The 57,032-nt window shown below is 63.5% G+C and carries 51 protein-coding genes (2 of these 51 cut by a window edge); 23 read left to right on the top strand and 28 right to left on the bottom strand.

The window, feature by feature from the left end; genetic code table 11:
- A protein-coding gene (locus ACIOWL_RS03530) for a hydroxypyruvate isomerase family protein (protein WP_400381757.1) crosses the window boundary here: on the bottom strand, positions 1–439 show its 5' portion. The gene continues 359 nt to the left of window position 1, outside the view; 439 of the gene's 798 nt are visible here — the first part of the coding sequence; its start codon is at positions 437–439; the stop codon falls past the left edge of the window.
- Positions 440–810: 371 nt separating this feature from the next.
- On the opposite strand from ACIOWL_RS03530, the gene ACIOWL_RS03525 reads away from it, so the two are divergent.
- The 4 genes from ACIOWL_RS03525 (at position 811) to ACIOWL_RS03510 (ending at position 4,952) form a co-directional block, all read left to right on the top strand.
- Entirely contained in the window at positions 811–2,241 is a 1,431-nt protein-coding gene (locus ACIOWL_RS03525; RefSeq protein WP_400381755.1) for a cation:dicarboxylate symporter family transporter, read from the top strand.
- Positions 2,242–2,407: 166 nt separating this feature from the next.
- Positions 2,408–2,533, top strand: coding sequence for a hypothetical protein (locus tag ACIOWL_RS03520; RefSeq protein WP_400381754.1), 126 nt, complete (start codon positions 2,408–2,410; stop codon positions 2,531–2,533).
- Between the two features lie 135 nt (positions 2,534–2,668).
- Positions 2,669–4,198 carry an NCS1 family nucleobase:cation symporter-1 gene (locus ACIOWL_RS03515; protein WP_400381752.1) on the top strand — a complete coding sequence of 510 codons (1,530 nt, stop codon included), beginning with the start codon at positions 2,669–2,671 and terminating at the stop codon, positions 4,196–4,198.
- A gap of 10 nt (positions 4,199–4,208) precedes the next feature.
- Positions 4,209–4,952, top strand: a complete 744-nt coding sequence (locus tag ACIOWL_RS03510) for an aspartate/glutamate racemase family protein (RefSeq protein ID WP_400381750.1) — start codon at positions 4,209–4,211, stop codon at positions 4,950–4,952.
- 148 nt (positions 4,953–5,100) lie between these two features.
- Here ACIOWL_RS03510 and ACIOWL_RS03505 read toward each other — a convergent pair whose 3' ends face one another.
- The gene (locus ACIOWL_RS03505; RefSeq protein ID WP_400381748.1) at positions 5,101–6,531 is read right to left on the bottom strand and encodes an APC family permease; all 1,431 of its coding nucleotides are present in this window, start codon (positions 6,529–6,531) and stop codon (positions 5,101–5,103) included.
- Between the two features lie 791 nt (positions 6,532–7,322).
- Between ACIOWL_RS03505 and ACIOWL_RS03500 the strand changes: the two genes are divergently transcribed.
- Positions 7,323–8,435 (top strand): HNH endonuclease, encoded by a 1,113-nt coding sequence (locus ACIOWL_RS03500; RefSeq protein WP_400381746.1) that lies wholly within the window; start codon positions 7,323–7,325, stop codon positions 8,433–8,435.
- Positions 8,436–8,588: 153 nt separating this feature from the next.
- Here ACIOWL_RS03500 and ACIOWL_RS03495 read toward each other — a convergent pair whose 3' ends face one another.
- Complete coding sequence (locus tag ACIOWL_RS03495; RefSeq protein ID WP_400381744.1) at positions 8,589–9,269, bottom strand: SDR family oxidoreductase; 681 nt, start codon at positions 9,267–9,269, stop codon at positions 8,589–8,591.
- 107 nt (positions 9,270–9,376) lie between these two features.
- The gene (locus ACIOWL_RS03490) at positions 9,377–10,192 is read right to left on the bottom strand and encodes an IclR family transcriptional regulator (protein ID WP_400381743.1); all 816 of its coding nucleotides are present in this window, start codon (positions 10,190–10,192) and stop codon (positions 9,377–9,379) included.
- Between the two features lie 895 nt (positions 10,193–11,087).
- On the opposite strand from ACIOWL_RS03490, the gene ACIOWL_RS03485 reads away from it, so the two are divergent.
- Entirely contained in the window at positions 11,088–12,338 is a 1,251-nt protein-coding gene (locus ACIOWL_RS03485; RefSeq protein WP_400381741.1) for an MFS transporter, read from the top strand.
- 216 nt (positions 12,339–12,554) lie between these two features.
- The gene (locus tag ACIOWL_RS03480) at positions 12,555–13,523 is read left to right on the top strand and encodes a quinone oxidoreductase family protein (RefSeq protein WP_400381739.1); all 969 of its coding nucleotides are present in this window, start codon (positions 12,555–12,557) and stop codon (positions 13,521–13,523) included.
- A 94-nt stretch (positions 13,524–13,617) separates the two neighbouring features.
- On the opposite strand, the gene ACIOWL_RS03475 is transcribed toward ACIOWL_RS03480, so the two are convergent.
- The 4 genes from ACIOWL_RS03475 to ACIOWL_RS03460 form a co-directional block, all read right to left on the bottom strand.
- The gene (locus ACIOWL_RS03475) at positions 13,618–14,850 is read right to left on the bottom strand and encodes a HipA domain-containing protein (protein ID WP_400381737.1); all 1,233 of its coding nucleotides are present in this window, start codon (positions 14,848–14,850) and stop codon (positions 13,618–13,620) included.
- Positions 14,808–15,125 (bottom strand): hypothetical protein, encoded by a 318-nt coding sequence (locus tag ACIOWL_RS03470; RefSeq protein ID WP_400381735.1) that lies wholly within the window; start codon positions 15,123–15,125, stop codon positions 14,808–14,810. The genes ACIOWL_RS03475 and ACIOWL_RS03470 overlap by 43 nt, the downstream gene beginning before the upstream one ends.
- 205 nt (positions 15,126–15,330) lie before the next feature.
- Complete coding sequence (locus ACIOWL_RS03465) at positions 15,331–16,380, bottom strand: proline racemase family protein (protein ID WP_400381733.1); 1,050 nt, start codon at positions 16,378–16,380, stop codon at positions 15,331–15,333.
- 44 nt (positions 16,381–16,424) lie between these two features.
- Positions 16,425–17,519, bottom strand: coding sequence for an alcohol dehydrogenase family protein (locus ACIOWL_RS03460; RefSeq protein ID WP_400381732.1), 1,095 nt, complete (start codon positions 17,517–17,519; stop codon positions 16,425–16,427).
- 248 nt (positions 17,520–17,767) lie between these two features.
- Between ACIOWL_RS03460 and ACIOWL_RS03455 the strand changes: the two genes are divergently transcribed.
- Positions 17,768–18,556, top strand: a complete 789-nt coding sequence (locus ACIOWL_RS03455) for an IclR family transcriptional regulator (protein WP_400381731.1) — start codon at positions 17,768–17,770, stop codon at positions 18,554–18,556.
- 79 nt (positions 18,557–18,635) lie between these two features.
- On the opposite strand, the gene ACIOWL_RS03450 is transcribed toward ACIOWL_RS03455, so the two are convergent.
- Positions 18,636–19,232, bottom strand: coding sequence for a GNAT family N-acetyltransferase (locus ACIOWL_RS03450; protein WP_400381729.1), 597 nt, complete (start codon positions 19,230–19,232; stop codon positions 18,636–18,638).
- A 303-nt stretch (positions 19,233–19,535) separates the two neighbouring features.
- Between ACIOWL_RS03450 and ACIOWL_RS03445 the strand changes: the two genes are divergently transcribed.
- The 4 genes from ACIOWL_RS03445 to ACIOWL_RS03430 all read left to right on the top strand — a co-directional run bounded on the left by ACIOWL_RS03445 (position 19,536) and on the right by ACIOWL_RS03430 (position 23,381).
- On the top strand, positions 19,536–20,522 hold the full coding sequence (locus tag ACIOWL_RS03445; RefSeq protein WP_400381727.1) for a siderophore ABC transporter substrate-binding protein: 987 nt from the start codon (positions 19,536–19,538) through the stop codon (positions 20,520–20,522).
- 87 nt (positions 20,523–20,609) lie between these two features.
- Positions 20,610–21,590, top strand: a complete 981-nt coding sequence (locus tag ACIOWL_RS03440; RefSeq protein ID WP_400381726.1) for an ABC transporter permease — start codon at positions 20,610–20,612, stop codon at positions 21,588–21,590.
- Positions 21,591–21,645: 55 nt separating this feature from the next.
- Positions 21,646–22,629, top strand: a complete 984-nt coding sequence (locus ACIOWL_RS03435) for an iron chelate uptake ABC transporter family permease subunit (protein WP_400382388.1) — start codon at positions 21,646–21,648, stop codon at positions 22,627–22,629.
- Positions 22,626–23,381 (top strand): ABC transporter ATP-binding protein, encoded by a 756-nt coding sequence (locus tag ACIOWL_RS03430; RefSeq protein ID WP_400381725.1) that lies wholly within the window; start codon positions 22,626–22,628, stop codon positions 23,379–23,381. The genes ACIOWL_RS03435 and ACIOWL_RS03430 overlap by 4 nt, the downstream gene beginning before the upstream one ends.
- 135 nt (positions 23,382–23,516) lie before the next feature.
- Here ACIOWL_RS03430 and ACIOWL_RS03425 read toward each other — a convergent pair whose 3' ends face one another.
- Positions 23,517–23,735, bottom strand: a complete 219-nt coding sequence (locus ACIOWL_RS03425; RefSeq protein ID WP_400381723.1) for a hypothetical protein — start codon at positions 23,733–23,735, stop codon at positions 23,517–23,519.
- 283 nt (positions 23,736–24,018) lie between these two features.
- Here ACIOWL_RS03425 and ACIOWL_RS03420 point away from each other — a divergent pair, with 283 nt between their 5' ends.
- Together ACIOWL_RS03420 and ACIOWL_RS03415 are read left to right on the top strand one after the other, a co-directional pair.
- Entirely contained in the window at positions 24,019–24,777 is a 759-nt protein-coding gene (locus ACIOWL_RS03420; RefSeq protein ID WP_400381722.1) for an ABC transporter permease, read from the top strand.
- A 463-nt stretch (positions 24,778–25,240) separates the two neighbouring features.
- Positions 25,241–27,061 (top strand): alkyl/aryl-sulfatase, encoded by a 1,821-nt coding sequence (locus ACIOWL_RS03415; protein WP_400381720.1) that lies wholly within the window; start codon positions 25,241–25,243, stop codon positions 27,059–27,061.
- 213 nt (positions 27,062–27,274) lie between these two features.
- Here ACIOWL_RS03415 and ACIOWL_RS03410 read toward each other — a convergent pair whose 3' ends face one another.
- From ACIOWL_RS03410 to ACIOWL_RS03370, 9 genes are read right to left on the bottom strand one after another with little or no spacing between them, the layout of a single operon-like run.
- On the bottom strand, positions 27,275–27,955 hold the full coding sequence (locus tag ACIOWL_RS03410; protein WP_400381719.1) for an SDR family NAD(P)-dependent oxidoreductase: 681 nt from the start codon (positions 27,953–27,955) through the stop codon (positions 27,275–27,277).
- A complete protein-coding gene (locus ACIOWL_RS03405; RefSeq protein ID WP_400381717.1) occupies positions 27,948–29,171 on the bottom strand; it encodes an exo-alpha-sialidase in 1,224 nt (407 codons plus the stop codon). Before ACIOWL_RS03405 ends, ACIOWL_RS03410 begins: the two co-directional genes overlap by 8 nt.
- Before the next feature lie 39 nt (positions 29,172–29,210).
- Positions 29,211–29,984, bottom strand: coding sequence for an HpcH/HpaI aldolase/citrate lyase family protein (locus ACIOWL_RS03400; protein ID WP_400381715.1), 774 nt, complete (start codon positions 29,982–29,984; stop codon positions 29,211–29,213).
- A gap of 19 nt (positions 29,985–30,003) precedes the next feature.
- Positions 30,004–30,966, bottom strand: coding sequence for an aldo/keto reductase (locus ACIOWL_RS03395; RefSeq protein ID WP_400381713.1), 963 nt, complete (start codon positions 30,964–30,966; stop codon positions 30,004–30,006).
- Between the two features lie 28 nt (positions 30,967–30,994).
- A complete protein-coding gene (locus tag ACIOWL_RS03390; RefSeq protein WP_400381712.1) occupies positions 30,995–31,828 on the bottom strand; it encodes an ATP-binding cassette domain-containing protein in 834 nt (277 codons plus the stop codon).
- On the bottom strand, positions 31,825–32,664 hold the full coding sequence (locus ACIOWL_RS03385) for an ABC transporter ATP-binding protein (RefSeq protein ID WP_400381710.1): 840 nt from the start codon (positions 32,662–32,664) through the stop codon (positions 31,825–31,827). The genes ACIOWL_RS03390 and ACIOWL_RS03385 overlap by 4 nt, the downstream gene beginning before the upstream one ends.
- Positions 32,664–33,590, bottom strand: a complete 927-nt coding sequence (locus ACIOWL_RS03380; protein WP_400381708.1) for an ABC transporter permease — start codon at positions 33,588–33,590, stop codon at positions 32,664–32,666. The genes ACIOWL_RS03385 and ACIOWL_RS03380 overlap by 1 nt, the downstream gene beginning before the upstream one ends.
- Positions 33,587–34,522 (bottom strand): ABC transporter permease, encoded by a 936-nt coding sequence (locus tag ACIOWL_RS03375; RefSeq protein ID WP_400381707.1) that lies wholly within the window; start codon positions 34,520–34,522, stop codon positions 33,587–33,589. Before ACIOWL_RS03375 ends, ACIOWL_RS03380 begins: the two co-directional genes overlap by 4 nt.
- Positions 34,523–34,525: 3 nt before the next feature.
- Positions 34,526–36,103 carry an ABC transporter substrate-binding protein gene (locus ACIOWL_RS03370; RefSeq protein ID WP_400381705.1) on the bottom strand — a complete coding sequence of 526 codons (1,578 nt, stop codon included), beginning with the start codon at positions 36,101–36,103 and terminating at the stop codon, positions 34,526–34,528.
- 217 nt (positions 36,104–36,320) lie between these two features.
- Here ACIOWL_RS03370 and ACIOWL_RS03365 point away from each other — a divergent pair, with 217 nt between their 5' ends.
- From ACIOWL_RS03365 to ACIOWL_RS03355, 3 genes are all read left to right on the top strand, one after another.
- Positions 36,321–37,595 (top strand): four-carbon acid sugar kinase family protein, encoded by a 1,275-nt coding sequence (locus ACIOWL_RS03365; RefSeq protein WP_400381703.1) that lies wholly within the window; start codon positions 36,321–36,323, stop codon positions 37,593–37,595.
- On the top strand, positions 37,592–38,602 hold the full coding sequence (gene pdxA, locus ACIOWL_RS03360; protein WP_400381701.1) for a 4-hydroxythreonine-4-phosphate dehydrogenase PdxA: 1,011 nt from the start codon (positions 37,592–37,594) through the stop codon (positions 38,600–38,602). The genes ACIOWL_RS03365 and pdxA overlap by 4 nt, the downstream gene beginning before the upstream one ends.
- Positions 38,603–38,668: 66 nt before the next feature.
- Positions 38,669–39,433: a DeoR/GlpR family DNA-binding transcription regulator gene (locus ACIOWL_RS03355; RefSeq protein WP_400381699.1), complete on the top strand. Its 765-nt coding sequence runs from the start codon at positions 38,669–38,671 to the stop codon at positions 39,431–39,433.
- Here the strand turns inward: ACIOWL_RS03355 and ACIOWL_RS03350 are convergent.
- Both ACIOWL_RS03350 and ACIOWL_RS03345 read right to left on the bottom strand, forming a co-directional pair.
- Positions 39,420–40,613: an MFS transporter gene (locus ACIOWL_RS03350; protein WP_400381697.1), complete on the bottom strand. Its 1,194-nt coding sequence runs from the start codon at positions 40,611–40,613 to the stop codon at positions 39,420–39,422. The two genes, ACIOWL_RS03355 and ACIOWL_RS03350, sit on opposite strands and share 14 nt — an antisense overlap.
- Positions 40,610–41,806 (bottom strand): ROK family protein, encoded by a 1,197-nt coding sequence (locus tag ACIOWL_RS03345; protein WP_400381695.1) that lies wholly within the window; start codon positions 41,804–41,806, stop codon positions 40,610–40,612. Before ACIOWL_RS03345 ends, ACIOWL_RS03350 begins: the two co-directional genes overlap by 4 nt.
- A 30-nt stretch (positions 41,807–41,836) precedes the next feature.
- Here ACIOWL_RS03345 and ACIOWL_RS03340 point away from each other — a divergent pair, with 30 nt between their 5' ends.
- Positions 41,837–43,507, top strand: a complete 1,671-nt coding sequence (locus tag ACIOWL_RS03340) for a glycoside hydrolase family 13 protein (RefSeq protein WP_400381693.1) — start codon at positions 41,837–41,839, stop codon at positions 43,505–43,507.
- 58 nt (positions 43,508–43,565) lie between these two features.
- Here ACIOWL_RS03340 and ACIOWL_RS03335 read toward each other — a convergent pair whose 3' ends face one another.
- The gene (locus ACIOWL_RS03335; RefSeq protein WP_400381692.1) at positions 43,566–44,111 is read right to left on the bottom strand and encodes a hypothetical protein; all 546 of its coding nucleotides are present in this window, start codon (positions 44,109–44,111) and stop codon (positions 43,566–43,568) included.
- Positions 44,112–44,219: 108 nt separating this feature from the next.
- On the opposite strand from ACIOWL_RS03335, the gene ACIOWL_RS03330 reads away from it, so the two are divergent.
- From ACIOWL_RS03330 to ACIOWL_RS03310, 5 genes are read left to right on the top strand one after another with little or no spacing between them, the layout of a single operon-like run.
- Positions 44,220–44,867, top strand: a complete 648-nt coding sequence (locus ACIOWL_RS03330) for a TetR/AcrR family transcriptional regulator (RefSeq protein ID WP_400381690.1) — start codon at positions 44,220–44,222, stop codon at positions 44,865–44,867.
- Positions 44,864–46,456 (top strand): carboxyl transferase domain-containing protein, encoded by a 1,593-nt coding sequence (locus ACIOWL_RS03325; RefSeq protein ID WP_400381687.1) that lies wholly within the window; start codon positions 44,864–44,866, stop codon positions 46,454–46,456. Before ACIOWL_RS03330 ends, ACIOWL_RS03325 begins: the two co-directional genes overlap by 4 nt.
- Positions 46,457–46,458: 2 nt before the next feature.
- Positions 46,459–48,408 (top strand): acetyl/propionyl/methylcrotonyl-CoA carboxylase subunit alpha, encoded by a 1,950-nt coding sequence (locus ACIOWL_RS03320; RefSeq protein WP_400381684.1) that lies wholly within the window; start codon positions 46,459–46,461, stop codon positions 48,406–48,408.
- Positions 48,401–48,895: a MaoC family dehydratase gene (locus tag ACIOWL_RS03315; protein ID WP_400381682.1), complete on the top strand. Its 495-nt coding sequence runs from the start codon at positions 48,401–48,403 to the stop codon at positions 48,893–48,895. The genes ACIOWL_RS03320 and ACIOWL_RS03315 overlap by 8 nt, the downstream gene beginning before the upstream one ends.
- Entirely contained in the window at positions 48,892–49,686 is a 795-nt protein-coding gene (locus tag ACIOWL_RS03310) for an HpcH/HpaI aldolase/citrate lyase family protein (RefSeq protein ID WP_400381680.1), read from the top strand. Before ACIOWL_RS03315 ends, ACIOWL_RS03310 begins: the two co-directional genes overlap by 4 nt.
- A 137-nt stretch (positions 49,687–49,823) precedes the next feature.
- Here ACIOWL_RS03310 and ACIOWL_RS03305 read toward each other — a convergent pair whose 3' ends face one another.
- The 6 genes from ACIOWL_RS03305 to ACIOWL_RS03280 all read right to left on the bottom strand — a co-directional run.
- A complete protein-coding gene (locus ACIOWL_RS03305) occupies positions 49,824–50,255 on the bottom strand; it encodes a DUF6069 family protein (RefSeq protein ID WP_400381677.1) in 432 nt (143 codons plus the stop codon).
- Positions 50,256–50,386: 131 nt separating this feature from the next.
- On the bottom strand, positions 50,387–52,069 hold the full coding sequence (locus ACIOWL_RS03300; RefSeq protein ID WP_400381674.1) for an HNH endonuclease signature motif containing protein: 1,683 nt from the start codon (positions 52,067–52,069) through the stop codon (positions 50,387–50,389).
- A gap of 58 nt (positions 52,070–52,127) precedes the next feature.
- Entirely contained in the window at positions 52,128–53,354 is a 1,227-nt protein-coding gene (locus tag ACIOWL_RS03295) for an acyl-CoA dehydrogenase family protein (protein WP_400381671.1), read from the bottom strand.
- A gap of 32 nt (positions 53,355–53,386) precedes the next feature.
- The gene (locus ACIOWL_RS03290) at positions 53,387–54,613 is read right to left on the bottom strand and encodes an acyl-CoA dehydrogenase family protein (protein WP_400381668.1); all 1,227 of its coding nucleotides are present in this window, start codon (positions 54,611–54,613) and stop codon (positions 53,387–53,389) included.
- Between the two features lie 253 nt (positions 54,614–54,866).
- Positions 54,867–56,291 carry an LLM class flavin-dependent oxidoreductase gene (locus ACIOWL_RS03285; protein WP_400381665.1) on the bottom strand — a complete coding sequence of 475 codons (1,425 nt, stop codon included), beginning with the start codon at positions 56,289–56,291 and terminating at the stop codon, positions 54,867–54,869.
- Positions 56,288–57,032, bottom strand: partial view of an ABC transporter permease gene (locus ACIOWL_RS03280; RefSeq protein WP_400381663.1) — the 3' portion only. 242 nt of this gene lie beyond the right edge of the window; the window shows 745 of its 987 coding nt (coding positions 243–987); its start codon lies off the right edge, out of view — the gene reads right to left on this strand; the stop codon is at positions 56,288–56,290. The genes ACIOWL_RS03285 and ACIOWL_RS03280 overlap by 4 nt, the downstream gene beginning before the upstream one ends.

Below are 57,032 nucleotides of genomic sequence, written 5' to 3'. Positions count from 1 at the left end.
TCAGCACCGTGCCGCCGATCTTGGCGACCCCTTGGGTGGCGGCGAGCAGGTTCTTCAGCGCCAGCTCGTCTTGCTCTGCCGCGGTGTTGCCCTCAAGGCGGTTGCCGTACAGGGCGTTGAAGGAGGTGCAGCCGGTGGCTTCGCCGATCGCGGCGACCACCTGGACGTTGTCCTTGAACTCGCCGCAGCGTCCCTTCCAGGACACCAGCCCGCGGTCCCCCGCCGGCATGTCGCCGGCGAAGAAGTTCAGCCCGTCCAGCTGCACGCCGGCGTTCTTGATGGAGGCAACAAATTCGTCAACCTGCTTGTCGGTTGGCACGGCCTGCCCGAAGGGCCACCAGAACTCGACGCTGTCGAACCCGGCGGCCTTGGCGGCGCCGGCGCGTTCAAGCACCGGGAGTTCGGTGAGCAGGATCGAGCAGTTCAGAGTGTACGACACTGGTTTTCCCCTTCGAGACCTTGGTTCAAGTTTCAGCTTCAAGATTCCGTCTTATGGAATTTGAGTTTTGCTTTATGAAAACTGTAGGGCGAGATCCGCGTCACTGTCAAGCGGCCCGCCGCCACAATTTTCCATCGGCCTGCAATGACTGAACCGGGTGCGTGCGCGTAAATCCCACACAATGCCCCCGCAATGCAAACATGACGCAACAAGCCTCAATCCAGGCGTAAAAATTCCGGCTGGCGAAAGGAAGCCTTTTCGAGATGCGGAATTTATCTTTTTTCTTGCGAAATTCACGTGAGTCAGATCACATTCGATCTCGACAGCGAGACGGCACATACCTCGGAGACACGAAAGACTCAGGAGCAGCCATGAAGGTACCCACCCCGAACAACACCCTGGACACCAGGCCCGCGCGCAAAAAGCGATTCTATTCATCGTTGTTTTTCCAGCTCGGCGTCGCGGTAGCCGCCGGCATCCTGATCGGGCATTTCTGGCCCGGCATCGGCTCGCAGCTGCGCCCCCTGGGCGACGGCTTCATCATGTTGATCAAGATGATCATCGCTCCGCTGATTTTCCTGGTGATCGTCACCGGCATCGCCGCCGTGGGGGACGTCAAGGCCGTGGGGCGCGTCGGGGTGAAGGCGCTGCTGTATTTCACCGGCGCCACCCTGTTCGCCTTGGTCTTCGGCTTGATCATCGCCAATATCTTCCAGCCCGGCGCCGGGTTGAACATCGACCCCAGCACGCTGGATGACACCGCCCTGAAGGAAAGCACCGGCGAGGCCAAAGACGCGGCCAGCTTCATCCTGGGAATCATTCCGGTCAGCGTGATCGGCGCCTTCGCGGACAACAACCTGCTGCAGGTCCTGTTTTTCTCGGTCTTCTTCGGCGCGGCAATCGTCGTCGTCGGCCAGGAACGCTGCGCTCCGCTGCTCGCGGTGTTCGACAACGTGCTGGAGCTTGTTTTCAAGATCATGAGTTGGGTCATGCGCGTCGCCCCGCTGGGCGCGCTGGGCGCCATGGGTTTCATCATCGGCCAGTACGGCATTTCAACCCTGGGGACCTACGCGAAGCTGATCCTGGCCTGCTACCTGGCGGCTTTGCTGTTCATCGGCGTGCTTTTCCTGGTTGCCTGGGCTTTCGCCCGGGTGCCGCTGTGGCAGTTCATCCGCTACACCCGCGAGGAATTCCTGCTGGCGCTGGGCACCGCCTCCACCGAATCGGTGATGCCGCGCATCATGACCAAGCTGACCAACGCCGGGTGTTCCAAGGCGACCACCGGCCTGGTGGTCCCCACGGGATATTCATTCAACCTGGATGGCGCGGCGATCTACCTCTCGATCTCGCTGCTGTTCCTAGCCCAGGCCTTCGGCCACGACCTGAGTTTCGGCCAGCAACTGGCGGCCCTGGGCATCTTGCTGCTGACATCCAAGGGAATGGCGGGGGTCCCCGGCTCCTCCTTCCTGGCCCTGTCCGCCACCGCGGCCGCCCTGGGAATCTTCCCGGTAGCCGGCGTGGCGCTGCTGCTGGGCGCCGACCGCATCATGGACTCAATGCGCGTCGCCGTGAACCTGCTGGGCAACTGCGTGGCCACCTTTGTGGTGGCCAAGTGGGAAGGCCAGTTTGACCGCGATGCCATGAAACGGGCGTTCGCCGGAGAGATCACCACCGTTGAGGCAGCCCGCATGCTCGGCAAGGAGGCCGAATTCGAGTCCAGCCAGATCGAACGGCTCAAGGCGGAGCAGGCCGCCGCGCCGGCCCCGGAAACCGCAAAAGATACGGCTCACCGGCGGGGTTAATCCCAGTCAGGCCACGGGCGGCGGAGAACTTCGGTTCCTCGTCGCCCGTTTTCGTATTGTGGAAATTCAATTTTCTATTGCGGTAATGTGATCTGTGGCATACAGTTGTCTCACCAAGCACGATTGGCACATATCTCGGAGTCTGAATTACCACTCAGGAGCAGCCATGCACCAATACCTCAGCACGGAGCACGTCATGACCGCGGATTACGCAACCTCGCGCCCATCCCTGTCATTTTCCGGCACCCCGGCCGAGTTCTATCTCAATTTCGGCCAACCGATCTACCCGTAGCGCCCTCTGCGCAGCCACCGAGCCACGCTCGATTCGCTTTCGCTGCCCACGCCTACCATCAGATCCCGCCGCTTGCCCACCGTTTCGGCAACTCATCGCCCTTTTCGGCAGCGGCCCCTTTAAAGGATGTCCATCATGGCGCACAATACGCCTGAAATTTCCCCTGCCCTCGCCGCAGATCCCGGGCACGACGGGTCGGGAATCGACCGCGCAAACCCCTATGATCTCAGCCCCTCGCTCTACAACCAGGACCTGGCTCCAACCACCCGCTCCGGACGCACCTGGAGCGCGTACAGCATCTTCACCCTGTGGGCCAACGACGTGCACTCGCTGGGCAACTACGCGTTCGCCATCGGGCTTTTCGCCCTGGGCATGAGCGGCTGGCAGATCCTGGGCGCACTGGGCATCGGCGCCATCTTGCTCTTTGCCCTGCTGAACCTCTCCGGGTTCATGGGCGAAAAAACCGGTGTCCCCTTCCCGGTCATGAGCCGCATCGCCTTCGGCATCACCGGAGCCCAAATCCCGGCGCTGCTGCGCGGGGCCGTGGCGATCGCCTGGTTCGGCATCCAGACCTACCTGGCTTCCCAGGTGCTCAGCGTGATGGTCATCGCGCTCGCCCCGGGCGCCAGCTCCCTGACCGAGTCGAGCTTCCTAGGCCTGAACATCCTGGGGTGGATCTGCTTCGTGGCGCTGTGGGTCATCCAGCTGGTCATTGTCAGCTACGGCATGGAAATGATCCGCAAGTACGAAGCATTCGCCGGGCCGATCATCCTGGTCACCTTCCTGGCCCTGGCCATCTGGATGCTCTTCGAGTCGGGTTTCAACGTTTCGATGTACACCGGCGAACCGAAGTCCGGGCTGGACATGTGGCTGGGAATGTTCGGCGCGGCCGCCCTGTGGGTTTCGATCTACGGCACCTTCGTGCTGAACTTCTGCGACTTCACCCGCGGCGCGGTCTCCAAAAAGGCCATTGTGCGCGGCAACTTCTTCGGCATCCCGCTGAACATGCTGTTTTTCGGGGCCATCGTCGTGGTGCTGACCGGCACCCAGTTCTCCATCAACGGAAAAATCATCGCCTCGCCGTCCGACGTGGTTGAAGCCATCCCGAACACCTTCCTGCTGCTGCTTGCCTCCGGCGCCCTGCTGGTGCTGACCATCGCGGTGAACCTGATGGCCAACTTCGTCGCCCCGACCTACGCGCTGACCAACCTGTTCCCCAAGCACCTGAACTTCCGCAAGGCCGCCCTGATTTCCGGGGTCATCGGCCTGGTCATCCTGCCGTGGAACCTGTACAACTCCCCGGAGATCATCAACTACTTCCTGGGCGGCTTGGGCGCCCTGCTCGGCCCGCTGTTCGGCATCATCATGGCCGATTACTGGCTGATCCGCCGGGCCCGCATCAACGTGATGGACCTGTACCGCTCCACCCCGGAGGGCACCTACTACTTCACCCGCGGTTTCAACTTCCGGGCGGTCGCCGCCCTGGTGATCAGCTCCGTGATCGCGCTGCTGCTGGCATTCGTCCCGGCACTGCACGTGGTGGGGTCCTTCGCCTGGTTCCTGGGATCCGGCGCCGGCGCGCTGACCTACCTGCTGCTGGCCAAACGCCAGCACAACCTCGTAGACCTTGACGGGGAAGCCATCGCCGTCGCCCCGAAGCACTAAGGAGCAACCCGTGCGAATTCTTGTACTGAACGTGAACACCACCGCCTCGATGACCCGTGCGATCGGCGACTCGGCCCGCCAGGTGGCCTCCCCGGGCACCGAAATCATCGAGCTGACCCCGGACTTCGGGGCGGACTCCTGCGAGGGGAACTTTGAAAGCTACCTGGCCGCGCTGGCGGTGATGGACAAGGTGGTGAACTACACCGAACCCTATGACGCGGTCATCCAAGCCGGCTACGGCGAACACGGCCGTGAAGGCCTGCAGGAGCTGCTGGACGTGCCGGTGGTGGACATCACCGAGGCGGCCGCCTCCACCGCCCAGTTCCTGGGTCACAAGTACTCCGTGGTCACCACGCTCGACCGCGCGGTTCCGCTGATCGAAGACCGGTTGAAGCTGGCCGGGCTCACCGACCGCCTGGCCTCGGTGCGGGCCAGTGGACTGGGAGTGCTTGAATTGGAATCCGATCCGCAGCGCGCGGTGGCGGCGATCGTTGAACAGTCGCGCGCCGCTGTGGAGCAGGACAAGGCGGAGGTCATCTGCCTGGGCTGCGGCGGCATGGCCGAGCTGGAAGAACAGGTGGCCGCCGCGACCGGTGTGCCGATTGTCGACGGGGTCCGCGCCGCGGTGACCATCGCCGAATCCCTGATCCGCATGGGGCTGAGCACCTCCAAGGTGCGCACCTACGCCCCGCCGCGGCCCAAGCAGGTCACCGGCTGGCCGATCACCCGCCAGTCGGCCGACAGCCGCGTGTAGCAAACCGGCAGTGCCAACTTAGTTGATGCACAGAAACTAGTTCTAGACTCGTAAGTACCTCAAGAAGGTGCGAGTGATGACGCGAGAATCCCCGCTGCTGATGCAGCGGGGATTTTCTTGTTAACCGTGCTCCCCAGGCTCGCCCCGATCAGTCGAATACCACCGAACCTCGCCTCGCCACCAGCACGCCGGCGACCAGCCCGGAGGCCAGCAGCGCCAGCACCCCGTAGGAGAACGGGCCATAGTGCTCCTCGCCCACCAGCAGCGGCAGGTTGCCCAGGATGATCAGCAAAAATCCGAGCAACCCAACCAGCCCCAACCCCGGGGCGATCTGCCGTTGCCAACGCGGCCCGCCGGGCTGTTGCCGCGCGAAAAACACCAGCACCGCCACGGAGGTCAGCGTCAGCAGCAGGACAATTCCCACCGAGGATATCCCGCCCAGCCAGGTGTAGAACTGGCTGATTGGATCAAGCCGCAGCAGCGCCGCGGCCAGCACCAGCACACCGACCACCGCGGAGGTCAGCAACGAAGCCGCCGCCGGAGAGCCAAGTTCGGGGTGCGGGCGCCCCAGGCTCGCCGCCAGCACCCCGCGGTGCCCCAGCTGGAAAAAGTATCGCGCGGCGATGTTGTGGAATGAAAGGATGCAGGCGAACAAACTGGTCACGAACAGCAGCTGCACAATATGCCCGCCGGCGGCCCCCAGATAGGCTTCGGTGGTGCTTTGCAGGATGGTGCCCGGGTTCTGCGTCGCCAGCGCCACGATCTCGCTTTCGCCGTTGGCGCTGATCAGCACCCAGCTGGAGAGCGTGTAGAAGGCGCCGATGGAGATCAGCGAAATATAGGTCGCCCGCGGGATGGTGCGCTGCGGATCGCGCGCCTCATCGCGGAACACCGCGGTCGCCTCGAAACCCACAAAACTCAGGATCGCGAACAAGATCCCCATGCCCGGCGCCCCGGAAACGATCTGCGCGGGCGTCGCGATCCCGGTGGAGAAGCCTTCCGGGCCGCCGCCGGAGAAGATCACCACCGCGTCGAGCACCAGCACGATCGCCACTTCCGCAATCAGCAGCACCGCCAGCAGTTTTCCGGACAGTTCAATGTTCAGGTAGCCAAACAGGCTGACCACCGCAAAACCCACCGCCGCCCAGACCCACCACGGCACCTGGGGACCTCCGTAGGAGACCACCAGCTCTGCCAGCCCCGGGCCGAAAAGTCCGAACACCCCGGCCTCCAGGGCCAGATACGCCAGCAAGGCCACAAATGCCGCGCCCAGTCCCAGGCCCTTGCCCAGTCCGGTGCCGATGTAGGCGTAGAACGCCCCGGCAGTCGGCACAAAACGTGTCATCTGGGTGAACCCCACCGAAAACAGCAGCAGCACCAGCGTCGCTATCACAAAGGAGAACGGGAATCCTGCGCCGTTGCCCGAGGCGATGCCCAACGGCACCGGTCCGCCGATCACCCCCAGCGGGGAGGCGGCCGCCACGACAATAAATACGATGGATGCCACCGAGAGGTTGCCGCGCAACCTGCCCGATTTGCCGCTGCTCGCGGTGCCGGTGGTGCTAAGTGTTTGAGCCATGGCCAAGGTACTTTCGCTGAGACAAAATCTGGAGTTCTGCTCAAGAGTAAAAGCCGCGCCAGCCCGGGCGAAGGGCGAGGAAACCTGGGGTCAATTGCCGTCACACTGAGCCATAAAACTGTTGTTTCAGCAACAGCCTTGGCCTTGCCTGCGCCGGGCAAGGACACATTGCGCAATAGAAGGTGCCGTATCCATCGCCAGCTGCGATCCATCTGGCCAGGCGGCCCACTTTCCAGCAATTCAGTTGACCGAGGAAAAATCACGACACACTACCCGTGGCATTCAAAGCAGTTGCCACGACCTATCCACAGTTGGTGGCCAACCCCCACACACCCACCAACCCAACCACTAAACTACACCCCCAACATTCGAACAAAACACCTAACACACCCACCACACCAACCCAAACCAACCACTTCACAACCCCGTAATACAGGCATATAATGAAACTATGTTCGACTCATACGAAGAAGCAGAAAACTACTTCGAAGTCACACCCTGGAAAGCAGGGACCTTCGAACAAAACCCCTGCCTGGACCCCTGGGACGCCAAATTCATCAACACCGCCCTCGGCTCAAACAACCCAGCCCTCCTCCAACGAGTCCTCGAACAAACCGAACGCATCAAATCCTTCTACGCCTCCATCCAAGCCCGCGCCACCGCCCGCCTCGACGCCCTCACCGGCACCACCCCCCGAACACCACCCCCTGAACATCGAACGCGGCACCGCCCACGCCATCGCCCTCGCCCGCCACCAATCCCCCCAAGGCACCCTCGTCTACCTCCGCCGCATGCGCAACCTCATCCCCGACATGCCCTACCTCTTCTCCCGCTTCGAACAAGGCCACCTCAGCGAAGCCATGATCCTAGCCATCATGACCCCACTGGATAACTCCACCGCCACCGAACGCCACGAATTCGACCGCTTCTACACCCAACACCCAGACCTCTTCGACGCCGCCAGCACCACCGAAGCCAAAAACACCGCCCAAAAAGCCATCGACCTCATGCGCGACACCCCACGCACCGAAGAAATCGAAGACGCCACCGCCGACCGCTACCTGCGCATCCGCAAAGGCAAAGACTGCTTCTACCTCAACGGCAAAGTCGCCCCCGAAATCGGCGTCGCCCTGGATGACTTCCTCAACACCAAAGTCAACCAAGCCATCAACAAAGGCGACACCCGCACCCGCAGCCAACTCCGCGCCGACCTCTTCGTCCGCGCCATCACCGGCCACCCACTAGATAAACCACTCCCCATCAACCTGCACGTCAACCTCGTCATGACCGACCGCTCCCTGTTCATGCGCACCCCAGACACCGCCGCCATCCCCGGCTACGGCAGCATCCCCGCCGAATACGCCCGCCAACTCCTCGCCGACATCGAAGCCACCTTCACCACCGAACCATCAGCCCAGCTCACCAACACCCTCGCAGCCCGCATCAACGCCTACCCCATGTTCCGACGCCTCTTCATGGCACCCAACAGCCAAGACCTGGTCACCATGGACTCCAAAGAGCGTTTCTACGACGGGAACCTGCGCCACCTGATCCAACTCCGAGACCAGTTCTGCCGCACCCCCTACTGCACCAACAAGCCCGAACACCTGGACCACGTCAAGCAAGCAGCCAAAGGCGGAGCAACCAGCTTCAGCAACGGGGCCTGGAAATGTGCCAGTTGCAACCTCGCCAAAGAAGCCCCTGGCTGGGAAGAAGAAGTCGAATCCAGCGCACCACACCGACTCCACATCAGACCCACCTCCGGAGTCGAATACGTTTCCTCCAGCCCACCGACCACCGGCATGGGCCGTATGAACCGCATCCTCTTCCAAGCAGAAAACCTCATCCCACCAGTCCCGGTGAAATACCCGCCACCAGATCCCGACGGCATCACCATCACCTAACCACCACCGCACAGGCAAGTGTGAACACAACTAACAGGGCAGGCCCCACACCACCAAAAAGGGTGCGGAGCCCGCCCCACACCCACGCCCAAATGTTCCGGTTAAGACAACAAGACCCCCGCACGCGGGGGTCTTGCCGTCATCCCTGGATTTCTAGGCCCAGGCTTGTTCCATCGGAGTATCTCCGTCATAGAAGTTCGAGGTCTGGCGGATCAACAGGTCCTCATTGATCACCAGGGCGATCGCCTCTGCAACGTTTTCGCGCGAGGTATCAGCTACTTCCGGGGCACTCCCGTTAATCTTTCCGGTCTCGTCAGCCACAACCACCTTGCCGGTGACCGGACCGAGGGTCAGCACGCCAGGACCAAGGATGGTGTAGTCCAAGTCCGAATCCCGCAGCACTTCATCCGCGTCGTGCTTGGCCCGCGCATAGGGATAGAAGGAATGCGACGGGTCCAGGCTGTCAACATCAACCAGCGCCCGTGAATAGGAAACCATCACAAAACGTTTGACCCCGCTTTGCTGCGCAGCTCGAACCGCACGCGAGGCTGCTTCGAAGTCCACGGCATTGGTGCGTCGCGGGTCACCGCCACCGGCGCCAGCAGAAAAAACAATCGCCTGTGCACCCTCGAACACGGCGGCCAGCTCATCCACGCCGGCGCGCTCAATATCCAGCACGACAGGGTTTGCCGAGGCCGCTTCGACGTCTGCTGCATGCTCAGGATTTCTGATCAGCGAGTCAACGGCGAATCCCTTGCCCCGTAACTTAGGGGCCGCAAGCAACGCGATCTTACCGTGCCCGCCCAGAATGACTACTCGTGGTGAATCGGTCATAAACCTTCCTTCCTCTACGGTCTTCCTCTGGCATAACCCCGTCAGGCCTCAGATAATTCCAACACTCAGAACTCCGGGGTGTCGCCGGCGAGCGCTAGAGGACCTGGTTAGCCGTTCATATTCAGTTCTGAATCGGTGAGCGATACGATGCGTTTGCGAACCTTTTTGGCGCCTTCGATCAGCTCTTTGATTTTTTGTGTTTCAAGTTTGTCTGTCCCGACGCGATGTCGCGGGGCGATGTAGGCCAAGGTCGCCACTAGGTCGCCGCCGGCACCGCGTAGCGGTACCGCTACGGAGATGATTCCATCTTCCAGCTCGTCGATGGTGCTGGCCCATCCCTGTTCACGGACGGTGTCCAACTCAGCTTCCAGCGCTGACCAGCTGTCGATTGTTGCCGGAGTCAGTTTTTCAAGCTGGTTGCCTGTTGCCACACGCACTTGGTCGGCCGTGAGTTCAGCCAACAGCAGTTTGCCAGTGGCTGAGGCATGCAGCGGCCAGCGCTGGCCCTTCATGTCCGACATGGTCACACCAATCGAGCGCGGAGATGCTTGCTGCACCAAGTCGAGGTCGTACTTTCCGCGCCGGACACTGAGGGTCACCGTTTCGTTCATCTGCTCGGCCACGTCGTCCACTACATCACTGATGCGGGAAACAAGCCCGGCTGCGGGATCGACGTCCTGCGCGATCCGTGCCAAGTCCCAACCCAGGGAATAGTGGGTATCTTCGCGGTCGACGAACCCTTCCTCTTCCAAGGTCAGCAACAGTCGGAAGACGGTGGCCCGGGGCAGCTCTACCCGTTTGGCAATTTCGGTGACGGTCAGCGGCACGCCCTCGGCCGCGAGTGCACGGAGCACCGCAATGGCTCGTGACACCGAGCGGTTGGAGGCTACGCCCCCGGACGTCTTTTCGGTTGTTGCTGCCATGAAGGATCCAGCCTTTCGAGTTGTCTTCTACTCAGCCTAACGTGTCGACCACACAGTGAACATTTAGTTCGCGGTGTCACTGCCTTGGGTGCCGCGTTCAGGACCCCTGCAATGTGCGGGTATCTGTGGGTGCAACACCGAAGTCTTCATGACGCGAAATGTCCGTCAAACTCGCGATCGCGAAGGCCTTCCCGAGTGCTTTTCGTCACGCTCGCACCACCGGTGGCGGTCAAGAGTTTTGATCCCCATGTGCTCGCGGGAGAAACGACCAGTTTTCACCATGGCCCGCCACGGGGCATCACTACACCGGAAGGAGATTCAGATCTACAGGTGAAGACGGTATTTGCAGGTCTCGAACGACTGGACGGGTGAACGCGAAACAGCGGTGAGAAGCACGATCGATTCTGCGCCTTACGCCATGCTGCGAACGACGTTTGGCAGCTGGCGGCAAGACGCTTCAGCGCAGCCTGGATCTTCCTCAAATGGTGGCTAGCATTGTCCGATTCGCTACGATACGCTATCCGTAGATTGGTGATCACATAACGTTTAGTTCGATCACTGATTGACCATTTCCCCTTCGCATTAGTGATTCGCGGAGCCTCATCATGCGCCCCTTCAGCCACCGTGGCAATACTTGCTGTTCACAGAGAACAGCATGTCCTCGCGTCGCACCCTCAATGACACCGCGCATGTCCTGTATCAGCGGTGGAATCAACCACCTTTCGGCTCGAACGCCCATCACGCCGCTACCCCACGCGCGGTAGCGGCGGCTGCTCCGAAGATTTCCCTATCCCGGCTCATACCGGGTTTTTCCGGCATGCCCATTCAAGGCCTGCCCGCAGGTGCTTGAGCCTGCCCAATTCCATGTTTAGAAATCTCTTTTCGAGAAGGTGAAGTGAAAACTGCCCTGTTCCGAGCGCGCAAGCCTCTGAGCGCAAACCCGACGCTAAACCTCGCGGGTGCTGGAATCGCGATCATTGCCGTCTGTTATGGACTGGCCCGATTCGGTTACGGATTTTTTATCCCGATTTTCCGTACCGAGTTCAATTTATCCCCCGCGGTCATTGGCCTTTTCGCCTCGGCCTCCTACATCTCCTACTGCATTGCGATCATCGCAGCCACGGTCCTGACCGCCGCGGTGGGTGCCCGCACACTGGTCATCACCTCGGGGATTCTGGCCGCCGCCTCCATGGCGGGTATCGCAATTGCGCCAAATGCAGGTGCGTTGGGGCTCGCGGTCTGCGCCACCGGCTTCTGCACCGGATTGGTCTCCCCGCCAATGGCGACGGTGATCGCTGAGAACGTGGCTTCGAAATACCAAAACCGTGTGCAAACAATGGTGAATTCAGGCGCCGGGGTCGGTGTGGTCATCAGCGTTCCGGTGGCCTTGATGGCGGCAAGCCAATGGCGACTGGCATGGTTGTTCTTCGCTGTCCTCGCCTTGGCAACCACCGTGTGGATCGCGCGCAGCGCACCACGTCGCGCCACGGATTTCCAGGCGCCGAGGCAGCATCCACGTGGCGGCCTCATGGAACGAATGTTTCCCAAACCGCTCTTTCCCACCGGCAGCGCACGCCTGCTCGCAGCCTCCGCACTACTGGGTGCCTCATCAACCTCGATGCTGACCTTCGGACGGGACTTCATGATTACCGCCGGGCAACACACCTCCGGGGTGACCACCATGGCTTGGGTACTTCTCGGCGCCAGCGGCTTGGTCGGATCCGCGGCTGGCATGCTGACATCCCGTTATGGGCTGGTGCGCTGCTGGGCTATCGGCTGCCTCAGCATCGGTGGAGCAACCCTGCTGCTTGTAGTTTTTCCCGGTAACGCCATGTCGGCAATCGCTTCAATGGCGCTTTTCGGCGCCGCCTACACGACCACCTCAGGGTTCTTGCTGATCTGGGGCACCGAGGTCTACCGTCATGCACCGTCCATGGGGGTGGGCATGTCATTTCTTGTTATTGCCCTGGGGCAAGCCGCTGCGACTCCCCTACTGGGGGTCCTCATGACCTCGATGGGAGCCGTCGCTCCATTTGTCGTGGCCGCCCTGTGTGGAATCGCCGCCTGCTGGATCAAGCCGCGTGTCCCAACCATACCGATCACCATGCTGATGGAAATCATCCCCAAAGCTATGATCAAAGAATGAACGCTATAGTCATTTAGTGATCTTTGGTCTAAGCTATCTTTGTAGCCTGCAGCTCTCGCGAGGAGGCTGCTGCATGCTGGACGCAACGGCTGCCTCTGGCGGTTGGTTTCCGCACTCCCACGACGCTGCCTTTGGCAGCACATCGACCTGTCGTCCGTTGGAGACCAACCGTACAGATATCGCGTCCACCTCAACCTTCCATCCGGGCAGGGCAACTTGATGCACGCAATTTTGATGACGCAATTCGGCGGACCTGAGGTCCTGAAGTACGTCTCGCGACCCGAGCCGAAGCCCGGAGCCGACGAGTTGCTGGTCCGCACCGAAGCCATTGGCGTCAATTTTATTGACACCTACTACCGTGAGGGTATCTACCCGGTGCCGCTTCCATTCATTCCCGGCGACGAAGCCTGCGGCGTGATCGAAGCGGTGGGTGACGAAACGGCTGGTTTCTCGGTTGGCGACCGCATTGCCTGGACGGCGCCCTACGGCTCCTATGCCGAATACGCCCTGGTCCCGACCGCAGCCGCCGTGCCCGTCCCGCACAACATGGATGCGGCGAAGGCCGCCTCAAGCCTCGCCCAGGGCATGACCGCCCACTACCTGTCGACGTCTACCTATGCGATCCAACCAGGCGACCGGGTGCTCATCCATGCGGGAGCCGGTGGTGTTGGCCTGCTGCTGACACAAATGGCCGTGGCGCGCGGCGCTACCGTCATCACCACAGTTTCCAGCGACGCTAAAGAAGAGGCCTCACGCTTGGCCGGCGCAACACACGTGCTGCGTTACGGCCCGAACCTCGCCGCGCAGGTTCGGGAGCTGACCGATGGCACCGGCGTAGCGGCAACCTACGACGGTGTCGGTGCAACCACCTTCCGCGCCTCGCTGGAGGCCACGGCAATTCGCGGCACCGTGGCACTATACGGCGCGGCCAGCGGCCCCGTCCCGCCGCTGGATCCCCAAGAGCTTAATGCGGCCGGCTCGCTCTACCTGACGCGGCCAACAATCAGCCACTACACCCGCGATCGCGAAGAACTTCTTTGGCGGGCCAACGATGTCTTGAACGCCATCAACGATGGTTCGCTGCAGGTGAATGTAGGAGGCAGGTACCACCTCTCCGACGCCGGGCAAGCACACACCGACCTTCAGTCGCGGGCAACCACCGGCGCGCTGGTCCTGATCCCCTAGCGCCGCTTTCCACGCCGGAGGCAGGTGCAACTGCACAAGCTTCAGCAAACGCAGTTCTGCCCAGTCTGAAGAAGTTTCTTGGGCCGAACTTTCGTCAGCCGATCCCTGTGCGCTCTACCCGGTGGGGCTGGCTCCGAGTACCCCGCGTTGTTCGCTCCACCAGGCGCGCCGCCGTGTCGCAGGTCCGGTCACCGGCTCCTGCAGAGCGGAACAAATCAACCGCGTACTCATAAACAATGTCAGAGGTCGACTGGGCTAAATGGACAACTCGCTCCGAATCCAGCCCGTTGGCGCGGGCCATTTTCGCCCAGTTGCCTGTGGTGATTTCGGTGGCGGTATCCGCTCCGCCGATCTTCATTGCAAGTTTGTCCGAGAGTTCCGGCCACACCTGAGTCGGCAGCGAGTCGTACAACGGTGTCAGCCTCACCTCGTCGTTCAGGAACACCGAGTAGTTCTTGCCGTGGGCATCTGCGTTCCCCAACGCAGTGTTGAACGCCAGCATCTTGATGAACGTGTACTTTTGCTCGGGGTCTGCATAGCGCTCAAGCAGTTGCAAGATGTCTCGCACATCTACATGATATGTCCGCCCTGGGCTCAGGCTCAGGGCCTGCGCGAAATCCTCGGTTGGGATACGCCTGGTGACAGGCCCGCTGGTATCACGATCAAATCGTTCCACCATGAAAGTCTCTTGTCCAAGAAACTTCACAGACTCAGCGTGCGGAGCTTCGATTCCCGCCTGTCCTGCCAGAGCCAACGACCCCGATTCCAAAGCTGGAGCGTCTTGGAACCTCGTGAGCGGTTTAAGGATGTGAGTGGACGGCAAATTTGGGCTTGACCAGTACCATCTGCCGAAGCTCTGTGCAAGAGTGAACTTGCCTTGGGCGCCAGCCATTGACACACGAGCGACCTTGACCAGCTCTCGGGAAAGCCACGCATCGGGATCATTACCTATCGAGAGGATACGATCGGCAATCTCATCGTCGCCTGCGGGACGTTCGACGCTGCTGGCTTCGTCGAGGCTACCACCCTCTGGTAGCAGAACCAATGCCCCGGCGACGTCAGTACCCATGTGCGACAGCAGTCCCATTGGCTCGTTGGGCACATTAAGAGTTTGCGACCAACGTTCCCGCACTCGTTCATTGTCAGGCAGCAGATTGTCCAGGTACTTCCCCGCGGCATTTTTCGTGGCCGTGCCGTCGCGTGGCAGAGACAAGGAGATGGGACTGCTCGGTGCGTCCTGGTTGTAGTTGAAACGCACTCGGTTTTGGTCGCGGATAAATTGTCCTACATGTCCCCCGTCAACCCATGCTTCGAGGGCGCGAGCCACCGCCGCGCGCCTTTGTTTTTCAGGCGACCATCGTCACCGAACATCCACGTCGGGTAGCTGGGAATCGACCGCGCTCGAACACCGACCGCTTCCAGTACATTCATCGCCAAGCCGATCTCGGCGCGGGGGTGCGAAAGTTCCAGATCCACGATGAATTGAAGCTCAGCACCCGTTTCCTGCGCCAGCTGCTCTTGAGTCATCCCCGACCGCTCACGCGCATCCCTAAGCACCTGTGCCAGACGCTCGTGGGTGTGAATGAAAGGGCGGCTATTCATGGGTCCAAGTATACCGCCGGGTCAGCACCGGATGCCGGTGCGCCAGATAGGGCTGCCTTATAATTCCGGGCAAATACCGACGAAGCTGAGGCCCCGTCGGCGCGCACCGGCAGGGGCCTCAGCTTTGCTGGTTTGCAGCCCAGCTATGCATTCTTGTTGTGCACCTTTGATGTGAACGGTCTTTAAAGTGCGCACCCGGCGGCGTTCACCAGATGTCGCCGATGGTGTAGCCCTCGGGGAAGGGGTCCGTCGACTCAAGAACGTACTTGCTGAATCCAGAAATCCAGCACTGGCCGCCAATTGTGGGAACGATAGCCCGACGCCCATGCAGTTCGGTCTCTTGGAGAACTTTCCCGGTAAAGGTGATCCCCAGCAATCCTTCGTTCAGCACCGTATCACCCACCCGCAGCTTGCCCTTGGCGTGCTCCACGGCCATGATTGCGCTCGTGCCCGTGCCACAGCACCCCCGGTCGAGTGCTCCGGTCCAGGTTTCCGGCCGGTTGAAGTCTACCTCTCCCGAGAGCATGACGTTTGAGGTGCGAATATCCTTGCCCTCGGTAGGCGACGGTTCGTGCATGATCGACAAGGTGATGCCAATACCCGGGTAGTCAGGGTGCGCAACTGGAAGTTGCTCCTGCGCCGCCTTGGTCACCAGGGCAGAGATCTTGATGATCTCTTTCCCCTTGTCCGGAATCAGTTCCAGGCCAGGGAACTGCGTGGCATCGATGATGACGTAGAACATTCCTCCCCACGCCACATCTACCCTCACTTTCCCCAGATGCGGCACCTCGATCACCCGATCGAGGTACACCGCGAAGGATGGGACGTTCTGAAAGGTCACCTGAGTTGCCTTGCCATTGGAGCATTCTGCTGTCACAGGGATCAAACCGGCTGGCGCCTCCAAATTGAACTGGGTCGTCGGCTCGTGCATCTCAATCAGCCCGGTCTCCAGCAGGGCCGTGGCCACAGCGAGGACATTTCCCCCGCTCATCATGGGGTATTCGGTTTGTTCCATGATGATGAAGCCAGCCTGAGCGCGCGGGTCCTTGGCCGGCACGATGAGGTTGGCGCACAAGGCGGGGATGCCCCTGGGCTCACGAAGCATCAGCTTACGCAGCTGATCATCGTTCTTTTCCATCCACTTCGCCATTTCATACACGGAATCTCCGGGAATGGTTGGCACACCGCTGGTGATCACACGCAGCGGGGCCCCTTCGTGCATTTCGACCGCGTCGATCATTCGTTTGAAAGCCATTTTTTGAACCTTTACTCCTCGCTGTGCATTCGATGTTGTGGTGTTCAGTTGACCGGTGGCGGAACAAGAACCAACTTGCCCATGTGGGACTTGGACAGAAAATCCTGCTGCGCCTGGGCAATCTGCTCCAATGGATAAACCTTGGAGACATGCGGCCGGATTTCATTGCGTTCAACGTAGCCAATGATGTTCTCGAAAATATGATCATCCTGGAATGTGCAGCCAAGCACCTTGAGATCATTGAGGTAAATCGTGCGCAGATCGATCGGTGCGACCGGTCCGCCGATCGCACCGGCAATCGCGTAGCGTCCACCGCGGTGCAATGCGGCCAGTCGCGCATCGACCCCCTCACCGCAGACGACGTCCAAGACAACATGGACCTTTTCCGCCAAGGCTTGAGACAAGTCCGCATCTCGGTGCAGCACTTCGTCAGCACCCTGCGCACGGAGCGCGTCAGCCTTGGAAGTGGAGCTTTGCGCGATCACGTATGCACCACGGCGTTTGGCCAGTTGCACCGCGGCCAACCCGACCCCGCCGGATGCGCCGGTAATGAGGACCCGCTCACCGGAAGCGACCTGTGCACTGTCCAGCATGAGTTCCGCCGTTGAGTAGGCGCAAGGAATTGCGGCCAGTTGCTCGTCGGTCCAGTCGCTTTCGACCTTGTAGGTCTCACGGGATGGAGCTACGGCATACTGGGCGAATCCGCCGTTGCATTCGCTGCCGAAGGTCCAGCATTCGAAGGGTCGATAATCCACATAGGTGCGAAGCATATTGCGCACCAAAACTCGTTCCCCAATCCTAGAAGCGTCTACCCCTTGGCCAACGGCCACAATTTCACCGCACACGTCCGCGCCTTGGATCAGCGGGAAGTTCAGCGAGGTTCCCGACCAGCTCGCGTCCTGCTCATCGGTGTGGTCATAACCCGATGCCGCTCCGTTCTCCGTGGCATCGGTGATCTGCTTGGAGTACCAGCCAATGCGGGTATTGATATCGGTGTTGTTGATCGCCGAGGCCTTCACTTGAATCAAGACTTCTCCAGCCGAGGGTGCCGGAACGACGACATCGGATCGGTATTCAAGTTTTTCAATCCCACCGTGCCCGGTGAGTAGTACGGCGGCCATCGTTTCGTTGACGGGCATGGGAGTTCCTCGGTTTCCTCGGTCTGCAACGACCGCCTGCTTGGCGGTAGGGCAGGTTGATTCCTTCTGGCATTTCGTTCATAAATTGAACACAAGAGTTCAAGAACTGAACGCTTTACATACATTCTGCGGTTGCCGAAGAAGCCTGTCAAGGATTGCGGTCAAACATGCCTGACCATTTCTCGCCGACGGATATGAAAAGATAGGCGCACGCGTACTCTGAGGCGAAAAGTAGGTATTGAAGGCTAATGGACGAGCCAAATAATCTAGCGAACAAGTCGGTACTCAAGGCATTGAGTGTCCTTTCGGCGCTAGCAGATTTTCCCGACGGCGCCTCGGCGACGGATCTGGCCGAGGCAACCGGGAATTCGCGGCCAACGGTTTTCCGCATGCTGCTCAGCCTCGAAATCGCAGGTTACGTGGAGCGAAGTGAAAATACCTATCGGCTTGGCTGGGAGCTCATCCGGCTTGGCCGCCTGCCGCACCTCAACCAGGGGTTAGCCAAAAAGCTGCAGCCGATCCTGGATAACTACGCGCGCCACATCAATGAGACCGTGAACTTTGCCCTCTGCGGAGCCAACGGCCACTTCGATATCGTCTCGGAGGGATCAGCTCAGCGCATCCTCTCCATCGAAGAACGATTTGTAGGCCACCACTTCCCGCCGCACGCGAGCAGCTCAGGCAAACTCATGCTCAGCGATCTCTCGGATCAAGAAGTCCTAGCCCTGCTGCCGGCCACGCTTGAAAAATTTACCGACAAAACGATCACTTCACCCAAGAGCCTGTTGATCGAACTGCACAACATCAGAGAACAGGGCTATGCGGTCCTTGACGGCGAATTGGAAATCGGACTCTTTTCAATCAGCGTTCCAGTACGGAATGCATCCGGCCGGCTGATCGGAGCCATGGCCGCTTATGGCCCAGCTGAACGCATGAAACTCCAAGGAACACCAAACATCGTTGAGAGCTTGCAGCGCGCAAGCGCCGAAGTAAGCCACACGATTACCGCCGCCCGGACAGAAAGCTCCTCCCTCTAGTCCCCGACAGCACCAGGCAGTTCCCGGGCAAGGAAATCCCGCACCCTGTGCAGCGCGAAACCCCGCGAGGTAGAACTTATTACACAGCTGGGGCCTGCCCCCATTCCTCGGCGAGCATCGCATAAACCACGCCATCCATCCACTGCCCATTTCGGTGCAGGCCATTACGCAGGTTGTAGGACTCCCGGCGCATCCCCACGCGTTCCATCAGTTTCCATGACGGTTCATTCGCGGCGAAGCTTTCGGCAACCACCCGGCGAAGTCCCAACGCGCCAAAACTGAGCTCCAAAATGGCTTGAACCGCTTCGGTGGCGTAACCCAAACGCCCGTAGGCCGGATCGAAGCTCCAGCCTATTTCGGCTTCAACGCTGTGCGTCTGATCAAGGATTTCACGCTGGCCCCAACCGTCGTGCACCTTGAGCATGACCGTGCCAATCAGAGTCCGGGTACCGTCCGCGTTGCTCAATTCAACGGCCACGTCACGCTCGAGGCGTCCACCTTCAAGGAAGTGTTCGGTATATTCCTCCAGCGTCGCCGGAGCGGCGGTGATCCATTCGGTCACCTCGGCCAATCGCCGGTAACGCCAGGTCGCTTCGAGATCCGCCGATTCAAGCCGGCGCAAAGTTAAGCGCTTTGTTGCGACAGGCCACGCCACTTTGCTTAAAGAATCTTCCATATATGAAGCTTATTACATGCGCTCAACCGACCGATTTTGTCCACGAACGGTAATGGATAGCGTAGTTGTCTGTAATAATTAGCCGACTAATTTCGGTTGAAATTACCCAACAATAGGTCACAAACGCACTTGTCAGCACCTCAAAACCTTCGAGGATTTGACAATGTTTGCTTACCCAACCCTATTTACATGTGTCTCATTCAACAGGACAGCGGCTTCACGTATTACCTAAAGCTAAGGCTAAGCTAATACTTAGATCAATCATTCCAGCGACCATCCGGTTGCTTCCACACAAAGGAATCCATGGCCTCCATCAAGCTTCGCGCTGCCGCCCTGCTGAGCATCGCCGCCCTGTCCCTGACCGCCTGCGGCTCGAACGCCGAGTCCGCACCGGAAAGCACCGAAGCTTCCGCCGCAACCGTGACCATCACGGACAACGAGGGCGAGAAGACCATTGCTACTCCGCCGAAGTCAGTTGTCGCGACCGACAACCGCACCTTTGAAACCCTGTCCGACTGGGGTGTAGAGCTCAAGGCCGCAGCCGTCGCGCTGATGCCGGACACCATCGCCTACACCAAGGACTCCTCGATCGTTGACCTGGGCAACCACCGCGAACCAGATCTGGAAGCAGTTGTCGCCGTCCAGCCTGACCTGATCATCAACGGCCAGCGCTTCACCCAGTTCGCCGACAAGTTCAAGGAACTGGCTCCAGAAGCCACCATCCTGAACCTCGACCCACGTGACGGCGAGCCGCTGGACAGCGAACTCGAGCGCCAGACCACCGCGCTGGGTGAGGTCTTCGGCAAGCAGACCGAGGCGGCCGCACTGGTTTCCGAGCTGCAGGCCGCTGAGAAGCGCGTCACCGACGCCTACAACACCGAAGACACCGTCATGGGCCTGATCACCTCCGGCGGCGAGCTGGGTTACTCGGCTCCAACCACCGGTCGCACCGTCGGCCCGCTGTTCGACTTCCTGAACCTGACCCCGGCTCTGGAGGTGGAGGAATCCTCCACCGACCATGAGGGCGACGATGTCTCCGTCGAGGCCATCGCCAAGTCCAACCCGGACTGGATCATCGTGATGGACCGCGACGCCGCAGTTGGCGCCGAAGAAGAAGGCTACAAGCCTGCCAAGGAACTGCTGGAGAACTCCGAGGCGCTGAAGAACGTCACCGCCGCCAAGGAAGGCCACGTCGTCATCATGCCGGCTGACACCTACACCAACGAAGGCATCCAGACCTACACCGAATTCCTCAACGACTTCGCTGACGCTCTGGAAGCGGCAAAATAATCCAAACGCGCTACACAGCGTAAAAGTGGCGGGGCCGGCATCGGTCCCGCCACTTTGTACCATCACCACACATTTATCGGCGGCTTCATGACACCCACCCTGTCCGCACCCCGCACCAAAGGCAAGCTTCTCAGCTGGCAGTTGCTCCTAGGTATCATCGGCGTGCTCATCCTCCTGGCCATTTCCCTGTTCACCGGGGTCTACGACATCTTCGGCGCACAGGACGGCGCCGAAATGTTCGCCATCACCCGCGTCCCCCGCACCATCGCACTGGTTCTCGCAGGAGCGGCCATGGCCATGAGCGGGCTGGTGATGCAGCTGCTGACCCAGAACCGTTTTGTGGAACCGACCACCACCGGCACCACCGAATGGGCCGGATTGGGCCTGCTGGTCATGCTGGTGCTTTTCCCGCAGGCAAGCATCCTGTCCAAGATGGCCGTGGCGATCGTTTTCGCCTTCGCCGGCACCATGATCTTTTTCCTGTTCCTGCGCCGGGTCTCGCTCAAGGCCTCGCTGACCGTCCCGATTGTGGGCATCATGCTCGGCTCGGTGGTCGGGGCGTTTTCCACGTTCTTGGCGCTGACCACGGACAAACTGCAGTCGCTGGGTATCTGGCTGGCCGGTTCCTTCACCTCCGTGATCCGCGGGCAGTACGAGGTGCTGTGGATTGTGGCGATCGTGGCCGTGGCGATCTTCATCGTCGCGGACCGATTCACCGTGGCCGGGCTGGGTGAGGAGATCGCCACCAACGTGGGGTTGAACTACCGCAACGTGATGCTGCTGGGGACCGCGCTGATTGCGGTGGCCACCGGTGTGGTGACCGTGGTGATCGGCAACCTGCCCTTCCTGGGGCTGATTGTGCCCAACCTCGTGTCGCTGTGGCGCGGCGACGACCTGCGCAGCAACCTCCCGTGGGTGTGCCTGCTGGGCATCGCCATCACCACCGCCTGCGACCTGCTTGGGCGCACCATCATCGCTCCCTTTGAAATTCCGGTCTCGCTGATCCTGGGTGTCCTGGGTTCGGTCGTCTTCATCCTCATGCTCCTAAGGCAGCGTCAACGTGGCTAACCTGATTTCTTCGCCGGTGCACTCCGGCCATTCCCCTGCCCGAACCTCCGGGGCCATGCCGACCACGAAGGTGCGCAAACGCTACTGGATCACCCTGGGCATCATGGTGGTGCTGGCGCTCGGTTTCGCCATGGGGCTGCTGGCGTGGGATAACCCCATGCCGTTGGGCACCCAAGGATTCTGGATCATCGCGAAAATGCGGGCCGGAACCATCCTGACCATGGTGCTGGTGGCCGCCGCGCAGGCCATTGCGACCGTTGCCTTCCAAACCGTCACCAATAACCGCTTGCTCACCCCGTCCATCATGGGTTTCGAGGCGCTGTACCGGGTGGTGCAGACCGGTGCGGTGTTTTTCCTGGGCGTCGCCGGGATTACCTTTTTCACCGGCATCGGCCAGTTCGCGCTGCAGGTGGGCATCATGGTGGCGCTCTCCGTGGCGCTGTACGGCTGGCTGCTCTCCGGCAAACTCGGCAACATCCAGATCATGCTGCTGGTCGGCATCATCATCGGCACCGGGCTGGGATCCGTGGCGACGTTTATGCAGCGGATGCTCACCCCCAGCGAATTCGATGTGCTCACCGCCCGGCTTTTCGGCTCCATGACCAACGCGGACATGAGCTACATGCCGCTGGCGATCCCGCTGGTGCTGGTGGCCGGCGGCTACCTGCTGGCAAGTTCCAAAAAGCTGAACATCGTGGGTCTGGGCAAGGAAACCACCATCAACTTGGGTATCAACCACCGCCGCGAGGTGATGATCACCCTGTTTTTCGTTTCGATCCTGATGGCGGTCAGCACCGCGCTGGTGGGACCGCTGACCTTCCTGGGTTTCCTCGTTGCCACCCTGGCCTATCAGTTGGCCGACACCTACGACCACCGCTACATCTACCCGATGGCATTCCTGTCCGGGTTTGTGGTGCTGGCCGGGTCCTACTTCGTCATGAAAAACGTTTTCTACGCCCAGGGTGTCGTTGGCATCATCATTGAAGCCGTCGGCGGCATTACCTTCCTCATCTTCATCCTGCGAAAGGGACGACTGTGATCACCCTCAACGACGTCCACAAGAAGTACTCGTCCTCGGTCTCCATTGGCCCGATCACCTTGGAGATCCCCACCGGTGGCATCACCGCACTGGTTGGCCCGAACGGGGCCGGCAAATCCACCATGCTCACCATGGTCGGACGCCTGCTGGGTATCGATTCGGGCAGCATCGAGGTGGCCGGATACGACGTCACCAAAACCAACTCCAAGGACCTGGCCAAAATTGTCTCGATCCTGCGCCAGGAGAATCACTTCGTCACCCGCCTGACCGTGCGCCAGCTGGTGGGGTTCGGCCGCTACCCGCATTCGAAGGGTCGGCTGACCCAGAAGGATGAAGAAATCATCTCGCGGTCCATCGACTTCTTGGACCTCTCCGAGCTGGAGGGCCGCTACCTGGATCAGCTCTCCGGCGGCCAGCGCCAACGTGCGTACGTCGCGATGGTGCTGGCCCAGGACACCGACACCGTGCTTCTTGACGAGCCGCTGAACAACCTGGACATGAAGCACTCGGTGATCATGATGCGCCACCTCAAACGCGCCGCCGTGGAGTTGAACCGGACCATCGTGATTGTGCTGCATGACATCAACTTCGCCGGCCACTACTCGGACTACATCTGTGCCATGAAACAGGGCAAGGTGGTGCAGTTCGGCACCCCGGAGAGCATCATGCGCGACGAGGTGCTCAGCGATGTGTTTGAAACCCCGGTCCGGGTGATCGACGGACCACAGGGCCCGCTGGCGGTTTACTACTAAGCAGGCTGACACCGAAATCCTAGGCTGGTGGGTAGTACCTGCGTCCTGCTGGTTCACCTAGCAGTTCACGAAATAAGCGGTGCTGACAGTCACTTTCTGACTGTGAGCACCGCTTTTTCAGAGGTTTGATATTGGCTACCGGCGTGCGTCTTGAATTCGGAGAATCGCCTGCAATGCGCTTTGCGCAACTTGACTTCTGTTGTTGCCGAAAGCACGTTCGGCTTCCATAAGTTTGATGTCCGGCTTGCCGATCTCCACGGTCACACCTTTGAGGAGCTCGTCGCGTTTCATGCCGATCAGGTTGTTTTTGTTGTATCCCAATGCGGAATGACTCTTAGGACGGCTAGTGCTCATTCGCCAGAACTCCCTCGCAAGTTCAACAATACTTGAAGTGATTCCACCTTAGGCTGCTTCAGAGGTTGCACGCGCACGTCCAAAGTATAGGAAAATATATAGGAGTATAAATTTTTCCTATACTTCCTTATATTTCCTTATACTCGGCTCCGGCTGCAGGCATTTCACCGACCCTGACTCGCTCGATACCACGCGTGGGTTCGCAAGACCCCGTGGGGCACTGGCCACCTAAGATATGACCTAGGCGCTATTTCACGCCGTTCAACGAGCTGGAGGGCCGCCAATGGGAGCGAATGGTTCCCTGTTAAACACCGGGGCTGGCATGTGGGTCATGCTGGCGGTCGCGGCCGCCGCTGCGGCACTGATCAACCATTACTTTTTGCGGATGCCCGTCAAGCAGGTAGTTTTCGCCGTCGCCCGGGCACTGGTTCAGATGATCCTGGTGGCGCTGGTGATCAGCCAGGTTTCCCGTTCCTGGCCCCTTGCCTGCGCGTTTTTGCTGCTGATGCTTGTGGTGGCGACGCTCACCGCGACCCGGCGCATCGGACACCTCGCCTGGTGGGTTCCGGCCAGCGCCATCCTTGCCGGGGTCCTTCCGGTAGTTGGCCTGATGCTTGGTTTCGGGGTGCTTCCCTTCTCCGCGCTGGCGATGATCGCCGTGGTGGGCCAGCTGATCGGCGGGGCGATGAGCGCGGTGAACCTGGCCGGACGACGGCTGCACCAGGAGTTGGAGCAGCGCGCCGGGGAGGTCGAGGCGGCACTCGCGCTGGGCTTCGGCACCCGTGATGCCCGGAACTTGATCGCCCGACCGGTCGCTTCCGAGGCGCTGCTGCCGGGCATCGACCAGACCCGCACCGTGGGAACCGTGACGCTGCCCGGCGCGTTTGTCGGTCTGGTGCTGGGTGGAGCCAGCCCCCTTGAAGCTGGGCTGGTTCAGCTGATCGTGCTGGTGAACCTCATGGTGGTGCAGGCGATTGCCGTCAGTGTGATCGCGGAGCTCATCGAACGTCGGGTTGGCCAGCGCACGGTGCCGGCGATCTGAACCACGCCTCGGCACAACGCTGTCCGAGATGAGTCATTCCCGGCCTTCGCGAGCGAATTCGACGGTGGAATGATGCAGAGCCTACTCTCGTTTCATGCCTACAACAGGCAACCTCAAAGATCCACAGCCCCGAGTTATCCTTGGATTTTCCGTGCGTGGGTCACTCCCGCGACCAGTCACCAGCAATGCGACGCATGTCCCTATTTCCTTGCTCTCAGGGATTGGTCATCCGCTCTGGCTCATCCCAAAACTTAGAGGCATAGGCAAGCAAATCATGGCGCCCTAGAGTAAACGACGCTGCGGCCATTCTGCCTGAGATAAATTCAGCAAGTCATTGGGCGGAAATTATTGTCGTGCTGAAGCAGCTCAGAGGATCCTGAATGCTGGCGTTTAGCATTCCGGAACAACCTCCTGACGACTAGGGTTGAAGCAACATCTCGAATCCCTTGGAAAGGCTATTTTCATGCCCGCAGTTGATACCACTCATCAAGATTTCCAGGATGCCGATCGTGGATTTCTGGGCACAATCAGTCCGTGCATCATTACCAATGAAGCCGGTGAAACAGTCTGGGATGGCGACAGTTTTAGTTTCGTATCCGGGGATTCCCCTGACTCAGTGCATCCAAGCCTCTGGCGCCAGTCGATGCTCGTTAACAAGCACGGCCTCTACGAAGTAACAGAGGGTATCTATCAAGTCCGCGGATTCGACCTCTCGAACATCACATTCGTTGAGTCGGACACCGGAATCATCGTCATTGATCCGTTGATCTCCACCGAAACTGCTGCAGCGGCATTGGATCTGTATCGCCAGCATCGCGGCAACCGAAAAGTCGCTGCCGTGATCTATACCCACAGCCACGTCGATCATTTCGGCGGAGTACTCGGGGTCACGAGCCTGCAAGATGTGGAACGCGGAGACGTGCAGATCATCGCACCGACAGGCTTCATGGAACATGCGGTATCGGAGAATATCTATGCTGGAACCGCTATGTCGCGTCGTGCCGGCTACATGTACGGAGCGGCTCTGCCCCGGACTCCGCGCGGGTCCGTGGGTGCTGGTCTAGGGCATACTACTTCCATCGGACAAGTTGGCATCATCCCGCCCACCGTGCTGGTCACTTCCACTGGAGAACGGTTGACCGTCGACGGGGTGGACATCGAATTCCAAATGACTCCGGATTCGGAAGCTCCGGCAGAAATGCATTTCTACTTCCCTGGTTTCCGCGCCCTGTGCCTGGCAGAGAACGCCACCCACACCTTGCACAACATCCTCACCCTGCGAGGTGCGCTGGTCCGCGATGCACGCGCCTGGGCCAGCTATCTCACCGAAACCATCGAACGTTATGCGGACATTACCGATGTAGCGTTCGCTTCGCATCACTGGCCGACGTGGGACGGCGACCGGGTCAACGACTTCATATCCCGTCAGCGCGATGTCTACGCCTACTTGCATGACGAAACACTGCGATACATCAATCTCGGATACCAAGGTGCTGAGATCGCCGAGATGATCCAGCTGCCACCGGCCCTGGAAGAAGAATGGAGCACTCGCGGCTACTATGGGTCGATCAACCACAATGTGAAGGCTATTTACCAACGCTACATGGGTTGGTTCGACGCCAACCCCGTCAATTTATGGCCGCATCCACCACAGCAGCAAGCAACTCGCTATGTCTCAGCCCTAGGCGGGATCGACCGTGTCCTGGAACTGGCCGCTGAAGCCCAAGCAGATGACGATCCACGCTGGGCCGCGACATTGCTGGGACACGCAATATTTGCCGATCCGCAGAACGCCGACGTCTCCAATGCCCTGGCCAACGTGCTGGAACAACTGGGGTTTTCGGTAGAAAACGCTACGTGGCGAAACTTTTATCTAGCAGGAGCGCTGGAACTACGCGAAGGACGCTTCGGAACCCCGAACTCAGCAGACACGAAGTCCTTGGCCCAGCATGTGTCCGTCTCGCAAGTACTCGATAGCCTAGCCATCGCCATCGAAGCACCTAAGGTTTGGGACCTAGAGGCAGAGATCGATTTGGTGATCACGGATTTGAGTGTCACGCATCGGTTGCGCCTGCGGCATGGCGTGTTGATTCACCGTTTGCTCGCAGAGTCCAGCACACCGGCACACACCGTGATCCGTTTGAGCAAAACACGGCTCATGATGTTGCTCAGCGGGGATGCGGCTTCCCCTGGCCTAGAAATCAGCGGCCCGACCGGCGCTCTGAAGGAGATGCTTGGCGCCGCTTCTCCGGGGGATCCGAACTTTGCCATCGTGACCCCGTAGATATCACGTTGAGTGGGCGATGGGACTCGTAGCCGTCAAATCGTAGACATTCGGAAAACGACCAAGTTCGCTGGAAATTTCAACTGGCAAACTCGGCGTCTTTCCCACGTTTCCCATCGCCCGCACGCCCTACTGGAACACGCCACGTTTCAGCACTCGGACAAGTGCTCTGGATAAAACGGGCCGTGTTGGCGAACCTCTTGGTGGTGCAGGCTACCCCTTCAGCGAGGCTCCCCCGCAGATCGTCAGCACCTGGCCGGTGATGGATTTTCCGTGCGGCCCGCCTAGGAAAAGCACCAGGGCCGCCACATCGACAGGGTCCACCAACGCCCCCAAGGCCGGCACCACCGGTGGCACCCCAGCGCGGCGCGGATCAACCATCATCGGGGTGTCCGTTGGCCCGGGGGCCACCACATTGCAGGTGATCGAGCGTGGGGCAAGTTCCATGGCCCAACTGCGCGAGAGGCCAGCAAGCGCGGATTTGGTGGCGGCGTATTGGCTCTTACCAGCAACGCCGCTCATGGTGCGGCTTCCGATCAGCACAATCCGGGCCCCGTCGGGCAGCTTGTGAGCGAACTCATTGAGCAGCACCATGGGTGCTTGGACATGCACCGCATGCATACCTGCCAGATCCTCGGGCTTCAGCTCCCCCAGCGCACCGGTGGCCATGTACCCTGCGGCGTGCACAAACAGGTCAGGTTCCTTCAGCCGCGTGGCAATCTGCTGAACCTGGGCTGCATCGCCAAGATCGGCCGCAACCCAGTTGAACCGTTCATGCTCAAATTCGGGGCGACGGCGGCTGAGCCCGGTGACAGTGTAACCACTGGCAAGCAGCTCGGTGGCGATAGCCTGACCAATACCGGAGCTGACGCCGGTTACCAACGCGTTAGGCATTCGACTCGCCCTCGGCTACCCACGCAGGGTCGACCCGCACGTATTTAATTGCCTGCCGGAAATAGGTGTAGGCCAGGTGCAGGGAGCCGTCCTGGCCTTGGTGGATAGACGGGTAGGAGAACTCGCGGTTCAGCCCCTCGCGGGAGTTGTTCGACAGGCAGTAGCCGTCGCCCACCTCCAGGTTGCGGCGTACCGGCCAGCTCGCGCCCTGGTCCGAAGAGATTGCCACCGTCAGCGGTGCCCGCGGCGTCCCCCAGAAGGCTTTTTTGGTTTCAGAATCGGCGGTGGGGACCGGTTCAAAGACCACCGGCCCGTCGACGCTGCCGTCCAGTCCCTCGTCGTCGATTTCATCGTACAAGGACAGGCGGCGTTCGGTTTGCGCGGTGGCCTGGCTGTGGTTGTAGATCAGCGCCAATCGGCCATCGGCCATGGCGGTGAACTGTATCGAGGAGTTGTTGTTCGGCAGCTCGGTGGGAGCCGGGACACTCCAGTTTGCGCCGCCGTCGGTTGACCGCGACTCATAGATCCAGTCCGCCCAACGGCTGCGGTACAGCGCCAGCAAGCTCCCGTCGCTCAGCGCCGCCACGTTCATGTGCACGCACCCGATGGACCCGGGCACCAGCTGTTCGCTCCAGGTCACGCCGTTGTCGGTGGAGACCATCAGCGCCGAATCGTCTTCATCCCCCACCCACTTTTGGCCCGGAACCGTCGCGCATCGAAAGACCGGAACAAGAAGTTTTTCGCCCACCCGCAGTGGTGGCTGGCGGACGAATACCCCGCCGTGCTCGGTCGCCGCAAACAGGATTTCCGGTTCGGACCAGCTGCGCCCGTGGTCCTCGGAGATCCGTCGACACACCTGGGAAGTGTCTTGATTGCCTGCATGCTGCGAAGTGTACAAAAGCCACAGCTGCGCCCCGTTGACAAAAAGGATCGGGTTTTGCTCCGACCGGGTGCCGTCAAAAGACAACTGCTGCGCCGGCGACCAGGTTTCAGCCCACTGCCCGTGCCCATCACGTTGCAGGGTGGAGAAGTAGATGCTGATGTCGGCAACACCCTCTTGGGTGCCGCCAAACCAGACGCAGCCCAGATCCCCATTTCCCAGGGTCATCAGGTTGGCCGCATGCGACTGCACCGTGGGAGCCGGCAGGTAGGCATAGGCCAGCGAGCCGTCCTGCTGGACCTGGCCATCGGTGGTGATGGTGGAGAAAGTAGACATAATCAGTTCCTTGTCAGATGGGCTGCGTCAGGCAGGTGGTTAGCGTGCTTGGGCGCGCTGCAGGTGCTGCGCGGCGGTGGCTTCCAGATGGGTCAGGTCGGAGGCCACGGTGGCGAAGGTGTAACCCTCGCCCAGGCGCTGGTTGGCCAGTTCGCCGTTGGCATTGTGGATACCGGCCGCGATACCTTCCTTCTGGGCCGCGGCGCTGACACGCTTGAGCGCTGCCTCGAATTCGTCCTTGATCGCCGGGTCGCCCGGGTAGGCCGCGCCGATGGCCAAAGCCAGGTCGCTCGGCCCGACATACAGCCCGTCCAGGCCTTCCACTGCGGCGATCTCTTCCACGTTCGCCAATCCACCGGGGGTCTCGATCATGGCGAAAACCAGGGTGGTTGCATCGGCTTCGGCCGGGACCGGGCCAACGCGCAGCGCCGAACGCATCGGACCGTAGGAACGGATCCCGTGCGGCGGGTACTTCGCGGCCTGCACCGCGTCCCGGGCGTCCTGCGCGGTGTTCACCAGCGGCACAATCACCGCGACGGCACCTGCGTCCAGCGCCTTGCCGATGGCGGTGGCGTTGTTCGCTTCAACCCGCACCACGCCGGCCGCCTGCTGCGAGGCGTCGATTGCCATCAGGCCGGTCAGCATCCCGTTGTAGCCGATCAACCCGTGCTGGGCATCAAGCGCTACATAGTCATATCCAAGCCGGGCAATTCGTTCGGTGGACACCGGCGAGTCCAGCACCACCCAGTATCCGACCGCTACTTCACGGTTTCGGATCTTGCGGGCAAATTCGGTCGCAACTGTTGAAGTCATGGGGTTCATCTCTTTCTGTTTAGCGGTTGTACGCTGGCATGGGTCCGTGCAGCGAGGCGGTGGCCTCAGCGGCCGCCTGGGCCAGTGATTCGTCGAGCGGGCCGCGCGCGATGGCGGCGAGGTTGGATTCGAGCTGTTGCACCTTTGAACCACCGAGCAGCAGCGAGTCGACCCCCTGATGGTAGGCCAGCCAGCGCAGCGAGAGTTCGATCAGGCTGATGCCGGCAGACTCCGCCAGTTCGCCCAGGGCAGCGATGGCTCGGAACAAGTCCTCATCCCAGTAGCGTTCGGTGTACATGGCAGCCAGGCGAGAAGTGCCGAACCGGCCATCGGCGGGGCGCTGGGTGAAGCTGTGGCGCCCGGTCAGCAGCCCGCCTCCCAACGGGTTGTAGACCATGGTTTGCACCCCGGTGGCGGCGGCGAAGGGCAGGTACTCGGTTTCGATTCGCCGGGCCACCAGGTTGTACAGCTGCTGGGCAACGACCGGTTGCGGCGCCCCCACGCTCTGGGCCACATGCTGCACCTGCCCAATCTGCCAGGCCGCAAAATTCGAGACACCCAGGGAGAGGATTTTGCCTTCACTGTGCAGTTTGGCGACCTCGTTCAGGGTGTCCTCCAGCGGGCTGGAGTAATCCGGCTGGTGCAGGTAAAACAGGTCCAGCCTGTCGGTGCGCAGCCGGCGCAGCGAGGCTTCGACGCTGCGCCGCAGCGCGGCCGGGGACAGCGGTGAATCATCTCCCGCGTCCGCATGCGGCATGCCGGCCTTGGAGGCCAAAAAGACCTGATCGCGGCGCCCTTCGAGCAAGCTGGCCAGCAATTCTTCGGTCGCGCCGCCAACATAGGCGTTGGCGGTATCGATGTGGGTGATCCCCGCGTCCAGCGCAGCGTCCAGCATCTGCGCGCTGACCTTGTGATCTGCGGTGTCCCCGAAGGTCATGGTGCCCAGCACCAGCTGCGCCTGGGTGTTTAATTCCTGATTCATTGTTTCCTCGACGTCATGGGTGTGGGTATCAGTTGCTTAATCCGGCCAACAGGTGGCGCGGCTTAAGTCCGCTCATTTGGCTGGGGTCCAAGGCCGCACGCCGCAACGAACGGGTGTATTCCTGGCTCGGGGCGCTCAGCACCTGCTGGGTCTCGCCGATCTCAACCACCTGGCCTCGACGCATCACCAGGACCCGGTCGCTGATCTCCTGCACCACCCCCAGGTTGTGGGTGATGAAAAGGTAGGAGATCCCGGTATCTGCCTGGATCTCGGCGAGCAGCTTTATGACCTGGGCCTGGACCGAGACGTCCAGGGCACTGGTGGCCTCGTCGCATACCAGAAGTTCGGGTTTGGAGGCCAACGCCCGGGCGATGCCAATGCGCTGACGCTGGCCGCCGGAGAATTCGTTGGCCCGGCGGGCCAGCGCGCTTTCGGGCAATCCCACCCGGTCCAGCAGCCGCAACGCCTCGGCACGCCGTTGCGCCGCATTGCCTGCCTTCTGGATTTTCAGCGGTTCGGTGATGATTTCCTCGGCGCTCTGACGCGGGTCCAGCGAACCGTAGGGGTCCTGGAACACCATCTGGAATTTCCGGCGCAGGGGCCGCAATGCACGCTCATTGAGCGTCACCAGGTCGGTTCCGTCCAGCAGGATTTGCCCAGCGGCGGGGTTCAGCAGCCGCATGATCGACTTTGCCACGGTTGACTTGCCGCATCCGGACTCGCCCACCACCGCCAGGGTGGTTCCGCGGTGCAGGTCGAAGGACACATCGTCTACGGCGCGGAACACCCCCTTGCGGGTGGAGTACTCAACCGTGAGGTTCTTGACGGACAGAAATGGGTCCGATGCTGCGCGCTGGCTCATGATGCGCCTTCCGTACTCAGTGATGTCTCATCCCAGCTGCCCAACCGCGGCACGGCCGCGAGCAGGTTGCGGGTGTATTCCTCGCCAGGTGCGTCCACGATCTGCGCGGCGTCGCCGGATTCGATGAACTGCCCCGACTTCATCACGTGGATGGTGTCGGAAACCATTCGTGCCACCCCGATGTCGTGGGTGATCATCAAGATCGAAATCCCGCGGGTTTCCTGCAGCTCAAGCAACAGGTCCAGGATGCCGGCCTGCACCGTGACGTCCAATGCGCTGGTAGGCTCATCGGCCACCAGCAGTTCCGGCTCACTGGCTAGTGCGATGGCAATCAGCACACGCTGCAGCATGCCGCCGGAGAGCTGATGCGGGAACTTTTTGAGTTGTTCTTCCACCAACGGGATTCGTACCTGGGTGAGCAGTTCGATGGCCCGTTGCTGTTGGTCCGACTTGCTTTTCAGGCGCCCTGCAACCTTGATCGCTTCACGCAGCTGCGCGCCGATCGTGGCCACCGGGTTCAATGCAGTCATCGGATCCTGCGGGATCAAGGCCAGCCCGCGCCCACGGAACTTCGCAATCGCTTGAGGGTTGGAGATCACGTCCTGGCCCTTGAGCCGAACCGTGCCGGAGAGCACCGCAAGGCCAGGGGGAAGCAGCTGCAGCAGCCCCATGGCGGTGGTGGATTTACCCGAGCCGGACTCGCCGATGATGGTGACGCTCTGCCCCTTCCCGATCCGGAAGCTGACGTTGTTCACTGCCTTAAAAACTCCGTTGTCCGTCATCAGTTCGACGTTGAAGTTCTCGACTTCCAGTACTGCCGGTTCTTGCTCGTTCATCACTTGCCATCCTTTCGGGACTTGCGGCGCAGGTTGCCATCACGCAGGGCATCACCCAGCAGGTTCACCCCGACCACCAGAACCACAATAAACAGGCCCGGCAGGGTCACCATCCACCAGGAGGTGGTGATGTAGTCCTGGCCGTCGGAAATCAGGCGGCCCCAGGTGGAGAACGGCCGCTGCGGGCCGGCGCCCAGGAAGGACAGCGCGCTTTCAAGCAGCACCGCCTGCGCTAGCAGCAACAGGATCACCAGGCTTGCCTGCTTGAATACGTTCGGGATGACGTGCTTGACCAGGATCGACAGTTTCGGCAGCCCCAGGGTTTTCGCCGCCGCGATATAGGGTTTCTCTCGCTCAACCAGCACCAGCGAACGGGTCAGCCTCGCGACTTCCGGCCACTGGGCAATGGCGATCACCCCGGTGATCACGGGAATGGAAGGGCCGAACAGGGCGACCACCAGCAACAGCATCATCAGCAGCGGCAGGGACATCTGCGCTTCAAGCACACGGGAGATGATCACGTCCGCCCATTTGCCGTAAAAGCCGGCGATGGAACCCAGGATCACGCCAATGGCACCGGAGACCACCACGGCCAGCACGCCGATCATCAGCGAGGTCTGCCCACCGAACAGCACCCGGGAGAACAGGTCGCGGCCCAGCTGATCGGTGCCGAACAGGTGCCCATCCACCAGCGGGGGCAGGCGGCGGGATCCGAGGTCCTGCATGTTCGGGTCCGCGATCGGCAGGAAACTGGCCAGTGCGATGGGAAGCACCACCAGCAAGGTGAGGATTGCGCCCATCCACAGTTTGATCCGTGCCGAGCGGGCCCGGCGGGAGGCATCCGATTTTTTCAGCACCTGTGGCGTCACCGCCGAACGCGGAGATACGCTCGGGGCCGGTGGGGAACTCTGCGTGGTGATGCTCATGCCGAAGCTGCCTTTCCGAGGCGGACCCGTGGGTCCAGCAGTGGGTAGGCCAAGTCGATCAGCAGCTGGACGGCAACCGCCAGCAGCGCGGTGATCAGCACGGTGGCCTGGATCAGGGGGTAGTCACGGGTTTCCAGCGCCCGGACGATCAGCGACCCGACGCCGGGCCAGCCGAACACGACTTCAACAACAACCACACCGTTAAGCATCGCGGCAAATCGTGTGCCAAGCGCCGTGAAAACCGGAATGCCGGCATTTCCCAAGGCATAGCGCCAGGTCAGTACCCGTTCGCTGACGCCACGCGAGCGCGCGATGGTCAGGTACGGCGAGTTGAAGTTGGTGACCATCTCGCGTTTGACCATGCGCGAAATGAGCGCGATCTGCAAGATCGCCACGGTGATGGTCGGCAGCACCAACCCGCCCCAGGTGGTGAAACCCGAGGCCGGAAACAACGGGATCAGCACCGAGAATCCGGTGAGAAGCATGATGCCGGTCCAGAAGTCGGGCATCGACTGCCCGGCAATGGTCAGCACGTTGACTCCCAGTTCGGCGTCGGTATCTGCACGGCGGGCCATCCACATCCCCAGCGGAATGGAAACCAAGGCCGCCAGCAGGATCGAGCTGGTTGCGAGGGTCAGCGTGTACGGAAGGCGATCCATCACCACCTCCACGGCCGGAGCCTGGAAGGAGTAGGACATTCCCAGTTGCCCAGTGAAGAGCTGGCCGAGGAAAATCACGTACTGCTGCAGCAACGGCAGGTCGAGGCCGAACTGCTCGCGGACCGCGGCAAGCTCCTCGTTGGTAGCCAGCGGGCCGGCGAACGCGACCGCCGGATCTCCCGGGGCCATGCGGATCAGCACAAAGACCACCGATACGGTGAGGAACACCGTCAGCAGTCCCTGCCCGATGCGTTTGGGTAGATAGGTCAGCACGGTTTAGCTCTCCAATCCCACGGCGGCCAGCGGGTAGGCGTTGGCGGCGGATAGGTTCAGGTTCTGCACACGCTCCCGGCGGGCAAGAATAGATTTCGGGGTGAAGGCCCAGGCGCAGGGCCAGGTGTCCCAGGCCGCTTGCTGCGCGTCCTTCAGGTAGGTTTGGCGTTTGACCTCGTCGACCTCGGAGGCCGCCCGAGCGATCTTCTTGGTCACCTCCGGATTGACGTAGCCCTGGTAGGTATCGCGGGTTTTTTCCTTCTGCGCGGTCCCCGCGTACATTCCCTGGAGCATGGTGATTGCCAAACCGGTAGGGCTGGAGAAACCGTTGCCCAAAAGGTCCCAGTCCCCTTCCTTGCCCTGTCGCCATTGCAGGATGTTTCCGCCCGGCTCGAACTGCTGCAATTCGGTGCGGACACCGATATCGCCGAACATCTGCACCAGCGCTTCCATGATCGCGGTATCCGAGGGGAACTCGCCGGTTTCCCAGATGATTTTCAGTGTCAGGTCGGAGGCCCCGTAGTCGGCCAGCAAGGATTTGGCCTTGCCCGGGTCGTACACATAGTCACCGGTTCTCGCGAACCCGAACAGGCTGGTGGCGGTCACCCCTTGGGCTTGCTCCACCGAGTCAATCAACACGTCGTGGACCAGGGATTCGCCGTCGATGGCAAAGGACAGCGCTTCGCGGACCCGCACATCGGAGAGCGGGTGGGAAGCAGGTTTGCGGAAGTTGTAAAAAATCTGGTTCAAACGCAGCGAGGAGGCCATTTCAAGCTTCACGCCGGGCAGACCCTGGAGCTGCTCCATGGAGTTCGGGGAGATGGAGTCGATGATGTCCACCTCGCCGCTGCGCAGTGCGATCACGCGGGAGGACTCTTCGGGCAGGAACCGGACGTTGACCTGACGTACCGACGCGGGTTCGCCCCAGTAGTTCTCATTGCGCACCAGGGTGTAGCTTCCCACGCCGCGGTCGTAGTCCTGCACCACATAGGGCCCGGTTCCCACACCGGTTTGCAGCTCTTCGGCCTTGTTGTCCTCCGCCGGGGTAATCAGGATCAGCGCCATCAGCGCATCCAGAATGGGGATCGGCTCTGCCGAGTCCAGGTAGAAGGTGCGCTGGTCGACCTCGGTGACGGTCGGGAACTCCGGGAAGAAGCTGGCCACAAACGAGCCCTGCACCTTGGAATACATTTCCAGGGCGGTGGCCACATCCTGCGGCTTGACCGGGCGTCCGTCTGAGTAGGTGATTGATTCGCGCAGCTTCACAGTCCAGCGGGTGGGCGAGGTCATCACCATCGACTCCGCCAATACCGGGATGGGAGAAATATCCGGCCCGATCGCGGTCAACCCTTCACGCACGGCACGCTGCACGGTGACGGCTGCATCAAACTGGTTCAGCTTGTTGTCCAAGGACACCAGCGAACGGTTCAGCGCCAGCGTGAGGGTGTCTTTGCCCGGCAAACCGGTGGGGCCGGCGCATGCGGTTGCGCTCACCCCAACGGCCGCGAAGATTCCGGCGGCCCCCGCCAGCCGCAGCAGCGACCTGCGCGACATGTTGGGACCAGAGAATAATGCGGTCATCGTCGACCTCCCGATCGATTGTGTTGCGCGCCACCAGCCGTTTTTGTGCCGGGCCCTGAGCGCACATGGAATTTGTAACTCATGTCACCTTCCCACGATTGCGCGAAATGCGCAACAGGGATAGCGCATTTCGCGCAGTTGTGTCATGATGTTGATCAGCAACACTGTGACGCCCGCTACCCCTCGGGCCATCCCTCAGGAGGTGAACAGCTCGGAAATGACACAACAATCCCCCACCGATCAGCCCCCTGCCCGGCAGGCGGAGCCGGGCGAGGCCTCGCGAGGCGACACCACGCAGATCCTGGTTCTCGCCGACGACTTTTCAGGTGCCTGCGAGGTATCCGTCCCCTGGATGAGCGCTGGATTCCGCACCCGGATTGTGCTGCACGATGAGCACACCGACGCGGAAGCACCCGATCGGTCCCGCACCGCATTGGTCAGGGACACCAATAGCCGCTATCTGGAGGCACGCAGCGCCCACGCGGTTCTCAGCCGGTGCGTAGCCGCGGTGGATCCGCACACACTCATCTTCAAAAAAATTGATTCGCTCTGGCGCGGAAACGTGGGCGCCGAGCTCGCCGCGCTGGTTCAGGCCGGTTTTCGTGTGATCCTGGCCGGCGCGCTGCCGCACTTGGAGCGAACGGTGGTTAACGGGCAGGCACTGATCGCCGGTGAACCACTGGCCGCGACCGATGCCTGGAAGGTGGAGGCCGCCACGGCCCCCGCCCGGATCAGCGACCTGCTGGGCGGCCTAGAATCGGTGCAGCTTGCGCGACCTGCATTATCCGCGCAGGTCAACGACTTCCAACAGGAACTTGCCGCCGGGCTTGGCACCTCCTCGGTGCTGATCATCGACTGCGTTGATCAACCGGACCTCGACACCATCGCCGCCAGCTGGCTGCGCTTGCGCACCGAGGCCCCCGAGCTGGCGGCACGGAGCATCCTGGTGGGAACCGGAGCGTTGAACCACGCCCTGAGCCAGCACTTGAGCAACCCCGGCACGGTGCACAATGCACCGGCACTAACAGAAAACGCAACAGCCTTGGCCGTTGTCGGTTCCGCCTCGGGTCGCTCGGGCGAACAGCTTCGGTATGCCCAAGACCGCGGAATACCCAGCGCCGAAACAGCCGCCGAGCTGGCCGGGCTCGGCCCGGGTGAACTGCAAATCCTCACCGCCTCGCGACTACCGGCGCAGCCGCACGAGGTGCTGCACCGTCTGCGCACCGAAACTCGAAGTTTTCTCACCGCGAACCCCACTGCGGACCTGTTCCTCACCGGCGGCGAAACCGCACGGGCAGTGCTCGATGACCTTGCGGTCGCGACGCTGGAACCCCGGGAACAGCTGGAAGCAGGGGTCGTCATCTGCCAAACACCCGATGGGCGTTTAGTGGGCACCAAACCCGGAACCTTCGGCAGCACCGAAATCCTCCACCACGCATTATCCCGTTTGCGCACACTGCGCACCTTGTCTTCTCAGGAGCCAACCCAATGAACACCACCGATTCACGTCCATTCATCGCGGTCACCATGGGTGACGGTGCCGGGGTCGGCCCCGAGGTCACCGTTGGCGCCCTGCTTGATGCGAACGCTTACCGGATCAGCCGCCCCATCGTGATCGGCGATGTCCACCGCCTGCAGCTTGGCGCCGCGGCACTGGGTGCACGGGTAGAGATCGTTGAAATCAGCGAGGTCCGCGAGGCGGAATTCACCCCGGGCCGGATCAACGTGATCGACCCGCACCTGCTCTCGGAAGACCTGGAGTGGGGCAAAGTCTCCGCCGAAGCTGGAAACGCCGCCTACCACTACATCCGCATCGCCTGCGAGCTGGGCATGCGCGGCGAGATCCAGGGGATCTGCACCGCACCGCTGAACAAGGCGGCGCTGCACGAAGCCGGGCATGTATACCCGGGCCACACCGAACTGCTCGCGCACTTCATGGGTGTGGATGAGGTCTCGATGATGCTCTCCACCCCGAAGGTCAAGGTCATCCATGTCACGACCCACATCGGGCTGATCGACGCGATCGCGAAGATCGAACCAGGACTGGTCGAGCGCACCGTGCGCCGTGGCCACGAGGCACTGGTCCGCGCCGGGAACCCGCAACCAAAAATCGGGGTCTGCGCCATCAACCCGCACGCCGGGGAAAACGGCCTGTTCGGTTACGGCGAAGAGGAAGAAAAAATCATCCCGGCCCTTGAGGTCCTGCAGGCCGAGGGGATCAATGCGGTAGGCCCGCTGCCCGCGGATACCGCATTTTTCCTGGCCGGGCGCGGGGATTACGACCTGATTGTCGCGATGTACCACGACCAGGGCCATGGTCCGGTCAAGGTGCTGGGCATTGAAGCCGGAGTGAATATCACCGTCGGGTTGCCGGTGATCCGCACCTCGGTTGATCACGGCACCGCATTCGACATCGCCGGCCAAGGTATCGTCGAGGTTGGCAGCATGATCGAGGCGCTGTCCCAGTCGGTTAACCTGGCCTCCATCCCGGTGAAGTAAAACTCGCTCGGGATTGCCGATACACTCAGCGTATCGGCTGCACAACATTGCAAGGAGGAATACACGATGTCTACCAGTGCGAAGGTGCGCCAGGGGCAGATCCTTGACTTGGCGCACACCAGCGGCCTGGCAAGCGTCGAAGAACTCTCCGAACGGTTTGGTGTCACCGCATCCACCATCCGCCGCGACCTGTCCAAGCTCACCACCGAAGGCAAAATTGCCCGCACCTACGGCGGGGCCATGCCGCTAACCGCCGCGGTGGTCGAGTCGACATTTCGCCAGCGCACCAAGGAACGCACGCTGGCTAAAACCGCGATTGGCCGCGCGGCCCGCGAGCTGGTGCACGAAGGGCAAACTATCTTGCTTGATTCCGGGTCAACGGTCGCGAGCCTGGCCCACGAACTTCGAGACGCCCAGCAACTCACGCTCGCCACCACTTCCTTGGTCGTGGTGGAGGAGCTTGCCGAAGCCGAGGACGTGCACGTGGAATGCATCGGCGGCACCCTGCGCCACCGCAGTGCGGCGTTTGTGGGCCCTTTGGCGGAGTACTGCCTGGAGCGGATGAGCTTCGACACCGTGTTCCTCGGTGCCGATGGCGTCATCCCGGATGCCATCTGCGAGGCCGACCTCATCCAGACCCGGTTGAAGGAGAAAATGCTGTCCCGCGCCAATCAGGTCGTGGTGCTGGCCGACAGCTCCAAGCTGAACCAGCGCCCCTTCCATGCGTGGGCCAAGCTGCCGTCCAACTGGAGCCTGGTGACCGATGAGGCCGCCACCGCCGAACAGCTGCAGCCATTTGTCCACGCCGGGGTCAACGTCATCCAGGCGTAGTTTTGCTCCGCCCGCGCAGCACCGGCGAGCACAGCAGCACCACCACACCGGTCAGCGGGACCAGCAGCAGCGCGAAACGCAGACCCCAGGATTCGGCCATGAGTCCGATCAGCGGCGGGGAGAGCAGAAAACCAAGCCGCATCAGCCAGGAGACCACGGTCAGCCCGGTCCCGGGGGCAAGGCCCGGCAGCCGATCGGCCTGGTCCATGGTCGCCGGCACCAGGGTCGCCACCCCGAATCCGGCGGCCGCGAATCCGGCCACCGTTCCCCACAGCGACGGGAACGCCAGCGCCAGCCCCATACCCGCCACGACCAGCAGGCCGCCGAGCTGCGCCACCGCGCGCTGGCCGAAGCGGTCGACCATGCCGTCGCCCAGGATACGCCCGATGAACTGCGCGGCGACCATGGCGATGTAGCCGGTGGCGGCCAGCGCGGCTGGGGCGCCGATGCCCTGGCCCAGATACAGCGTGGCCCAGGAATTCCCGGCGTCCTCCACCATGGTGCCTGCTACGGCGATCAGCACCAGCGCCGTCATCGGCATCACGATGTGCCGGCGGGTTACCGGGTTCACGGTGCGCACCGCACCGTCGGCTACCTCCTCAGGTTCGGTTCGCCCGGCGGATGCCGGCAGGCAGTAGCGCCAGGCCGCCAGCGCCACGGCGGCGAAAATCAGCATCGAGATGCCGAAATGCACCCCCAGCGGCAGCCCCGCGGCCATCGCCCCGGCCGCCATCAGCCCGCCGATCAGCGCGCCGACGGACCACAGGGCATGCAGCGAGTTCAGGATCGACCGCCCGTAACGGCGCTGCACCAGCAGGCCGTGCGAGTTCTGCGCGACGTCGGTGATCGCATCCATGGCCCCGCCGCACAAAAAGGCGAACGCGACCAGCCACAGCCCCGGGGCCAGCCCCGCGCCGAGCAGCGCGGCCCCGGTGAGGATGGTGCCGGCCACCGCGACGGCCCCGGCGCCGAACCGGCGGATCAGCCACCCGGCGGCCATCCCGGCGATCATCGCGCCGATGGGCCAGGCGGTGACCAGCAGGCCGTAGCTTGCCTCGCCCAGTCCCAGGCGTTCCTTGAATTCGGGCAGCCGCGGGGCCATATTGGCGAACAAGGCGCCGTTGGTCAGGAACAATGCCGCGGTGGCTGCCCGCGCGCGGCGATCGGTAAGGGTGCTCATGGAGCCTTTCGGGTGGGGAGGTTCGGCGCCGTGGCGCGCATCAGGTCAAGGGCGCTGCACAGCGCGCCGTGCACCACCGCCTCGGCACCGAGGCTGGAGGCGCTCAGGCGCACCGGGGCCGGTTCACGCTCCAGTTCGCGCTGGGCGATCTGGATCACCGGGGCCAGCGTGGCGGCCATGGCCCCGGAGACGATGATGGTTTCAAGCCCGGCAAAACCGGCGATCACCGCGGCGATCCGCGCCAGCCGCAGGCCCAACGCCTCCAGGATCTCGCACGCCAGCTCGTCGTGCGCGTGCGCGGCGGCAAAAATCTGTTGGGTGCCGCGCTGCTCCAGCCCGGCCAGGCTGCTGGACCGTCCGGCGGCCAGCGCGTCGTTGGCCAACTGGCGCGCCACCGGACCCAGCCCGGCGGCGCTGCCAACCCCCTGGACGTGGGTGAGAAACCGCATCTCGCCGGCCATTCCGTGGGCGCCGCGCAACAGCTGGCCATCCACCACGGTGCCGGCGCCCAGGCGTTCACCCACCAGCAGAGCCGCAAACGACCCCTCGGCGCCGCGGCCCAGCTCCGCCCGCGCGGCGAGGTTCGCATCGTTCTCCACCTGGATCAACCCGGTGAATTCTCCGAGCTGCCCCTGCCAGTCGGGGTTCATCCGGCCCCAGAATCCGTTGGCATCCGACGGGGAGAAACCGTGGGAATCAACCGGGGCCGGCACCCCCACGACCAGTGCATCCAGCGTCCGGGAAGCCTGGGAGCCGCCCAGCTCGCGCAGCAATTGCGCCACCACCTGCACACGCTGCGCGGCGGGTGCCTCCGGGTGGATGTCCGCCTGCGCGCGCGCCAGCACGGTGCCGTGCGGATCGGCCAGGACGGCGCTGATCCGGTGCTGCCCGGCGTCGATCCCGGCCACCGCACGGGTGTCGGTCTCCAACTCGTAGCGCAGGGCCGGGCGCCCGGTGGAATACTGCCCCAGCGCGCGCGAATCCTGGGCTTCGCGCAGCCACCCGGCATCGGCCAGCTCGCGGGCCTGGTTCAGCACCGTCACCCGGGTCAGCCCGGTCGCGGCCATCAGCTCGGCGGCGCTCACCGCCCCGGCATCCCAGGCGGCATCCAGGATTTTGCGCGCGTTGCGCAGGCGCGCGGAAGGCTCCGGGATTACGGCCCGCACCTGTGCGTCCGGTGGATTTGAAGTCACCTACCCGAGTATAGACGCGAGTTTATTAAGATGCTAAATTTACTTCGGTTCATCCCGAAACCGCCCTCTCAGACAAGGAGCACCCTGTTGGACAACACCGCGAACTGGTGGCGCCAAGCCGCCGTCTACCAGATCTACCCGCGCAGCTTCGCCGATTCAAACGCCGATTCCCTGGGCGATCTGCCCGGGGTCGCCTCCCGGGTCGACTACCTGCGCGACCTGGGGATCGACGCGGTCTGGCTCTCCCCCTTCTACCCCTCCGCGCTGGCCGATGGCGGCTACGACGTGGACGACTACCGCAATGTGGACCCGCGGCTGGGCACCCTGGCCGATTTCGATGCGATGACCGCCGCCCTGCACACCGCCGGAATCAAGGTGATTGTGGACATCGTGCCCAACCACTCCTCCAACCTGCACCAGTGGTTCCGCGAGGCGCTGGCCTCCCCCAAGGGCTCGGCCGCCCGCGATCGCTACATCTTCCGCGACGGGGTGGGCGAACACGGCGAACTGCCCCCGGCCGACTGGGAGTCGGTGTTCGGCGGCCCGTCATGGAGCCCGGTGGGCGACGGGCAGTGGTACCTGCACCTCTTCGCCCCCGAGCAACCGGATTTCAACTGGGAGAACCCGCAGGTCCGCGAGGACTTCTTGAAGACCCTGCGCTTCTGGTCGGACCGCGGGGTGGATGGGTTCCGCATCGACGTCGCCCACGCGCTGGCCAAAAACGTGCCGCACGCCGACCTGCCCAGCAAGGCCCAGCTTGACGCCCACCCCTGGGACGGCACCCATCCGCTCTGGGACCGCGACGAGGTGCACCAGATCTACACCGCCTGGCGCGAGGTGTTCAACAGCTACACCCCGCCGCGCATCGCGGTGGCCGAATCCTGGAGCAACGCCCAGCGCCGCCCCGCCTATGCCCGCTCGCTGGGCCAGGCCTTCAACTTCGACCTGCTCAAGGCGGATTTCACCGCCGACGACTTCCGCAGCATCATCACCGTCAACCTGGAACAGGCCGCGTTGGCCGGCTCCTCCACCACCTGGGTGTATTCAAATCACGATGTCATCCGCCACGCCACCCGCTACGCCCTTGTGCCCACCGGAGACCCGGACGCCGCCCGCAACTGGCTGCTGGACGGGGCCTCCGCGCACGCCGTGGATCCCGCGCTGGGCCTGCGCCGCGCCCGCGCCGCCACCTTGCTGCAGCTGGCCCTGCCCGGCAGCGCCTACCTCTACCAGGGCGAGGAGCTCGGCCTGCCGGAGGTCAGCCAGATCGACGACGAGCAGCGCCAGGACCCCACCTTCTTCCGCAACCCCGGGGTGGACCTGGGGCGCGACGGTTGCCGGGTCCCGCTGCCCTGGGAGCCGGCCGGGACCTCGTTGGGTTTCGGCGCGGCCGGGGCGCACCTGCCGCAGCCGGCCGAGTTCGCCCAGCTGTCCGTCGCCGCCCAAGACGGTGTGCCCGGCAGCACCCTCTCGCTCTACCGCGACGCCCTGGCGCTGCGCCGCGAACTGCAAACCGATGAATCGCTGTCCTGGTTGCCCAGCGCGCCCGGGGTGCTTGCCTTCAGCCGTCCCAACGGCTGGATCAGCATCACCAATTTCAACGCGCCGCCCCAGCAGCTGCCGTCGACTCCTCTGCTGACCAGCGGGCCATTGGCGGACGGCAAACTGCCGGCCGCCACCACCGCCTGGTTGCGCGGTTAACCCTTAACAGGATGTCCGCAGGCAACAGGGCGTCGGAACCATCTTGGGTTCCGGCGCCCTACTGCCAGCGATGCCTGCCAACCCGGGCGATAAACCGTTCCACACCCGAACCCTCGGGGTTCCGCTGCCATCCGGGCCGTGAAAGATAAGTGTGAATCCGCGCCAGCGCCCGGTCGTACTCGGCACGAGCGAACACCAACTCCTGCGGCATCAGTTCCAGAGGATCCCCGGGAATCAACTGCTCAAACTCGTCGTATTCCTCCGGATCGTCATCAGCCGCCCAGTGCGGCCGTGACCACCTCACCCACTGCGGGCCAAGCTCCAAATCAACCGCCAGGTTTCCGCACCCCAGATCCCCGCAGCTGCGGCAGACGTAGATCTCGATCTCTCTCCCGCTCATTCGGTGATCCCGGCCAGCAAAGTCCGCGCGATAGGTGGGCAGCAACTTTCTCAGCTCTCCACGCAGAAAACGCCGGGCAAAGGGGGAAACACACCAGTCGCCCGCCGGGTCAACGAACTGGGCCAGGCTACGCCCATCGAGAAGAAGTTCGGCGCACTGCTTGCGCGCATTCCAACGCACACCGATCTGGTTCACCTCTGCCATGGTGCCAAGCATAGGTGCGCCCAGGCACCATCGGAACCCCAATCAAGTGATTGACACCACATCACCACCTGTTGTGTACTGGGCTCAATCGATCGATTGGGAGCGGGGATGGAACTGGGGCAGATCCACCGGGCGGCAGTTGCCTGTTTCGCGCGCCAGGGCTACGCGGCCACCGGCATCCGGGAGCTGGGTGCCGCGGTGGGGCTGAATTCGGCCACCCTGTACCACTACGTCGGCGGCAAGCAGGAGCTGCTGCTGGGGGTCATCAGCGGCTGCTTGACCGCGATGCTCGCCGGCGCCCGCGAGGCCCAGACCCCGGCTGATCCCGCCCAACGCCTGGCCGCATTGGTCGGTTTCCACGTGGGTTTCACCGCCAGCAACCCGCAGACTGCCCGCGTGGCCGAATACGAGATGCGCTCGCTGAGCCCGGAGCACCGCCAGTCGATGCAGGGCCTGCGCGATGAATACGAGCGGCTGTTCGCCGCGGTGCTTCACGACGGCGAGCGCGCGGGTGCATTCCACACCCCGGATCTTTCCCTGGCCCGGCTGGCCATCATGGAGATGGGCACCGGGGTGGCGCACTGGTACCGGCCGTCGGGCCGCTTGGAGTTGGCCCAGGTGCAGCAGGAATTCATCGCGATGGCCCTGCGGATCCTGGGCGCCGCCCCGCCCACCGCCACCACGCTGCCGCTCCCGGTGCGGCTTGCAAGCGAACCCGACAGCGAACCCGGCAGCATTCCCCAAGGAGCGGCATGAAGATCCCCACCCACGTTGATCCGCAGTCCCAGGAGTTCATCCGGCGCCGCGACGAGTACCAGCCGCTGCTGGACGAGCTGCGCGAGCGGCTGGCCCGGGCCGCGCGCGGAGGCTCCCAGAAATCCCGCGACCGCCACGTCGAACGCGGAAAACTGCTGCCCCGCGATCGGGTGGACCGGCTGCTGGATGAGGGATCGCCCTTCCTGGAAGTCGCCCCGCTGGCCGCGGAGGAGATGTACGACGGGGCAAGCCCCGGGGCGGGGCTGATCACCGGCATCGGGCTGGTGCACGGGCGCCAGGTGATGGTGGTGGCGAACGACCCGACCGTCAAGGGCGGGACCTACTTCCCGATGACGGTCAAAAAACACCTGCGCGCGCAAGCGATCGCGCTGGAGAACCGGCTGCCGTGTGTGTACCTGGTGGATTCCGGTGGCGCGTTCCTGCCCATGCAGGACGAGGTGTTCCCGGACCGCGAGCACTTCGGGCGGATCTTCTACAACCAGGCCAAGCTCTCCGCGGCCAAAATCCCGCAGCTGGCCGCGGTGCTCGGCTCCTGCACCGCCGGCGGCGCCTACGTGCCGGCGATGAGCGATGAGAGCGTGATCGTGCGCAACCAGGGAACCATTTTCCTGGGTGGCCCGCCGCTGGTGAAGGCCGCGATCGGCCAGGTGGTCACCGCGGAAGAGCTCGGCGGCGGGCAGCTGCATGCGGGCACCTCCGGGGTGGTGGACCACCTGGCGGAAAACGACGAGCACGCCCTGCACATCCTGCGCGAGATCGTCAACACCCTGCCCGATCCTGTCCCGGAACCCGCGGCGGCGTACGGCGAGCCGGCCTACGACGCCGATGAGCTGACCGGCATCGTCCCGGTGGATGTGAACACCCCCTACGAGGTGCGCGAGGTCATCGCCCGGCTGGTGGATGACAGCGAATTCCACGAGTTCAAGGCCGAGTACGGCACCACCTTGGTCACCGGGTTCGCCCGGCTGTACGGGCGGCGGGTGGGAATCATCGCGAACAACGGGGTGCTCTTTTCCGAGTCGGCGCTGAAGGGCGCGCACTTCATCGAACTGTGCGACCAGCGCGGCATCCCGCTGATTTTCCTGCAGAACCTGGCCGGGTTCATGGTCGGGAAGGAGTACGAGGCCGGCGGCATCGCCAAGCACGGGGCCAAGATGGTCACCGCGGTGGCCACCGCCAGGGTGCCCAAGTACACCGTGATCATCGGCGGCTCCTTCGGGGCCGGCAACTATTCGATGTGCGGGCGCGCCTACTCGCCGCGCTTTTTGTGGATGTGGCCGGCCGCGCGCATCTCCGTGATGGGCGGAGCGCAGGCCGCCGCGGTGCTGGCCACCGTCAAACGCGACTCGCTCGCCCCCGGCGAGAAGTTCACCGACGCCGACGAGCAGGCCTTCAAGGAGCCGATCCGCGCGCGGTACGAGTCCCAGGGCAGCGGCTGGTACTCCACCGCCCGGCTGTGGGACGACGGGGTCATCGCCCCGGCCGACACCCGGCGGGTGCTCGGCCTGGCGTTGGGCGCGTGCCCGCCAGAACTTCCGGAAACCAACTTCGGCCTGTTCAGGATGTGAGCATGTTTACCACCGTACTTGTCGCCAACCGCGGGGAGATCGCCGTGCGGGTCATCCGCACCCTGCGCGCCCTGGGCATCACCTCCGTCGCCGTCTACGCCGGGTCGGACACCGCTCATCTGGCGGAGGCCGACGTGGCCGTGTGTCTGGATTCGGGCTACCTGGATATTTCCGCGATCCTGGCCGCTTGCAAGGCCACCGGCGCGCAGGCAGTGCACCCGGGGTACGGGTTCCTGTCGGAGAACGTGGATTTCGCCCGCGCCCTGCAAGATGCCGGCATCACCTTCATCGGCCCGCCGGTGGATGCCATCAACCTGATGGGCGACAAGATCCGCGCGAAAAACCATGTCGCCGCGCACCGGGTGCCGATCACCCCGGGGATCGCCGAACCCGGGATGGACAACGCGGCCTTGCTGGACGCCGCGGCCAGGCTGGGTTACCCGCTGCTGATCAAGCCCTCGGCCGGAGGCGGCGGCAAGGGCATGCTCGCGGTGCACTCCCCCGAGCAGCTGCCCGCGGCACTGTCCAGCGCCCGGCGCACCGCGGCCAGCGCGTTCGGGGACGACACCCTGTTTTTGGAGCGCCTGGTGCCAAACCCCCGGCACATCGAGGTGCAGATCCTGGCCGATGCCCACGGCAGGGTGCTGCACCTGGGCGAACGCGAATGCTCGCTGCAGCGCCGGCACCAGAAGGTCATCGAGGAGGCTCCCTCCCCGCTGGTGGACCCGGCGTTGCGCGAGCGGCTGGGCGCGGCGGCCGTGGCGGCGGCGCAATCGGTGGGGTACGTGGGGGCCGGCACCGTGGAGTTCCTGCTCAGCGCCGCGAACCCGCAGGAGTTCTACTTCATGGAGATGAACACGCGCCTGCAGGTTGAGCACCCGGTCACCGAACAGGTGGTGCGGGTGCGCGGGCAGAAGCTCGACCTGGTCGCCTGGCAGCTGCGCATCGCCGCCGGGCAGCGGCTGGATTTCGGGCAGGATGAGGTGGCTTTCCAAGGGCACGCCATCGAGGCGCGGCTCTACGCGGAGGACCCGGCAACCTTCCTGCCCTCCACCGGCACCGTGCTGGCCCTGCGGCTGCCCGATACCGTGCGGGTGGATGCGGCGCTGCGCGTCGGGCAGCAGATCGGCGCGCACTACGACCCGATGCTCGGCAAACTCATCGCCCATGGACCGCACCGCGCGGCCGCGCTGCGCACCCTGGACCGGGCACTGGCGGACACCGTGGTGCTGGGGGTGAAAACCAATCTCGAGTACCTGCGCCTGCTGCTGGCCGATCCCGCGGTGGTGGCCGGGCAGCTGGACACCGAGCTGATCGAACGCCGCAGCTTCGACCTGCGGCGGATCACCGCCGCCCAGCTGGCCTTCGCCGCGCATCTGCTGAGCGATCCGCAGGACTGCGGCCCCTGGGCGGGCGACGGCTGGCGGGCCGGTGCCCCCGCCGCCCGCCGGCTGCAGCTCCAGGTGGATGACGCGGTGGTCGACGTCGAGATTTCCGCGGGCCGCGCGCTGGTGGACGGCGAAGCCCACACGCTGGTTGACACCCCGGCCGGGCTGCAGGTCGACGGGCGGCTGATCCGGCTGGACTGGGCGCGCGACGGGGACACCCTCTGGCTGGGCGCGGCGGGCTTCAGCACCCAGGTGCGCCGGCTGACCCGGCGGGAGCGGTTGCGGATCGGCCGCACCGCCGAGCAGCTGGGCCCGCACGTGATCTCCCCGATGCCCGGCACCGTGATCGAGGTCAGGGCCGCCGACGGGGATGCCGTGGCAGCCGGCGCGGTGCTGCTGGTGGTGGAAGCGATGAAGATGGAGCACCAGCTGACCGCCCCGGCATCCGGGATCCTGCGAATGCCCGCGGTGAGACCGGGGGATGCGGTCACCGCCACCCAGGTACTTGCCACGATCGAGCCCAGCGCCGATGATGAGCATACGCGAAAGGACCAAAATGGCTAAGCGGATTGTGCAACGCGGGCTGTACCTGGATGAGCTGAGCGTCGGAACGCACTACGTCCACCGCCCCGGACGCACCATCACCGAGTCGGACAACGTGCTGTTCACGACGCTGACCATGAACAACCAGGGCCTGCACCTGGACGCGGCCTGGGCCGCCACCCAGCCCTTCGGCAAACCGCTGGTCAACTCGCTATTCACGCTGGGCACCATGATCGGCCAGTCGGTGCCGCAGCTGACCGAGGGCACCATCGTCGGCCAACTGGGTCTGGACGCGGTCAGCTTCCCGCACCCCATGTTCCCCGGGGACACCCTGTACACCGAGACGCTGATCACCCAGGTCCGCCCGTCGAAATCCCGCCCCGGCCAGGGCATCGTCACGATGCGGCACACCGGGCGCAACCAGCACGGCGTGATCGTCGCGACCGCCACCCGCACCTGCCTGATGTGGACCAAGGCCGCGCATGCGGCGAGCAAGGAGGAGTTATGAAACTCGGACCCGCCATCCTGTTCTGCCCGGCCGACCGCCCCGATCGGTATCCCAAGGCCGCCGATCGCGCCGACACCGTGATCCTGGACCTGGAGGACGCCGTGGCCCCCGCGCGCAAACAGGCCGCCCGGCAGGCGGTGCTGGATAGTTCGCTGGACCCGGCGCGCACCATCGTGCGGATCAACCCGTTCGACACCAACTACATCGCCGCGGACCTGCGCGCCGTGAAGCAGGCCGGCTACACCCGGATCATGCTGCCCAAATGCGAATCCGCGGAGCAGGTGCAAAAGCTGGCCCCGTTCGAGGTTTTCGCCCTGTGCGAGAGTGCCCGAGGGATCAACGCCGCCGCGCAGATCGCCGCCGTGGAGAATGTTTCCGCACTCATGTGGGGCGCGGAGGATCTGACCGCGTCGCTGGGCGGCACCTCCTCGCGCCATCCGGACGGCGGCTACCGGGACGTGTCGCGGTTCGCCCGCGCGCACATCCTGTTGCAAGCGGCCGCGCACGGCAAGGACAGCATCGATTCGGTGTACCTGGACATCAACGACCTGCACGGGCTGAGGATTGAGGCCCAGGATGCGGCGGCCAGCGGTTTCACCGCCAAGGCCGGCATCCACCCGGAGCAGATGCAGGTGATCCGCGAGGCGTTCGCGCCATCTGATGAACAGCGCGATCGGGCCCGGCGCCTGCTTGCCGCCGCCGCCGAACACCCCGGGGTGTTCACCTTCGAGGGGCAGATGGTTGACGAACCGTTGTTGCGCCAGGCTCGCGCCACCCTGGAAGGGCGCTGATCCGGGCAGCACAAAGGCCGGCATCCCGTGCCGGCCTGGGTGCTAGGCGATTGCCCGGGTGCTAGGCGATTGCCCGGGTGCTAGGCGATTGCCCGGGTGCTAGGCGATTGCCCGGGTGCTAGGCGATTGCCCGGGTGCTAGGCGATTGCCAGTGCCTGGGTGTGCAGCTGCTTGTTGCCGTAGTGCACGGCGAAGAACCAGGCCACACCGGTCATGAGGTGGATGACGCTCAGGGTGATAGCGGTGGCCACGTCGACCGAGTTCATGATCGGGAACGCGATCGAAAGCACCGCGATGATCAGGCCGATCCACTGGGCGACCTTGGTGATGCCCTTCTTCGCGCGGCCGATCAGGAACACCACAAAACCCAGCACGATCAGCGAGGCGGCGGTGTATCCCAGCACCTGCGCAAAATGCACCACGTCATCCGGGCTCGCACCGATCTGCATCGACGCTCCGGCAGAACCTCCGATGAAGAAGATGATGACGTTCAGGTACCCGGCGCCCAGGGCGGCGATGATGACCTGAATGAAGTTGAATGGGCTATTGGGGGTTCCCTGAGGGGCCATGGTCTTCCCTAAAATGTCGTTGACAGTGCTCAACGATTCTATAGTCGAACAACGGCGCCCAAAACCCCCGCGCCGCGTGACTTCCGTGACACTGGCCCCGATCACCCCCGGAACTCCGGGGCCGCCGGACGCTAAGGGTCGGCGATCTCTACCGCCAGCTCGCCGGATTTCCAGCGCGCGGTTGCCTCGGCGGCCCAGGCCAGGGCGCGTTTGGTCTCGTCAGGGGTGAGGAAGTAGGTATTGATGTGAAGCCGTCGCTGCGGGTCCAGGCTTTTGGGAAGCAGCACCATGGGCCGGCTGCCGGGAACCTTCACCGCGTGGAACAACCCGCAATGCCGGGCGATGTGGTGCACCTCGCAGTGCAGGTTGCTGGATCCGATGTCGGTGCTCCCGCCGTGTTCCCACTTATCCAGGTGGTCCAGCTCGCAGCGCTCCGCCGGCATGCTGCACCCCGGATAGGCGCAGCCGCGGTAGGCGGCGCGGATGGCCCGGGCTTGCGCCTTGGAGAACAGCCGCTGGGTGCGGCCCAAATCCAGGATCTGGCTTTTGCCATTGAGCACCACCGGATACAACCCGGCATTGCAGAGCAAGGCACGCGCCTCGCCGGGCGAAACGGGTATGCCGGTGATGGTGAACGCAAAATCCTCGCCGGCGGCGATCATCTTGTCGTAGTCCATGATGATGCCGATCTCCGCGGAGGCGGACCGGGTTTTTCCGGTGGATTTCAGGGTTGCCAGCAAGCCCATCAGGCGCCGCAGCTCGGGGCGCATCGCCTCGAAGGGAAGCAGCGGCGAGGCGGTGTCCGCCGGCTCACCCGTTTCCCGATCGCCGGGACCCGATTCGCCCGATGAATCCGCGGTGGCCGGGGCGTCCGTGCCCCCTTGGGAATCCGCTGGGCCCTGCGCCCAGTCAGGCATGGTTTCAGAGTTGTCCCACTCATCGGGTTCGCCGCCCTCGGCGGCAAGGTCCTGAGCCAACTGCTGGTGAAGCTCGTCCCGGTTGCCGGCCTCGGTTTTGGGGTTGTCGACCTTGCGCAGGCGGGCGTCGAAAACCTCGCCCTGCGAGGGCAGCATCCGGATCAGATAGTTCTCCAGCCCCTTGCGCCGGCCGAGCTTAAACAGGCCGATCTCGCCCAGCAGCGCGCCCAGCGGACGTTTGCGCGACTTGAGCTGATGGATCAGGTCAGCGACGTGTTTGCGGACTGTTTCGGGTTGCTCGCGCAGCAGCGTGACGGCCTGGGTCTCGATCTCGGCGCGGGCCCGGTCCCCGGCGGTTCCGGTGCCCAGGTCCTTGGCGGCTCCGTGGATCAGCCGCGAGGCGGAGAGCACCAGCCGCGGGTCGGTGTGCGGTGCGGTGAATTCCGCGGCGAGCCGGGGCAGCTGCGGGGCGGTGCGGTGCCCGGCGGTGGTGACCTGGGCGATCAGGCAATCGGTGAGCGCCAGGCGGTCCCGGGCGGAGCTCAGCGGGACCTTGAGCCAGTTGTGCAGCAGGCCGACGGTGTTTTTGTACGGGGTGCGGCCGGAGGTGGTGCGCCCGGCGGTGCGCTCAAGGTCCGCGTCGCTGGGAATCACGTCCGCGTCGGCGATGGCCTGGAAGGAGTCGGCGTCCAGCTGGTGGGCGCCGCTGCGGCGCAGCTGATCGGCCGCGAAAAGTTGGGTGCGGGCGAACTCCTGCCCGAGCTGTTCAACCAGCAGCGCAAAGTAGGCGGCGTGGCCGGCGGGGATTTCCTCGCCGGCCACCGCCGCCCAGGCCTGCGCGCAAAGGCTGCGGGCCTGCGCCAGTTTCCGCAGGGCTTGGCTGCTGGGGGTGTCCATGTCCCCAGTGTGCTCCCGGCTCCCGGGGGCGGGAGCCGCGGCGGTGGCGGATTGTGGATTACTTGGAAGCGCCGATCGCCCAGATGCGCGGCAGCGGAGCCTCGTTGACCGCAAGATCCCCGATCAACCGCGCCTTGAACACCCACGGGTTGTGGTTGCCGGCGGTGCGGGCATTGCGCCAGTGGCGGTCGAGATTTTTCGAGACACTGGTCGCGGAGGCGGCGAGCGCGTCGAAGGCATGGGTCAGGGCGTTCAAGACCAGCGGGGTGAGCACCACCTGGGCCTGGGCCGAGGCCAGCTCGGCCGCGTCGTTCGCCGCTTCGTCGTCGTCCACCGTGATCTGCCCGGCCTGCAGCGCCAGCGCCGATTCATAGGCGGCCTGCAGTGCGTGAGAGACGCGTTCAACTGTAGCGGCCGCGGCGAAGGCCGCCGCGGACACCTCGCCGATGACCTGCAGCAGCTGCGGATCCTCGCCCGCAATGTTCGCGGCCCCATGGCTGAAGGTGCGCTTGCGGTTCTTCAGTTCACCGGCGAAGTCGCGCTGCGCGGCCTTGGCCGAGCCGGCCAGCACCGCCAGCAGCACCTGCTGGTAGAAGGCCGTCTGGTACTTGAAGCGGGTCTCGAAGTCGATCAGGTCTTCGGGCCGCACCACCGCGTCGGTGAACGTCGAGGTGCCGGTGCCGGTGGTGCGCTGGCCGAAGCCGTCCCAGTCGTCCTCCAGCACGACCCCTTCCTGGTGCCGGCTGACCGCGGCGATCACACGCCGGCCGGTGTCGGTGCGCTCGGCGTAGGTATCCAGCCAATCGGCGAAGATGGACCCGGTGGAGTAGTACTTGGTGCCGTTGATCCGAAAGCCGCCGTTGCCATCCGGGCTCACCTTGGTGAGCACCTCGCCCAGGGTGACCGCCCCGACCTCGGTCCAGGAATTGCCCACCAGCTCGCCATTCACGAAGCGCTCCAGCCAGCGGTCGCGCTCCGGCCCCGGGGCCGCCACCAAGCGGTCCTCCACGAACGCGAAGTGCGCGCGCAGCGCCTGGGCGATGTTTGAATCCGCGGCCGCCAGGTCCACGAACAGCTCGAACAGCTCCGGCAGCGTGGCCCCGGCCCCGCCCTGGGCCTCGGGAACGCGGATCGCGCCGAAGCCGGCCGCGGCCAGCTGTGCGATCTGCGCATGGGGCAGGTCGCCGGTGCGGTCGCGCTGCGCGGCGCCGGCGGCGATCTGCGCAAAGTGCGGGGCGAAGCGTTCGCGCAGCCCGGCCAGGCGCGGTACGGCAAGTGCAGTCATCAGGTCTCCGATCGGAATAGTGGTGTGCCGGCTTAGGTGTACAGCGACAGCGGCTGCGATTCGCCGCGCAGGAAGTACGCGCCGACCTCGATCTTCTTGTAGTCCACGGAGTCGTGCAGCGAGTGCGTGCGCACATTGCGCCAGTACAGGTCCAGCCCCACGTCGTTTTTGGTCGACGAGGACCCGGTGACCTCGAAGACCCGGTTGGCCACGTCCACGGCGGTGTCCGAGGCGACGACCTTCAGTTCCGCGATCTGCACCGCGAGGTCCGCGCGCTGCGGCTGGCTGACGTCCCCGGCCAGGGAGAGCAGCGCATCGAAGCTGCGGCCCAGCTTTTCGCTCAGCGCCGCGACGGCGGCGGTGCGGGCCTTCAGCTCGCCCACGGTGCGCTGGAAGACGACGTCCTGGGAGTAGGTTTCGGCCTGCGCCAGGAACCAGGAGTTCTTCCGGCCCAGGATGATGCGTTTGGCCGCGGCCAGCGCCCCTTGCGCAATCCCCAGGTAGAAGTTGGCGAAGGCCAGCTGGATGCCCGGGGTGAGCAGCGTGGAGACCGGCTCGTCGGTGACCGGGCCCAGGATGTCCGCCGGGCCCACCAGCACGTTGTGGTAGTTCAGCGAGTTCGAGGCGCTCAGCCGCTGTCCCAGGTAGTCCCAGTCGTCGACGATTTCCAGGCCTTCGCGATCACGCGGGATGACGAAGGCCAGCAGTTCCCCGGCCCGCTCGCCGCTGGACACCTCGGCGTTGACCACGATGACCTCGCCCACGCCGGAGCCGGTGGAGAAGCGCTTGGACCCGTTCAGCCGGTAGCCCTCCCCTTCCGGGGTCAGCGTCAGCGAAGGATCCACCGGGTTGACCGAGTCGCCCCACAACCAGCCGCCCGCCACCGTGCGCCGCCACCAGGCGGCCTGTTCCTCGGGCGAGGCGTAGAAGGCGATGCCGGACTGGTTGATGTAGTGGTAGGCCAGCAGCTGGGAGATCGATCCGTCGGCGGCGGCCAGGATGCGCACCACCTCGAACGCGGTCTGGAAGTGCCCGCCGGCTCCGCCGAATTCGGCCGGGACCAGCAGGTCCAGCAGCCCTGCCTCGCGCAGCAGCTGCACCTCGGCGAAGGGCTGGGCGTTGGCGCGGTCGCGCTCCAACGCGTCGGCGGCCAAGCTCTGCGCCACGGAGCGGGCAATTGAGCTCCAGTGCGCCAGTTCTGCCTCATCCGCGGTCCCGGTGTACGGAACCCGGGGCAATGCGGTTCTGGTCAGGCTCATGAAAGTGTCTCCTTGAGGGTCGCGGCGGCGCCCAGGTCGCTCAAGCCGCTCTAGATGGTGTGATTCGATTCAAGCACGCCCGCCGCGAGCGTCGAAGAGGCCCGTCACTTGGCGGAACGCACCGCAAGATGACGAAACATTCACGCGTTCGTGACGGGTTGCGACCCCTTATATGACGGATTGCAACGCGTCGCGCGCGGTTCATGACGGCATCGCGGCGCCAAGGAGGCGCCACGGGGCATGATTTCCGGCCTCAGCGGCCGGGGATGACCGCTTCCGGGCTGTTTTTGGCGTCCGCGGCGGACGGCGCCCCGGCATAAGCGCCCCGGTAGGCGGCCGCCGGGTGGGTATCGGCCACCCGGGTGCGCCCGGAGACGTATTCGCGCAGCGTGTTTCCCTCGTATCCGGCCCAGGTGCGCCCGCGTTTGCGCAGTTCTGGCACCACCAGCGCCGTGAACTGCTCAAAGGAGCCCGGGGTGATGGCGTAGGCCAGGTTGATCCCGTCCAGCCCGGAGTCATCCACCCAGCGTTCGATCTCATCGGCGACGGTTTGCGGCGATCCCACCAGCACCGGGCCGATCCCGCCGACCCCCAGGTAGTCCGCGATCGTATCCGGGCTCCAGCGCTGGGCCGGGTTGGCGGTGGTGAAGATGGACACCGCGGATTGGGCGGCGTTGGTCTGAACGTAGCGCAGTTCCTCATCCGGCGCGTAGCGGCTCAGATCCAGCCCGGACCAGCCGCCGTAAAAGGCCAGCGCCCCCTCGCGGGAGCTGTACGACTGGTACTGCCTGAACAGTTTTTCCGCGGCCGCGTCGGAATCCGCCACCACGGTGGTGATCAGCGCGTAGATCTTGGCCGCGTCCCGCGGCCGGCCCACCAGTTCAAGTTCGTCGCGGATTTGATCGGTCTGCCGGCGGGTGACCGCGGTGTTGATGGAATTCAGGAAGATCCCCTCCGCGTGCTGCGCGCCGAAACGCCGGCCGCGGGAGGAAGCTCCGGCCTGGAAGATCGCCGGGGTGCGCTGGATCGAGGGCTCGGACAGGTGGATGCCCGGCACGTTGAAGTGCTTCCCGGCATGGTTGATCGGGTGCACCTTGCTCGGGTCGGTGTAGATTCCGCGCTCCCGGTCCTTGAGCACCGCGTCCTCCTCCCAGGAGCCCTCCCAGAGTTTGTAGACGACCTCCATGAACTCGTCGGCGATCCCATACCGGTCGTCGTGATCCAGCTGCCGCTGCAGCCCGAGGTTGCGGGCGGCCGATTCCAGGTAGCTGGTCACCACATTCCAGCCGATGCGCCCGCGGGTGAGGTGATCCAGCGAGGAGAATTTGCGGGCCAGCGCATAGGGCTGCTCATAGGTCAGCGCGGAGGTCACCGCGAACCCCAGGTTGCTGGTCGCCGCGGCCATGGCGGAGATCTGCATGAACGGGTCGTTCAGCGGGACCTGGTCCGCGTCCAGCAGCGCCGGGGAGGCCGAGTCCCGGTACACGTCGTAGATCCCCAGCACATCGGCCAGGAACAGGGCGTCGAATCCCCCGGCTTCCAGGGTTTTGGCCAGGTCGATCCAGTACTCCAGGGTGTTGTAGGTATCCGCCCGGTTCTCCGGGTGCCGCCACAACCCGGGGCTCTGGTGGCTCACGCAGGTCATGTCGAAGGCGTTGAGGTGGATTCGTCGGCTCATGAGCGGGCTCCAAATTTATTGCGGTCGATGATCACCGCGAGCAGCAGGATGATCAGCAGCACCAGGCCGCGGCCCAGGTCCTGCCAGAAGAATGAAAGCCCCACCAGGTTCATGCCGTTGTTCAGCAAACCGAAAATCAGCACCCCGACCAGGCTGCCGGCGACCGACACCCGGCCGTAGCGGCTGAGTGTCGCGCCGATGAACACGGCCCCGATGGCGTCCATCAGGTAGGCCTGGCCGCTGCCGGGAACAAACCCGTTGGACCGCGCGGCAAGCACCACCCCGGCGAATCCGGCCACCAGCGCGCAGAACACGTAGGCGCTGGCCAGCAGCGGGGTGATGCGCAGCCCGCTGAGCGCGGCCGCGCGCGGCTGCTCGCCGGTGTGGGTCAGCGCCCGCCCGTAGCGGGTGTATCCCAGCACCACCGCCACCACCACCGCGATCACCGCCGCGTTGATGATCGCCGCGTCGATGCCTAGAAAGTAGCCCCGGCCGATCACCGCGAAACCATCGGGCACCAGCGGCGCGGACAGGTAGATCGGCGCCCCGCCGCCGGTGAGCAGCTGCTGCACGCTGGTCCCCACGAACCAGACGCTCAGGGTCGCCAGGAACGGCGGGATGCGCAGGCCGATGATCAGCCCGGCGTTCACCAGTCCCACCGCCAGCGCGCACAGCAGCCCGCCGAGCACCGCCACCCAGGCGCGGTAGCCGTCCAGGATCAGCCAGGCGCTGGCAAGCGCC

This window comes from Glutamicibacter sp. NPDC087344 (assembly GCF_044744225.1).
Classification (GTDB): Bacteria; Actinomycetota; Actinomycetes; order Actinomycetales; family Micrococcaceae; genus Glutamicibacter.
The sequence above is the reverse complement of the archived record's forward strand: the minus strand, read 5'-3'. Positions and strand labels throughout refer to the sequence as shown.

Coding starts and splice junctions, on each gene's coding strand:
- ACIOWL_RS03290 (WP_400381668.1), bottom strand. CDS start 54,613: ATGAGCCTGACCAGAACCGCATTGCCCCGGGTTCCGTACACCGGGACC.
- ACIOWL_RS03395 (WP_400381713.1), bottom strand. CDS start 30,966: ATGAATCAGGAATTAAACACCCAGGCGCAGCTGGTGCTGGGCACCATG.
- ACIOWL_RS03415 (WP_400381720.1), top strand. CDS start 25,241: ATGCCCGCAGTTGATACCACTCATCAAGATTTCCAGGATGCCGATCGT.
- ACIOWL_RS03355 (WP_400381699.1), top strand. CDS start 38,669: ATGTCTACCAGTGCGAAGGTGCGCCAGGGGCAGATCCTTGACTTGGCG.
- ACIOWL_RS03425 (WP_400381723.1), bottom strand. CDS start 23,735: ATGAGCACTAGCCGTCCTAAGAGTCATTCCGCATTGGGATACAACAAA.
- ACIOWL_RS03515 (WP_400381752.1), top strand. CDS start 2,669: ATGGCGCACAATACGCCTGAAATTTCCCCTGCCCTCGCCGCAGATCCC.
- ACIOWL_RS03405 (WP_400381717.1), bottom strand. CDS start 29,171: ATGTCTACTTTCTCCACCATCACCACCGATGGCCAGGTCCAGCAGGAC.
- ACIOWL_RS03505 (WP_400381748.1), bottom strand. CDS start 6,531: ATGGCTCAAACACTTAGCACCACCGGCACCGCGAGCAGCGGCAAATCG.
- ACIOWL_RS03300 (WP_400381674.1), bottom strand. CDS start 52,069: ATGGACACCCCCAGCAGCCAAGCCCTGCGGAAACTGGCGCAGGCCCGC.
- ACIOWL_RS03520 (WP_400381754.1), top strand. CDS start 2,408: ATGCACCAATACCTCAGCACGGAGCACGTCATGACCGCGGATTACGCA.
- ACIOWL_RS03390 (WP_400381712.1), bottom strand. CDS start 31,828: ATGAGCCAGCGCGCAGCATCGGACCCATTTCTGTCCGTCAAGAACCTC.
- ACIOWL_RS03335 (WP_400381692.1), bottom strand. CDS start 44,111: ATGGCAGAGGTGAACCAGATCGGTGTGCGTTGGAATGCGCGCAAGCAG.
- ACIOWL_RS03410 (WP_400381719.1), bottom strand. CDS start 27,955: ATGCCTAACGCGTTGGTAACCGGCGTCAGCTCCGGTATTGGTCAGGCT.
- ACIOWL_RS03500 (WP_400381746.1), top strand. CDS start 7,323: ATGCGCAACCTCATCCCCGACATGCCCTACCTCTTCTCCCGCTTCGAA.
- ACIOWL_RS03420 (WP_400381722.1), top strand. CDS start 24,019: ATGGGAGCGAATGGTTCCCTGTTAAACACCGGGGCTGGCATGTGGGTC.
- ACIOWL_RS03525 (WP_400381755.1), top strand. CDS start 811: ATGAAGGTACCCACCCCGAACAACACCCTGGACACCAGGCCCGCGCGC.
- ACIOWL_RS03445 (WP_400381727.1), top strand. CDS start 19,536: ATGGCCTCCATCAAGCTTCGCGCTGCCGCCCTGCTGAGCATCGCCGCC.
- ACIOWL_RS03295 (WP_400381671.1), bottom strand. CDS start 53,354: ATGACTGCACTTGCCGTACCGCGCCTGGCCGGGCTGCGCGAACGCTTC.
- ACIOWL_RS03495 (WP_400381744.1), bottom strand. CDS start 9,269: ATGACCGATTCACCACGAGTAGTCATTCTGGGCGGGCACGGTAAGATC.
- ACIOWL_RS03310 (WP_400381680.1), top strand. CDS start 48,892: ATGAAACTCGGACCCGCCATCCTGTTCTGCCCGGCCGACCGCCCCGAT.
- ACIOWL_RS03455 (WP_400381731.1), top strand. CDS start 17,768: ATGGACGAGCCAAATAATCTAGCGAACAAGTCGGTACTCAAGGCATTG.
- ACIOWL_RS03490 (WP_400381743.1), bottom strand. CDS start 10,192: ATGGCAGCAACAACCGAAAAGACGTCCGGGGGCGTAGCCTCCAACCGC.
- ACIOWL_RS03320 (WP_400381684.1), top strand. CDS start 46,459: ATGTTTACCACCGTACTTGTCGCCAACCGCGGGGAGATCGCCGTGCGG.
- ACIOWL_RS03285 (WP_400381665.1), bottom strand. CDS start 56,291: ATGAGCCGACGAATCCACCTCAACGCCTTCGACATGACCTGCGTGAGC.
- ACIOWL_RS03340 (WP_400381693.1), top strand. CDS start 41,837: ATGCTAAATTTACTTCGGTTCATCCCGAAACCGCCCTCTCAGACAAGG.
- ACIOWL_RS03440 (WP_400381726.1), top strand. CDS start 20,610: ATGACACCCACCCTGTCCGCACCCCGCACCAAAGGCAAGCTTCTCAGC.
- ACIOWL_RS03305 (WP_400381677.1), bottom strand. CDS start 50,255: ATGGCCCCTCAGGGAACCCCCAATAGCCCATTCAACTTCATTCAGGTC.
- ACIOWL_RS03450 (WP_400381729.1), bottom strand. CDS start 19,232: ATGGAAGATTCTTTAAGCAAAGTGGCGTGGCCTGTCGCAACAAAGCGC.
- ACIOWL_RS03350 (WP_400381697.1), bottom strand. CDS start 40,613: ATGAGCACCCTTACCGATCGCCGCGCGCGGGCAGCCACCGCGGCATTG.
- ACIOWL_RS03365 (WP_400381703.1), top strand. CDS start 36,321: ATGACACAACAATCCCCCACCGATCAGCCCCCTGCCCGGCAGGCGGAG.
- ACIOWL_RS03380 (WP_400381708.1), bottom strand. CDS start 33,590: ATGAGCATCACCACGCAGAGTTCCCCACCGGCCCCGAGCGTATCTCCG.
- ACIOWL_RS03400 (WP_400381715.1), bottom strand. CDS start 29,984: ATGACTTCAACAGTTGCGACCGAATTTGCCCGCAAGATCCGAAACCGT.
- ACIOWL_RS03315 (WP_400381682.1), top strand. CDS start 48,401: ATGGCTAAGCGGATTGTGCAACGCGGGCTGTACCTGGATGAGCTGAGC.
- pdxA (WP_400381701.1), top strand. CDS start 37,592: ATGAACACCACCGATTCACGTCCATTCATCGCGGTCACCATGGGTGAC.
- ACIOWL_RS03385 (WP_400381710.1), bottom strand. CDS start 32,664: ATGAACGAGCAAGAACCGGCAGTACTGGAAGTCGAGAACTTCAACGTC.
- ACIOWL_RS03435 (WP_400382388.1), top strand. CDS start 21,646: ATGCCGACCACGAAGGTGCGCAAACGCTACTGGATCACCCTGGGCATC.
- ACIOWL_RS03460 (WP_400381732.1), bottom strand. CDS start 17,519: ATGCCCGTCAACGAAACGATGGCCGCCGTACTACTCACCGGGCACGGT.
- ACIOWL_RS03470 (WP_400381735.1), bottom strand. CDS start 15,125: ATGAATAGCCGCCCTTTCATTCACACCCACGAGCGTCTGGCACAGGTG.
- ACIOWL_RS03370 (WP_400381705.1), bottom strand. CDS start 36,103: ATGACCGCATTATTCTCTGGTCCCAACATGTCGCGCAGGTCGCTGCTG.
- ACIOWL_RS03325 (WP_400381687.1), top strand. CDS start 44,864: ATGAAGATCCCCACCCACGTTGATCCGCAGTCCCAGGAGTTCATCCGG.
- ACIOWL_RS03465 (WP_400381733.1), bottom strand. CDS start 16,380: ATGGCTTTCAAACGAATGATCGACGCGGTCGAAATGCACGAAGGGGCC.
- ACIOWL_RS03330 (WP_400381690.1), top strand. CDS start 44,220: ATGGAACTGGGGCAGATCCACCGGGCGGCAGTTGCCTGTTTCGCGCGC.